Consider the following 56,954-nt stretch of genomic DNA (forward strand, 5'->3'; position numbering starts at 1 on the left):
CCCCGACGGTGGGCTCGGCCTGCGAACGTTTTTCCGAAATTTACCGCCGCGCCCGCGGGGTGTTCATCTCCTGGCCGAATCGCCACAACATGGACGACATCCTGCAGAACGTGCCAATCCATAACATCAAAGTGATCGTGGTGACGGACGGCGAGCGTATTCTCGGCCTCGGCGACCAGGGCATCGGCGGCATGGGCATTCCTATCGGCAAGCTCTCGCTCTACACCGCCTGCGGCGGCATCAGCCCGGCGTATACGCTGCCTATCGTGCTGGATGTCGGCACCAACAATCAGCAGTTGCTGAACGACCCGCTCTATATGGGCTGGCGTCACCCGCGTATTACCGACGACGAGTATTACGCCTTCGTTGATGACTTTATCCAGGCGGTGAAACAGCGCTGGCCGAACGTGCTGTTGCAGTTTGAAGATTTCGCGCAGAAAAACGCGATGCCGCTGCTTGAGCGCTATCGCGACGAGATCTGCTGCTTTAACGATGATATTCAGGGCACCGCGGCGGTGACGCTCGGCACGCTGATTGCCGCGAGCCGCGCGGCGGGCAGCCAGCTCAGCGAGCAGAAAATCGTCTTCCTCGGCGCAGGCTCCGCCGGGTGCGGCATCGCCGAGCAGATCATCGCGTGGATGCGCACGGAAGGCGGCTTAAGCGACGAGCAGGCGCGCGCCCGTGTCTTTATGGTCGACCGTTTCGGCCTGCTGACCGACAACATGCCAAACCTGCTGTCGTTCCAGTCGAAGCTGGTGCAAAAACGCGACAGCCTGCAGGGCTGGGATACGCAGAGCGATTCGATCTCGCTGCTGGATGTGGTGCGCAACGCCAAACCGGACATTCTCATCGGCGTCTCCGGCCAGACCGGGCTTTTCACCGAAGAGATCATCCGCGAGATGCACAAGCACTGCGCGCGCCCGATTGTTATGCCGCTCTCTAACCCGACCTCACGCGTCGAGGCGACGCCGCACGACATCCTGAACTGGACCGACGGCGCGGCGCTGGTGGCGACGGGCAGCCCGTTCCAGCCGGTGACGGTGAAAGAGAAAACCTACCCGATTGCGCAGTGCAACAACGCCTATATCTTCCCCGGCATCGGGCTTGGGATTATTTCGTCCGGCGCGCTGCGCGTGACCGATGAAATGATGATGGCGGCGAGTGAAGCGCTGGCCTCGCATTCGCCGCTGGTCAATACCGGCAGCGGTCTGGTGCTGCCGCCGCTGACGGATATTCAGCAGGTGTCGAAGGATATCGCGTTCGCGGTAGGTAAAATGGCGCAGCAGCAGGGTGTGGCGGTGAAAACCTCCGCCGAGGCGCTGTTACAGGCCATTGAGGAAAACTTCTGGCTGCCGGAATACCGCAGCTACCGCCGCACCTCTATCTGATGCGGCTTCACGCTGGCGCGCCTGCGCCAGCGTCTTTTCCCGCCGTTTGTTTCATCTGCCCCAGCGCGCCCACAGCGCTCTGCCCGCCACGGTCGTTATCAGCGAACAGATAACCGACACCACCGCCAGCTCAATAAAATAGGCGTTAAAGTCATCCAGGAATGGCACCACGTTCACCACGGCGGCGACGTCGCGTAGCTCGGCGGTATGCAGCAGCGCGAAAAGCACCGGCGGGATATTCAGAAAGAAAAAAATAAACAGCAGGCAAAAGATAATGGATTCAAGGGTGTTGGCCGGGGTGACTCTCATTGACGCGCTCGGTTCTGAATAAAGGACAACCCCGACGACGCCTGTCGCCGCGGGGTCTGGCCTCGCATCATACCTGAAACCGTGCCCGACAACAGGTGATTTTATCGCCGGTTTTTTATGACAATTGTTATATTTCTGTAACACACTTTCCGTAGCCTCACGTGCATAAAAATGATTCCCCTTGAAATCGATTTTTCGAAAGGAAACCGCAATGGGCAGACCGTTAAAAACCTTATTCAAACGTGAGCATAGTGAAGAGATCAGCAACCCGAGCGATAACCGCGCGTTTTCGCAGGTCGCGGAAGTCTATTTGTCGCGCCGCCGCCTGTTACAGGCAGGCGCGGTCGCCGGTGCCGCGGCAGCGTTCCCGTTTCTGCTGAAACCGGAAAACGCGCTCGCGAAAGCGGTCTCGAACGCGAGCGGCAATCTCGGCAAAGCCACGGCGCTCGGTTTCACCAGTCTGCCGGTTTCCACGGAAGATACCGTTATCGTGCCGGAAGGCTACATCGCGAAACCCTTCTACAAATGGGGCGACGCCACCGGGCTTGCCGGGAATCTGCCGGTTTTTAAAACCGACGGCAGCAACACCACGGAAGAACAGGCGGCGCAGGCCGGGATGCACCACGACGGCATGGCGTGGTTTAGCCTGCCGCAGGGCGGGCACAGCGCCGATCACGGCCTGCTCGCCATGAACCATGAATACATCGATAACGGTCTGCTGTTTAAGGATGGCGACGCCAACTGGAGCGCCGACAAAGCGCTGAAAGGCCAGAACGCGATGGGCGTGTCGGTCATTGAAGTGAAAAAAGCGGCCCAGGGCTGGGAAGTGGTGCGCCCGTCCTCTTTCGCGCGCCGCATCACCGTTAACACGCCGATGAAAATCACCGGCCCGGCGCTGCACAACCCGCTGATGCAAACGGCTGACGATCCGAAAGGCGAAACCATTCTCGGCACCATGCAGAACTGCGCCAACGGCTTTACGCCGTGGGGCACCTACCTGACGTGCGAAGAGAACTGGTCCGATATTTTCGTGAAGGAAGCGGAGATGAACCCGCTGGAAAAACGCTACGGCATCAGCGACAGCGACGACTCCTACCGCTGGAACGAAGTGGATAAGCGCTTCAGTGTCGACGCCACGCCGAACGAGCCGAACCGCTTCGGCTGGGTGGTGGAAATCGACCCATACGATCCGCATTCGGTGCCGCGCAAGCACACCGCGCTTGGCCGCATCAAGCACGAAGGCGCGGCGGTGACGCTCGCGCCGGATAACCGCGTTGTCGTTTATATGGGCGATGACCAGAAATTCGAATACATCTATAAATTTATCTCGGAAGGCAAATTCAACCCGCAGGATCGCAAAGCTAACATGCACTTGCTGGAGAAAGGCACGCTGTATGTGGCGAAATTTAACGACGACGGCAAAGGCGAGTGGCTGCCGCTGGTGTTCGGCCAGAACGGGCTCGACGCCAGCAAAGGCTTTGAGAACCAGGGCGACCTGCTGATTAAAACCCGTCTGGCGGCAGACGCCGTGGGTGCCACCAAAATGGACCGCCCGGAGTGGATTGCGGTCGATCCGTACCACACCGGCAGCGTTTACTGCACGCTCACCAACAACAGCGATCGCGGCAAGGAAGGCAAAGCGCCGGTGGATGCGGCCAACCCGCGCGCCAAAAACGTTTACGGCCACATCATGCACTGGCTGGAGCAGAACGGCGATCCGACCGCGCTGCAGTTCGCCTGGGATATTCTGGTGATGGGCGGTCGCACCGATACCGACAAACCGGAAGCCAAAGGCAGCATGAAAGGCGCGGAATTCGGCAGCGCCGACGGCCTGAGCTTCGATCATCGCGGCGTGCTGTGGATCCAGACCGATGTGTCGTCATCGACCATCAACCGTAAAGATTACGAAGGCATGGGCAACAACCAGATGGTGGCGACGATCCCCGGCACTAACGAGTTTCGCCGCTTCCTGACCGGCCCGCGCGGCTGCGAAATTACCGGCATCGCGTTCACGCCGGATAACCGGACGCTGTTTATTAACATCCAGCACCCTGGCGAGCCGGGCGAAGGGCTGAGCGATCCGCAGCATCCGACGGCGGTGTCAAGCTGGCCCGACGGCGATAAAGCCGGCCGTCCGCGCTCCTCGACCGTCGTTATCGTGAAAGCCGATGGCGGCATGATCGGCACCTGATTTCAGTTTCACAGCCATTAAAAACGCAGGCGCGGTTAGCCTGCGTTTTTTTATTAGAAAGCCCCGTCAGGCCGCGCGCTGACTTCCTTCACAGCTTTGTGGTGCGGTTTAGAATCATCTGTTATATAACATTCTCTTTTATTCATGTTTACATTCAGGCCTTTCGGTATATTCCTCCAGGATAAGCCTGAAAGTCAGAAAGCCTGCGCCTCGCGCGCCGCTGAAGGAAAGTAAAACCTTATGATAGTTTTAAGGAACATCTCGAAGCTGTTTCATCAGGGTAAGGACACCATTACGGCGGTAGATGACGTCAACCTGGAAGTCGAGCGGGGACAAATCTACGGCATCATCGGCTATAGCGGCGCGGGGAAAAGCACCCTGATTCGCCTGTTAAACGGCCTCGAAAAACCGACGTCCGGCACTGTGACCGTGGCGGGTAAAGAGATTTCCGCCGCGCGCGGCGAATCGCTGCGTCAGGCGCGCCTGAAAATCAGCATGGTGTTCCAGCACTTCAATCTGCTCTGGTCGCGCACCGTCAGCGAAAATATCGCCTTTTCGATGCAAATCGCGGGCGTGCCGAAAGCGGAAATCAAAACCCGTGTGGCGGAGCTTATCGATCTGGTCGGGCTGAAGGGCCGCGAAAACGCTTATCCGTCGCGCCTGTCCGGCGGGCAGAAACAGCGCGTCGGCATCGCCCGCGCGCTCGCCAACCGTCCGGATGTGTTGCTGTGCGACGAAGCTACCTCGGCGCTCGACCCGCAAACCACCGATCAAATCCTCGATCTGCTCCAGGACATTAACCGCCGCTTCGGGCTCACTATTGTGCTGATCACCCATGAGATGCATGTGGTGCGCAAGATTTGCGATCGCGTGGCGGTGATGGAAAACGGCCGCGTGGTGGAAGAGGGCGACGTGTTGCAGGTCTTCACCCATCCGCAGCAGCCGATTACGCGCCAGTTTGTGCGCCAGATTAGCCAGGAAGGGGCCGACGACGCGTTCGACCCGACGCTTGCGGGCGAGCTTAACGGCGCGGTGATCAAACTGACGTTTGTCGGGCACAGCACGCACCAGCCGGTCGTAGGCGAGCTGACGCTGCGCTACGGTCTGCCTTTTAATATTCTGCACGGCAAAATGACCCAGACCGCCCACGGCGTGTTTGGCCAGCTCTGGCTGCATGTGGTGGCGACGCCGGAACAGCTTGAGAATATCCTCGCCGATTTACGCCTGCATGAGATCCACTGCGAGGTTATCAAACATGCTTGAGTCCCTGTTTCCCCATCTGAAGATTGATCAGCTCCTGGCCGCCACCCAGGAGACGCTCTACATGACCGCGCTCTCGGGCGTCGCCACCTTTGTGCTCGGCATTGTGCTGGGGCTGGCGCTGTTCTTAACGGCGCGCGGCGGGCTGTTTGAAAACCGCCTGGTCTATGGCGTTATCTCCATCGTGGTGAACGTGTTCCGTTCCATCCCGTTCATCATTTTGATAGTGCTGCTGATCCCGTTTACCAAAACGATTATCGGCACCATTCTCGGCGCGAACGCCGCGCTGCCGGCGCTGATTGTCGGGGCCGCGCCGTTCTACGCGCGTCTGGTGGAGATTGGCCTGCGCGAAGTCGATAAAGGCGTGATTGAAGCCACCCGCTCAATGGGCGCGCGCATGAGCACGCTGATTTTCCGCGTACTGCTGCCGGAATCGTCCCCGGCGCTGGTGTCGGGAATTACCGTCACCCTGATTGCGCTGGTGAGCTACAGCGCGATGGCCGGGGTGATTGGCGCAGGCGGGCTTGGAAATCTCGCTTATCTGGAAGGATTCCAGCGTAACCATAACGACGTCACGCTGGTGGCGACGATCGCGATACTGGTGATCGTCTTCATCATTCAGTTCATCGGTGACGCCTTAACCTCTTATTTAGATAAACGCTAACAACAACAGAGAACACACATCATGAAAAGAGTACTGACGCTGATTGCCGCCGCCACCCTGAGCGTTTCCGCCTGGGCCGACACCCTGACCGTGGGCGCGTCCAACGTGCCGCACGCGGAAATTCTGGAGCAGGCGAAGCCGATTCTGGCTAAGCAGGGCATCGATCTGGAAATCCGCCCGTTCCAGGATTACATCCTGCCGAACACGGCGCTGGCGAGCCGCGACATCGACGCGAACTATTTCCAGCACATCCCGTATCTGAACAGCGTGCTGAAAGATCACGCCGACGATAAAACCTATGATTTCGTGAGCGCGGGCGCGATTCACATCGAGCCTATCGGCATCTACTCCAAAAAATACAAATCCCTGAAAGATCTGCCTGAAGGCGGCAAAGTCATTATGCGTGACGCCGTGGCGGAAGAGGGCCGTATCCTCTCTATTTTCGAGCGTGAAGGCGTCATCAAGCTGAAGCCGGGCGTGAACAAAGTGGACGCGCGCATCAGCGATATCGTCGAGAACCCGAAAAAGCTCAACTTCCTGCCGAACGTGGAAGGTTCTCTGCTGCCGCAGATGTATAACAACGACGAAGGCGACGCGGTGGTGATTAACGCCAACTACGCCATCGACGCGGGCCTCGACCCGGTGAAAGATCCGATCGCGGTGGAAAGCGGCGAGAACAACCCGTACGCCAACATCATCACGGTGCATAAAGGCGACGAGAAGAAAAAAGATATCGTGGCGCTGGTGAACGTGCTGCACTCCAAACAGATTCAGGACTGGATCCGCACCAAATATAAAGGCGCGGTTATTCCGGTGAATAACTGACAGGCTATAAATAAAAAAGGGAGCTTCGGCTCCCTTTTTTATTATTGATGGGCTTAAATCCTGTGCCCCGGATTGTCGCAGGCCAGCGCGTTGGCGGCGCAGATAAGCGACAGATGGCTTAAGCCGAGCGGCATGTTGCCGCGCCAGCCGCCGGTGCGGGTGTCGTACATCTCGTTAAAGATCTGCACGTTGCCGCTCTGACACAGGGTATCAAGAATCTCTTTCATCTCCTCCTGCGCCTGGTCGCGCTTTTTCAGCTCCGCCAGCGCCTCGACGCGCCAGAAGGCGCAGGCTACAAAGGTGCTCTCTTCCACCTCGACGCCCGAATAGCGGTAGAGCATCGGGCTGTTATGGCCGAGTTCCTGATAGATCGCCTCAAGTGTGGATAGCATCCGCTTGCGGTTAATTTTGCTGCCGTAATAGTGGGTGAGGCTGATGGCGGCGTCGAGCGTCTCGCTGCCCGCGTAGAAGGTGTACGCCTGGCGGCTTTCGCTCCAGCAGTGGGTTTCAATCCACTCGCTGATGCGGTCACGCTCGCGCGCCCAGCGGCCTTTCCATGTTGGCTCGATATGGCCGATATCCGCCAGCGCCACGGCCTGATCGAGCGCCAGCCAGCAGGCCATTTTCGAGTGCGTATAGTGACGCTCCTCGGGCAACTCCCAGATGCCGGAATCGGGCAGCCGCCAGCGATCGGCGCAGCGGTTCGCCAGATGGCCGAGCAGGCGCGAGGTGGCGAGATCGAGCACGTGCCCCATCTCAACGAACAGCCGCGCGGTGCCGAGCAGATCGCCATACATGCTCGGCTGAAACTGATCGCGCGCGTTATTGCCAACCCGCACCGGCTGCGTACCCTGGTAACCTTCGAGCTGCGGGTAGCGCTCCTCCGGCACCAGCCCGCCTTCCAGCGTATAGCAGGCGCGCAGGTGGCCGTCGTGGCGGATAATCGTCGAGGTAAGCCAGGAAAACGCCGCCTTACAATCTTCAAGCGACCCCAGATAGACAAACGATTTGATAATCAGGCAGGCGTCGCGCACCCACGCGTAGCGGTAGTCGTAATTTTTCTCTTTGCCGATGCCCTCCGGCAGTGACGTGGTGGCGGACGCCGCCAGCGCACCGGTCGGCGCGTACCAGAGGAATTTGAGCGCCAGCGCCGAGCGCTTCACATGATGCTCAAACGGGCCGTTCCAGCAGAGGTTTTCCGCCCAGTCGCGCCAGGCGTGGTCGCTGGTTTCGATGCGCTGGTCGATTTTTTCAAGCGGCGGCACCGCCAGCGGCTCCTTTTCGGTCGCCACCAGCGCTATCAGCGAGCGTGAGCCGGGCGAGGTGGTGAGCGTGCCGCGCATGCCCGTATCGTCGCAATAGTCGGTTTGCACATCATCCGTACAGCGCACGGCGACCATTAAATCGTCAAGGTGGAAAATCGTTTTCTCCTGCACGTGATCCAGCCACGGCGAACAGGTGCGGGCGCGCGTGCCGGGCTTAAAAACCACGTTCAGACGCACATGGCCCTTAATGCCTTCAACGCGGCGCGCCATCTCGCTCCAGGGCAGGCGGCCTGCGAACGTACTGTTGATGGATTCGGTAATCAGCACTTCGCCGGAGGCGGTTTTATAGCGCGTCTCCAGCACGTTGCTGTTCTCGCGGTAGCTGCGCGACATCTCCCACGCTTCCTCCGGCGTCAGCGCGAAATAGCCGCCCCCGGGCGCGTCGAGAATTCGGTCAAACAGCGGCGGCGAATCGAGATTCGGCACGCACCACCAGTCGATTGCGCCGTCCGGCGCGATAAGCGCCACCGAGCGGCCTTCGCCGATAACGGCGTAATCGCCAAGGCCCGCGTAGCCGTTCGCGCGCGCGGGGGAGCGGTAGGTCTTATTTTTCACAGGCGGGATAATCCTTTCTCTGAACAGGCGCGGGCACCTGCGACGAAACGGTAGTGCCTTAAGCGTAGACCATGAGAGCACGGTCACAGTTTGACCAGAGAAGGGCGGTGAAAAAACGGCCCGCCGGGTGGCAGGCCGTAAGGGGCAGGATTAACGCAGGTTGTTCGGGAAATCCGCGGGCAGTTCGCTTGCCGGGCAGGCGATGACGCTCTCGTCATTGGCACCGCAGTCGCGCACAAATGTGATGGTGGCGAATTCGTCGATCACTTCGGTCGGGTAAGCCGGGCCAGCTTCGCGGTAGGCTTCCATCTGTTCGATATGCTCGTTCTGGAAGCAGACGGTTTTCTTCGGATCGTTCATCACCCAGCGCGGGAAGAAGATGGTGCCGTGGAACAGACGGTCGCCGAGGTTAGCAATCAGGCTCACGTCGGTACCGGTCGGTTCGGTCCAGGAGACTTTATAGATGTTTTCACCCACGCGGACGATATAAACGCGCTGATCTTTCACCCAGCGGTTGCCGACGATGCCGCTGTGGATGCGGTAGTCGATGGTGTTGTCGTTTTTAATGTACAGCTCGTAGTTCCAGCCGTTGTCGTAGGTGTAGACCAGATGTTTACCCACAAAACCGCTTAAATCGTGTTTGTCGAAGTGACTCATTGTTGGCCTCCTTTGTTTCGTTGGGTACAGCATAGGCCTTTATTTTTTTAATGAATAACGCTAATTTTGCATAAAATTGATTCAAAATTTCGATGAGTTATGCATAAAACAACGCTGGAACAATGGGCTTTACTGGACAAAGTGGTCGAGGAAGGCAGCTTCGCCCGTGCGGCGGAAAGCACGCACCGCAGCCAGTCGTCGGTGAGTTACAACCTGGCGCTGCTACAGGAGCGGATCGGCGTGGCGCTGCTCGAAACCCAGGGCCGCCGCGCGGTGCTGACGCCCGCAGGCGAACTGCTGCTGGCGCAGGTGCGCCCGCTGCTCAGCGCCTTTAGCTGGGTGGAGGCGCATGCCGCGACGCTTCGCGACGGCGTGCGCACCCGCATCGATCTGGTGGTGGACAACATTTTTCCGCGCGAGACGCTGTTTGCTATCCTGCGCGAGTTTCAGCGCCAGCATCCGTCCACGCAGGTGCAACTGACTGAAGTGCTGGAGAGCCAGAGCGACGTTATCGCCGCGCATTCCAGCGCCGATCTGCTGGTGCTCTCGCGCCGTGAAGACAGCCTCGGGCGCGGCGAATGGCTGATGAACGTGAATTTTGTGGCGGTGGCGCACCGCGATCATCCGCTGGCGCAGATGCCGGGGCCGATTGGTGAAGAGGCGCTCGGACGCTTCGCCCGCATCCGGCTTGCGGGCGGGCAAACCAAAAGCCCCGGCGGCGCGCCGGAGCAGTGGGTTTTCTCAACGGTGGATGCGGCTATCGAAGCGGTGATGCATCAGGTGGGGTACGGCTGGCTGCCGGAGGCGCGGATCGCCGGGCCGCTCTCGCAGGGGCTGCTGCGCGCGCTGCCGCTCGCTCACGGCGCGCGGCGCGCAACACCGCTGCATCTGATGGTGAAAAAAGATTTACAGGTGCCGGATGCCGCCGTCAGCACGCTGATAGCCCTGTTCAGCCGTCTGCGCGAGGCGTAGCGGTGCGCCGGTTGCCAAGATAAATCAGCGCCAGCGCGACGGCGAGACAGAGCACCGCGCCAAGACGGCTTAGCGAGAACGGGATAGCCGCGTTGCCGAGCCAGCCGAAATTATCGATAAGCATACTCATGGCGAGCTGGCCGAAAATCACCGCCACCGTCGCGACCGCGGTGCCGATGCGCTGCACCGCCAGCACCATAATCACGATATACGGCACGCCGCACAGCGCGCCGGTGAGCTGCCACTTCGGCACGTCCAGAAGCGATGTCGCATGCGGCGGCTCAAAAAAGAAAATCAGCAGCGCGCAGACCAGCGCCCCCACCGAGAATGTCAGAAAGGCGCAGCGGAACACGCCGACTTTGCCGCCGAGCTGGCCGTTAATCGCCGCCTGAATACTCAGCAGCGCGCCACCAAGAATCGCGAGAATAATCATGATTGTCGTCATTATGGTTCCTTAGCTTTGCGCGACCAGCGCCAGGGCGGCGAGAATAAACACCAGCGCAAGCAGGCGCAGTTTATCTATCGGGCGGCGCTCAACGCCGAACAGCCCGAAATGGTCGATAATCAGACTCTTGAAAACCTGCCCTGCCAGAATGCCAATCATGGTCATGGCGATGCCGATAACCGGCGTGGCGACGGTAAGAATGACCACATACCCCGCGCCGAGCAGGCCGCCGGTAAGCTGCCAGCCGGGCTGAGCGAAAAACGACGGGCCATTGCGCGGGCTGTAAAACAGCATCAGCAGAAAGGTAAGCGCCGCGCCGACGCCGAAAATGCTGAACGCCGCCCAGAAATCGCCGACTTCACCGCCAAGGGGCCCCAGCAGGCCCGCCTCAACCGAAAGCCCCATCCCGCCCGCAATCACGAGCGCTATTAATAAAAGCTGCATGATAATCCTTAAAAAAATGCCAAGCGGCGCAGTGTAGTGGAGCGCGGTGCGTTAAAAAACGCTACGATCGACGAAACACCTTTGCAGGAATCGCACAGATGAACGAGAGCGGGGCGGTGAATATCCGCGCACTTCAGCTTTTTATCAGCGTCTTTGACGGACAGAGTTTTTCGGCGGTGGCGCGCCGGGAGGGCGTATCGGCGTCGATGATTTCGCGCACCGTCCGCCAGCTTGAAGAGGCGCTCGGCCAGCAGCTTTTCTACCGCAACACCCGCGCGGTGATCCCAACCGAAGCAGGGCGGCTATTCGCGCAGTACGCGCGCGGCATTACCGAGCAGTTCAGCGAGGCGCGGCGCGAGCTTCAGGACCGCTCGCTTGAGCCGTCCGGGCTGCTTCGCATCAACGCGCCGGTGTTCTTCGGGCAGCGGCATATCGCGCCCTGGCTGACCGGGCTTGCGGAACGCTACCCGCGCCTGCAACTGGCATTAACCCAGACGGACGATTACGTCGACCCGCACCGCGACGCCACCGATCTTATCGTGCGTATCGGCACGCTCACCGATTCGAGTTTTCACGCCCGCGTGTTCTGCGAGCAGCGCTACTACTTCGCCGCCGCGCCGCGCTATCTGGCGCGTTACGGCGCGCCCGCCTCGCCCGAAGCGTTTCACACGCACCAGTGTCTGGTGTACAGCGGCTCCTCGGGGCCGAACCGCTGGCTGGCGCGCAAACCCGGCGAGCCGTGGGTGCATTACCCGGTGAACGCGCGGCTGGTGTCAAACAACGCCCATTCGCTGCTGACCGCCGCGCTCGACGGCATGGGGCTGGTGCTGTTCCCGGACTGGATGACAGGCGAGTGGCTGGCGCAGGGGAAACTGGTGAAAGTGCTGCCGGAGTATGAGGCGGCGATCAACACCGAGGCGCAGCATATCGCGGCCATCTACCCGAACGCGCGTCACCCGCCGCTCAACGTGCGCGCGGCGATCGACTATTTTGTGGAGGTCTTCGGCTCGCCGGTCTACTGGCAACGCGACTGACTCGCGCCCATAAAAAAGGCCGCGCGGGGCGGCCTTTTGATGTTTACGCGCGGTTACGGCAGCGCGTAGGCAATCACGTAATCCCCGCGATCCGGCGACTGGCGAGCGCCGCCTGCGGAGATAAGCACATACTGTTTGCCGGTTTTCGGCGAAACGTAGCTCATCGGGCCGCCCTGGCTGCCGACCGGCAGACGCGCTTTCCACACCTCTTTACCGGTCGAGGAATCAAAGGCGCGCAGGTAGTAATCCTGAGTACCGGCGATAAACACCAGTCCGCCCTGCGTCGCCAGCGTACCGCCAAGCGTCGGCATGCCCACCGGCATTGGCGCGCGCATTTTGATCCCGAACGGGCCGGTATCCTGCACGGTGCCGACCGGCACCTGCCAGACGATTTTCTGCGTTTTCAGGTCGATAGCCGAGAGCGTGCCAAACGGCGGTGCCTGGCATGGGATGCCGAGCGGCGACATAAAGCGGTTTTTATTTACCGCGTACGGGGTGCCTTTGAGCGGCACCGCGCCCATGCCGGTATTGATCGCCTCGCCGCCGTTGCTGCCGCGATCGATGGCGTCGGTATTCGCCGGGATCATCTGCACCCACAGGCCAAGACGCATGTCGTTGACGAAGAGGTAATGATTATTCGGGTCGGTGGAGAGGCTGCCCCAGTTCATCCCGCCGAGCGATCCGGGGAAGCTCAGGGATTTATCGGTGCCAGGCACGGTAAACAGGCCGTCGTAACGCATACCTTTGAAGGCGATGCGGCAGGCGAGCTGATCGAACGGCGTCGCACCCCACATATCTGATTCCGTCAGGGTCTGCGCGCCAATCTGCGGCATACCGACCGAATGCGGCTGCGTTTTGGTGTACTGCTCATTCGGGATATCGCCAGGCTTCATGGGCAGCTCTTTGACTTCTGTCAGCGGCTTGCCGGTCAGGCGATCGAGAACGAAAATCTGCCCCGCTTTGGTGCCGAACACCACGGCCGGCGTGGTTTTACCGTCTTTTTGCGGGAAATCCACCAGGCTCGGTTGCATCGGGATGTCGAAATCCCACAGATCGTTATGGACGGTCTGATACACCCATTTCTCTTTGCCGGTGGTGGCGTCCAGCGCCAGCACCGACGCGCCATATTTGTGATCGAGCGGCGTGCGGTTCGCGCCCCACAGATCCACCGAGGAGCTGCCCATCGGGATAAACACGGTGTTCATCGCCGGATCGTATGACATCGGCGCCCACGAGTTCGGCGTGCTGCGCGCATAGTGCTGGCCCGGTTGCAGGCGGGCGTTCGGATCCTCGTTACCCGGATCGAACGCCCAGCGCATCTCGCCTGTGATCACATCAAAACCGCGCAGTACGCCGCCTGGCATATCAGTCTGCACGTTATCGGCCACGCGGCCGCCGACAACCACCGTCGTCCCGGCTATCGTCGGGGCGGAGGTGAGCTGATATTTCGGGTCCTGCGCCTCGCCAAGCCCCGCTTTCAGATCCACCACGCCGTGATTACCGAAGCCTTCGCAGAATTCGCCGTTATCGGCATTAAGCGCAATCAGGCGCGCGTCGATGGTATTCATCAGAATGCGACGCTGGCAGGCGGCACCCGCGGCAAGCGAAGGCGCTGGCACCGGTGTGGCACCCGGCAGGGTGGGTTGCACGACAGGTTTAGTCGCGTCGAAATACGCAAGGCCACGGCAGCGGTTCCAGACTTCCGCTTTAGCGTTGATTTCGCGCTTCCAGATCTGCTTACCGCTGTCTGCCTCTACCGCAATGACGTTGTTGTGCGGCGTGCAGAGATAAAGCGTATTGCCGATTTGCAGCGGCGTCTGCTGATCTTCCGCGCCGTTGCCGGTCGGGCTGTCGGGAATATCGCCGGTGTGGAACGTCCAGGCGACTTTCAAATCTTTAACGTTATCGCGGTTAATCTGATCCAGCGCGACGAAGCGGCTGCCGCCCGGCGTATTGCCGTAATTCGCCCAGTCTTTTTGCGCGTTGTCTTTATCGACCGGTTTTAGCGGCAGCGGATCGCCTTTAAACGCGACAGTCGGGTGCGGCTGGAACATCTGGATAAGCGTCACCACCATGCCGAGGGCAATAACGGCGCTGAACGCGTAAGAAAGTTTTGCCAGCGGCGCTTTGCCTTCGCGACGGCGTAGAGAAGGCCAGGTGAGAAACGCCAGCAGCATCATACCCGCAGGCACCATCAGGCGCGACACCAGCCCCCAGAACGACAGGCCCGTGTCATACAGCGCCCAGATAAGCGTGCCGACAAACACCAGAATAAACAGCGGCACGGCGGAGGCGCGACGGCGCAAAAACTGAATGGCCGACAGCAGTGTGACTACCCCGGCAATCAGAAAGTAGGCGCTACCGCCAAGCGACACCAGCTTGCCGCCGCCGATAACAAAAAAGAGGCCGATAGCAAGCAGCACCAGCCCCAGTAATACAGACCAGATGGTCAGCCCCTTCGAGCTGCCGGTCTTGTTTTCCGTCATACCATTACTCTCCCGAAAAGATGCAAACCCGCGCGTGGCGGGTATTAAAACGCATCATACAGAATATATGATGCGTAAAATTCGCACAAAAAAGCCTTTCGAGTGTAACATTAGACAGTTTTGAATGGGGGCGTTAATGCCGCCCCGGTGTTCTAAACCGCACTTTTTTCAAACTGTTCAGGCGGTTTCATCCTCACTTTTTTCAGGCAACGCGCGCGTGCGTCCTGGCCCTGCGGAGAACGTGTTCCAGCAGGTAACAAAAAGCGCGGCGATAAGCGGGCCGACCACAAAGCCGTTAATGCCGTAGACTTCCAGCCCGCCGAGTGTCGAGAGCAGAATCAGCCAGTCGGGCATACGGATATCTTTACCCACCAGCAGCGGGCGCAGCAGGTTATCGGCAAGGCCCACCACCACCACGAAAAAGGCGGTCAGCAGAACGGCTTTAATAATCGCCCCGGTGGTGAAAAGATAAATCACCGCCGGCACCCAGATAAGCGCGGCGCCGACTGCAGGCACCAGTGACAGAAATGCCATCAGCGAGCCCCAGAGAATGCTCGCGCCTATCCCCGCGAAGTAAAACGCCACGCCGCCCAGAATGCCCTGGACCACCGCCACCACGACGGTGCCTTTCACGGTGGCGCGCGCCACGGCGGCAAAGCGGCGGAACAGCCGCTGTTTGACTTTATCCGAGAGCGGCACCGCGCTCAGCACCACCGATACCAGCCGTGAGCCATCCTTCAGCAGGAAAAACAGCAGGTAAAGCATGATGCCGAAGCCAATCACCACGCTGAACGTGTTGCGGCTGATAAGGAAAATACTGCCCGCCACATACTGGCTGCCCTTGAGCGCCACGCCGGAGATTTTCTGCTGAATGGCGGCCGCGTTATCGAGCTGGTTTTCCGCCAGCATCCGTTGCGCCCAGTCCGGCAGGATACGCACCACATCGGCCAGCAGCGTGGGAAGCGTGGTGTTATTGGCCTGCAAATCGCTGTAAACGGCGTTGAACTCGCTCACCAGTGACGACGCCACCACGGCCAGCGGCACGAAGACCAGCAGGCAGATAAGCACCACGGTCAAAAGCGAGGCGATGTTGTTGCGCCCGTTCATCATGTGGCAAAGCCTGCGCTTTATCGGATAGAAGATGACGGCCAGGATCACCGCCCACAGCACGGCGGAGAGATACGGTTTTACCAGGTTAAAAAAGAGGATCGAAACGATAAACAGGATCAGGATAAAAAAGGCCCTGGACATCTCTTTCGAGTTCATGATGCGTCCTTATTGTCATTAAAAGCAGCCGGATACTACAGCGTCGCGGCATCGGCTTCATCCCGGAGAGTCTTATAAACGTAGCTGAAGGGCGTAAAAAGTGGCGAAGAGGAAGGGCGGGGGCCGGCAAAAAGGCCCCCGGCAGGGTCAGGTCACCGGCCACTGCGTGAGGCGGATGCCGCGCTGCGGCGCATTCTGCGCAAAGTCGCTCAGGACGGCTTTCACATCCGGGTCGAAATAGTCGGCGTTGTCATGCTCGGCAATCACCACGCTCTTCTCCGGGATTTTATCCAGCAGCGCCTGTAAGCGCGGGTTATGCATAAACGTCAGGTTCTGGTGGATGCGCAGCACATAGTGATCGTCATAGCGCGCCAGTTGCAGTGCGTTGCGATGGCTGTGCCACAGGCTCAGCGCTATCTGGGCCACCAGCCCGATGCCGATCCCGGCGAGCATACCAAACGCGATAATCCCGATAATGGTGGCGAGAAACGGCACGTATTGCTGCGCGCCCGCGCGGAACTGCTCGACGAACAGGCGCGGCGTGGCGAGTTTATAGCCGGTGTAGAGCAGCACCGCCGCGAGGCTCGCCAGCGGAATGGTCATCAACACCTCGCGAAACCACAGCACGCAGATAAGCAGCAGCGCGCCGTGAATGAAAATCGACAGTTTAGTCTGCGCGCCGGTGCTGACATTGACGGAGCTGCGCACAATCACCGCCGTGATCGGCATCGCACCCACGAGACCGGCCAGCAGATTGCCCGCGCCCTGCGCCAGCATTTCACGGTTCGGCGACGGCGGCGGGTTTTGCGGGCGCAGCTTTTTCAGCGCCTCCTGGCTCAGCAGCGTTTCCAGGCTCGCCACCAGCGCCAGCGTGACGGCGACGATATAGACCGACGGATTGGTAAACGCCTGCCAGGCGGGCGATTCCAGCTCAGAGACCAGCGCGCTCAGGCTTGCGAACTCCGGCAGCGTGATAAGCGGCAGGCGTTCAAGCTGGGCGGGCGACATGCGGCTTAGCGCGAGCGTCGTGACGCAGCCCACCAGCACCGCCACCAGCGGGCCGGGCATCCACGCGAGGCTTTTCACGCGCCGGATGGCGGGCGAGCCCCAGAGCGCCATCAGCAGCAGCCCGGCGGCGGCCACCGCAATAGAAACCGGTGAAAACGTGAAGCCCTCGCGAAAGACCGCCAGCAGGCTGTTTTCATCGGCCGAACCCAGCGCCACCGGGATCTGCTGCATAATCAGCAGCAGGCCGATCGCCGCCAGCATCCCTTTAATGACGCTGCCCGGCACCAGCGAAATAAACCGCCCGGCGCGGATAAGCCCGAGCACGATTTGCAGAACGCCCGCCAGCACCAGCGCCAGCAGAAACGCGGAAAACGAGCCGAGCGTTTCAATGGAGGCCACCACAATGGTCACGAGACCCGCGGCCGGGCCGCTGACCGCGAAGCGCGACGGGCTTAAGGCCGTGACCAGCAGCCCGCCGATAATACCCGTCAGCAGGCCGACAAAGGGCGGCAGGCCGCTCGCCTGGGCGATGCCGAGGCAGAGCGGCAGCGCCACGAGAAAGACAACCACCCCCGCCAGGCTATCCTGGCGCAGCGTATTCATATTCATACGGCTTCCTCCCCGGTTTGTTCCGTCAGCATTTCAAGGTGGCCGGACGCCAGGTCATAGACGCAGCCGTAAACATTCAGCTCCTGGCCGCTGCGCCAGATATTGCGCACCGTGCGGGTCTGCACCAGGCGGTTAAACTGCGCGATGACGTTGGCTTCCACCAGTTGATTTAGGGTTTGCGCATCCGGCGGCGACGTGTCGCGCCCGGCGATATGCTCCGAGAGCGCCTCGCGCAGGTGGCTGATGCGCCGCGCGAGCGATGAGGACTCCTGCGCGAGCGACATCTGCGGCAGCGTCAGCGCCGCCTGCACGCCGCCGCAGCCGTAATGGCCGCACACCACGATGCGTTTCACCTTCAGGTAATGGAGCGCGTATTGCAGCACGCTCATAAAATTGTCGTCGTCGGGGTCAATCATATTGGCGATATTGCGATGCACGAACAGCTCGCCAGGGTGGGAGCCTGTCAGCACCTCTGCCGGAACGCGGCTGTCGGAGCAGCCAATCCATAGCGAGTGCGGCTGCTGCTGGTCAAGGTGTTTGCCAAAGTAATCCGGGTCCCGTTGAAGACGCTGTTGCGCCCAGCTACGGTTTTTGGCCAGAAGAGGTTTTAAGGTGGTCAAAATGCGGTCTCCATGAGGGATCCAACGAGCCAAATATTGACTGCCGGTAAAGGCATTCTCCGTGGACTCGTTACGACGAAATTAATAAGTAGCACTCTTCGGCGATATTTATGCCTCAGGAAAATCCTATAAGATAAATTAAAGTTTAAAGGTTTATCAGCTTTGTAAAGTTTTAAAAATAATGGGTAAGAAAATGCGAGTGGCTATAACAGAAACAGAAAGGTAATAAAGCGAGAAATGATGAGCGAGATGATAATTGTCACTGGTAACACATTGTTTTAAATCGGATAGCAATAAAGAGGCGTAATGATCTTCTCATAAACGTTATGGCGCACGCTGACGATGACCCGCTCTTTTTTATCCCGGCAAAGTGAGCACTCCGAATAATCACATTTGCTTATATTTAAACGGCCGAAAACATTTTTTCTCATGAGTCGCCGTGGAGTGACTGGTCTTACGCTTCCATGACATCACGCGGTGAATATGCGAAGGTAGACAGATGAATTACGGTGAAACAGGGACAATACCGATGGCAGGGAATCTCCTCCTCTGGCTGATATCATCCGCAATGCTGCTGGCCTATTTCTGGTTTGTGACGCTCAGAAAACCGTTTAAAACGGTGAGTAAGCACTTTCTTATTCTGCTCGGCGTCCATGTGGCGCTCAGTATCGCCGCCATTCAGTTAAAAAAATCGGGCCATTTTTTGCCGGGTGAATATCGCACCGCGGGGCTGTGGTTTATCAAAGGCTATATGGCGGTCATTGTGGTGTTAATGATTAACTTTTTCGCGGCGCTGGTCGAGCGTGGTGTCGCGAAAATGGCCGGCTTCCATCAAAAATATAATGCGGCGAATCTGCACCGCCAGCCGCTGCGCGCGTTTATGCGCCATCAGTCCGCTGTCGTCTGGGGCTACCGGGTGCTCCTTCTCACGGGCGGTATCTACATGCTCTGGGCGATGTGCTTTCGGATGGGGTTATAGACAGCCCGCGCGGCGGCGCAGGCTGTGCGGTTATTTCGCCATTTGCGCCTCGCGACGCGCTGCCAACAGACGGCAGATCTCGGCGTGTTTCTCTTCAGTAAAGGTAAAGCGCGACATAAACAGTAAACGAATCAGCGAGCCGATGGCTGGCAGCAGACAGACACCGAAGAACAGCCCGTTCAGGACTTCTGGTGTCTGGTTGTGCGCCTGGGGCACATAGCCGATAAACGTCAGGAACACGCCGATAAGGCCGCCACCAACCGCGACGGACATCTTGCCGGTAAAGGTTTGCCCGGAGAAGGTGATTGCCGCACAGCGACGGTGGGTATGGTATTCAGCATATTCTATGGTATCGGCGATCATTGACGAGGTGAGAATATTCGTCATCATCACAAAGATGTTACTTAACCCCAGCAGCACAAACAGCAGAACCGTATGCTCAAAACCCGCAAACCACAATATGGCGCGTACGGCGATATCCAGCCCACAGAGGATCATAAACAGACGCCGTTTCTGCATCCGTCGCGTCAGCAGCGGCGCGGTCAGACAGACGATGGCGGCGACAATGCCAAGCACGCCGATAACGGTCTGTAATCCCGCATCGCCCAGATTATAAATAAAGAAGTAAATATAGATGCCGTTCGCGACGTTATGAAATACGCAGAAAAAGAACGACATCAGAATAATAAACAGCGGCTTATTGTGGCGTAAATTACGAAACGTATCGCGGATCGTCACTTTTTCCGGGCTGGGTGGCACGCGTTCTTTAACCTGCATAAAGCCGTTGATCATCAGTGGAAGGCCTATCAGCATCATGACCAGGGCCCCCATAAAATAGCCTTTATCGTTACTGTACTGTGCGAAAAAAGCGGCGAGACGAGGGAAGAAAATACTGGCGCAGGCGATACCGGCGTTGACGCCCAACATGGCGGCGGTAACGGCGCGGGTACGCTGGACGGAATCATTGGTCATGACCGACGACATCGACCAGAACGGAATATCCGAAATAGCATACAGCGTGCCCCAGAGGATATAGGTCACACCGGCGTAAATAATTTTGGTCGTCATGTCTGCGTCAATTTTATAAAACGACAGCAACGTAACGCCAGTAATAAGCAGCGGCGCAATTAACAGGAAATGACGGAACTGCCCGAAGCGGCTGTTAATGGTGTCCATGATGCTGGCAAACAACGGATCGTGAATCGCATCCCAGGCGCGTGCGATGAGAAAAATCGTACTCGCCGCGAGGGCGGAGATCCCCAGCACGTCTGTATAAAAATAGTTAATAAACGATCCCACCAGCCCGAAGCTGAAGCACTGCCCTAATCCGTAGCCAAAATAAGACCAGAGTTCGCGCGACGGGATTTTCATTGCGTTTGCCATAGTGTCCACCTTGATGCCCGACCATGAGTGTCGGGCAAATACGCTTATACAGAGGTTGATGAAAGGACCGGATGAAGGCCGATTTTGCTTAATTTGCGTACCAGCTCGATTTCCGCCCGTGAAAAAGGAATGCCGTTTTCTTCAAAGACATCGTGAAACCAGAGACGGCAGTAGTCGGGGCTGTTTTTCATCACCACCGGCCAGGGCAGCCAGGTCTGGGTTTTGCCACGCACTAAACCCCATTGATAGGGCGCCACGTTGGCCGCATGCATCAGCGGTAACTGTTCTTCCATCGTGCTGCCGACGTGACGCGCCAGCCATTCTGTGCAAAACAGCGGGCGGCCGAGTTGCTGAAGCTGATGGATAATCGCCACCATGCGTGCGGTGTGGGTATAGGCATGAAAACTGATAACATCCGAGAGCGCGAGCGCCGCCTGGTCGATGGGGTGAGTGAAGTAGCGCTCGTTAGCTTCTTCCGCGGGCAGATGCCAGGCGCAGACCGTCAGCGGCTGTATCGGATCCTCTTCACGCGCCCAGATAAACGCCTGCTGCATCAGCGCCATGGCAAAGCGCTCCAGTTTTTCGTCATACAGCACTTCTTCGGTGCCGCTTGAGAAAATACCGCGGTTGCCAGGCTCGTTATAGAGATCCCACAGCAACACGCGCGGATCGCGGCCAAACTGGCAGACAACATCGCGCACATAACGCTCAACCTGCGGCCAGCTGCTTTTATCGCACACTTTAGCGCGTCCGGGGCTCGCCGCGGCCTGGCTGTTGTGTTTACCTGGCACAGGCGGCTTTTGCGGGCCAAGGTAAGGCTCATCGCCTGAGAAGCCGCAGTCGTCCATGAGCGTCAGCATAGTGCGAAAACCGTGCCCGTCAGCGATAGCCAGAAACCGATCGATCCGCGCCATAAGCCCGTCCCGATCGTGTTCCCAGACGATAAACGGCAGGTTGATACGCAGCGTGTTGTAACCTGCTTGCGCCGCCCAGCTCAGTTCGCGGTCTATGGTTGGCTCATCGAACGTTTCCGCCTGCCAGATATCCGTCCAGTTCACCGCCGTTGAAGGAAGGTAGTTAAATCCGCACAGCCAACCTTGCTCCTGATACCACGCCTGCGCCTGCGCCTGACTCCACTGCTCTTTCATTCATCACTCCCATTAATTAATAATAATTAACTAATAAATATTAGTTGCGTGATAAACCAGCAAATGGCAGGGTGGAGAAAGGTGAAAACAGTCACAAACTTCCCATGCGGTTCGACAAAAAACGTGACACGCCACGCAGCTTGTTGTCCGCAGCAGGGAATGTCAGGTTATGATGCTGGGCTCACGACGGCGCGGGAAAAGAACGATGCGAAAAAATAAAGTGACGATGAACGATATCGCGCGAGCGGCGGGAGTCTCCCAGGCGACGGTATCGCTGGTGATTAACCAGTCGCGCAATATTAAGCTCAGCGATGAGACGCGCCAGCGAGTGATGGCGGTGGCGGCCGAGCTGGGCTATGACCGCATTCCGGCGATTCATTCGCCGCGTAACCAGGAGGAAATCGCGCTCCTGATAAGCTCTCTGCAAAGCTTCGATCCCTTTATTGATGCCATCAGTCAGGCGCGCGAGGCGGCATGGCGCAATCAGGTGCTACTGACGGTTTACGACTACGGCGATGATGAAGAGCTGGCGCGCAATATCATTCGCCAGCTTGAAAAGCGTAACTGCGTCGGGGTCATTCTGGCTTCACCGGTGACAACGGTGATTGATATGACGCCGTTTCATGAGTGCACATCGCTGCCACTGGTACTGTTGAACCAGAGCGCGCCGCATTCGCCGCAGGTGCCTTCATTCGTGCCAGACGACTACGCTAACGCGTTTTTGCTTACCCGCCATCTCATCGCCCAGGGCGCGAGACGCATCGCGCATATCACCGGCGAAGAGTGGATGGAGGCGACCAGACAGCGGCTGGCGGGCTATCTGGCGGCGCTGAAAGAGGCGGATATCGCGCCGGAATCCGCGCTTATCCTGCAAACCAACTGGCAATTCAGCGAATCCTTTCAGGCCACACAGGCACTGCTTGCGCTGACGCCGCGTCCCGATGCCATCTTCTGCGCCAGCGACTGGCTGGCTATCGGTTGTTATCAGGCTCTGGCGACCTATGGCGTGCGTATTCCGGACGATATATGGGTAGCGGGTTATGACGATCAGAAAATCTCTGAACAGCTCACGCCAGCGCTTACCAGTATTCAGTTGCCTTACAGCGAGCTGGGACGAATGGCGGTGGAATATCTGTGTAATGGCGAGGACGCTATCGCTCATGTGACGCTGACCGGGCAGTTACGTGTGCGGCGCTCAACATCACGCACAGACGCCGAAAAATAACAACCCGCTTAAATTTCGCGGGTTCTCAGCGCATTTTTTTAAGAAATAAAAATAAAAGTTTATTACCACTAAAAAAGATCGTAGCGAAAGTAACCGATTATTTTGGCAAATTGAATGAAAAAGCGGCGATATCTGCCGCTCACTGCGCTGACCAGAATCCCTGAATAAGATAAAACTTAACCATCATCATAATTTTTCATAAAATCCGCGCTAAAAATGTCTGCGTGCCGTGAGGTTCAGCGTAAACTGCGTTTTCGCCAGGGATGCTACGTAAATACCAGACTGGAGGTGAATATGTATTCCTTTATCGCCAGGCAGCCCATCTTTGACGCCGCGCTAAATACTGTCGCGTATGAGCTGCTTTATCGCAATGGACTGTCTAATACGTTTCCGCTGGTGACGGAAGAATACGCCACCAACCATCTGCTGGCGGAGCAGTTCCTTGTCACCCCGCTGCAGCGCCTGGTGGGGCAACATACGTCGTATATTAATTTTCCGCATGAGATGATCGTCAACGGCCTGGCGCAAACGCTGCCGGCGGAAAAAGTCGTCATCGAAATTCACCAGAATGCGGCCCCGGAACCTGAGCTGTTAAAAATGGTGCGGGAGATGTACTACAAAGGGTTTCGTTTCGCGCTGGATAACTTTCGCCTTAGCGACGCGTGGGCCAATTTCCTGCCCTATGTGACGGTCATTAAGTTCGATATTCAGGCGTCAACACCACAGGAAATTGCCGCCTTTATCCGCGCGAATAATATCAGCCAGCGGAAATTACTGGCGGAAAAAGTTGAAACTCGCGAGCAGTTTACGCTCTACAAAGAGATGGGGTTCCAGCGTTTCCAGGGCTATTTTTATGGCGAGCCGGAAATGATTAAAACCCGAAAACTGCCGGAGCAGCAGATGTTTATTCTGCAACTGCTCAATGAAGTGGTCTCGGCTGACCCGGATATGCGCAAAATAGAAGAGTTGATCAGCCGTGATGTGGCGATTACGTATAAGTTGATGCGCTATGTTAATAACATCAAATATAAGATAAATCACCACGCCAACGCGGATGTGCTGCCGTTTCGCAATATTCTCTATTTCTTAGGCTTAAGCGAGCTGCGCCGGTTTATCGCGATACTGGCGGTCACTCACAGCAGCGAACCGGCCGTGACGGAGCTGTTTAATTACAGCCTCGCCTGCGGGCGCTTCTGTGAAAAAGCCGTGGCGCACACGGGGGCCGATATTAATGAAAACGATGCCTTTATTGCCGGGCTGTTTTCGCGGCTGGATATTATCCTCGGCGTACCGATGGCGGTACTGATTGAGCAAATCACCGTGCCTGCGGTGGTGCGCGAGGCGCTCTTAAACCGCGGTGGCACGCTCGGCGCGCTGCTGAATCTTTATGAAGGCTATGAGCAGAACCACTGGCAGGGGGTTTCGCAGGGCATGAAGCAGCTTAATTTGAGCGAAGCGCAGGTGACGAAACTCTTCCTCGATGCGGTGGAGTGGGGCGATCGGATAATCTAACGCTGGCACCGCTGCCGGTTTTTGCCCGGTTGTGGTGCCAGATGTGCAATATCGTGCATTATCCCTGCGGCACGTCCGCCAGCGAAAAGTAAACCTCAAGCCCGTGCTCGCGGGCGATTTCCACATCACGGTCAGCCCCCGAGGACGCGCCCGGCAGACGCAGCACCGCATCGCATTTCGCCACCAGACGGTGCGCGACCGGGTATAAAAAACGCTCACTTATCGCATCGCCCGGCTTTTCGCTGCCCGCGGCCTGGGCGAGCGGCAGCGCAAGCCATTCGCCAATCACCGGCACGTGGCCGCGCTCAAACAGGGCGAGCGCCGCCTGCTCAAGCCGCGCCAGGTTCTGGCGCATCAGGGTTTCATCGCCGTTGGTGCCGCTGCGCCACGGGCCCGCGACCAGGATCATTTTGCTCATGGTTTTCTCCTTACACTATCGCGTTCAGCGCCGCGTACTGCAGCAGCATGATGGTTTTGGCATCGACAATCTCGCCGTCACGCACTGCGCGCAGGGCGTCATCGATGGGCATTTTGACCACTTCGATATCTTCGCCTTCTTGCGCGACGCCGCCGCCCGCGCCGCGCCGCCGCGCCGGATCGTATTCGCCGATGAAGAAATAGAGTTTTTCGGTGACGGAGCCGGGGCTCATATAGGCTTCAAACACTTTCTCGACGTTATCCACCAGATAACCGGTCTCTTCTTCGGCTTCGGCCCGAATACGCACTTCCGGTTCCGCTTCATCCAGCAGGCCCGCCGCCGTTTCGGTCAGTACGTTGTCGTAGCCGTTAAGAAAGACCGGCAGGCGGAACTGGCGGGTGAGAATGACGCAGCGCTCGGCGCGGTTATAGAGCAGAATCGTCGCGCCGTTGCCGCGGTCGTAGGCTTCGCGGCTCTGGCGCTGCCACTGGCCGTCTCGGCGCTGGTAATCAAAGGTATATTTTTTCAGCACATACCAGTCGTCAGACAGGGTTTGCGTTTCGACAATGCGTACTTTTTCACGAACAGATGGCATGATGACGTCTCCACAGGTAGGATTGGCAACATAACGTGCATGTTCGTGCATGGTCAAGAAAATTCGTGCAACAGGAAACCGGTATGCTGACGTCACAACGTAAGAAGCTCATTCTGGAAAAGCTGGCGGCGGAAGGGCAGGTGCAGTCCCGCGCGCTCAGCGAGTGGTTTAACGTCTCCGAAGATACGATCCGCCGCGATCTGCGCGAGCTTTCTGCCGAAGGCCGCCTGCAACGCGTCCACGGCGGGGCGTTGCCCGCTTCGGCGGCGGTGGTGGATTACGCCGGGCGCAGCCAGCTTTCGATAGACTCCAAGCGGGCGGTCGCGCGCCGCGCCGCCGCGCTGATTGAGCCGGGGCAGATCGTGATGCTCGACGGCGGCACTACGACCGGCGAGCTGGTGAAATGCCTGCCGCCGGACCTCGCCATTACGGTGATCACCCACAGCCCCGGCATCGCGCTGCAACTGGTGGAGCATCCGCGCATTGAGGTGATCCTCATCGGTGGGCGGCTGTTTAAACATTCCATAGTCTCGGTGGGCGCAGCGGCCATTGAAGCGATGAGCCATCTGCGCGCCGACCTGTTCTTTTTGGGTGTCACCGGCGTACACGCCGAAGCAGGCCTCAGCACCGGCGATTACGAAGAGGCGTGCGTCAAACGCGCGCTGGCTTCCCGCGCCGCAGAAACGGTCGTGATGGCGTCGCGTGAAAAGCTGAACGCCGCCTCGGCGTTCTGCATTGGCGATATGTCGCTGGTAAACACGCTGGTTGTCGAGGGCGATACTGCTGACAGCCTGCTCGCGCCTTTTGAAAACCTGGGCGTGACGGTTGTCAGGGCGTAGCCCGCCGGTGGCACCAGAACGAACCCGACGGAAACTGCGCATGATCGGCCAAAGCTGTCTATCCTGAGAATATGCGCGTATGAAAACGGTTATGCGGATAATTTCAGGAGGGGCAGTATGAAGTTTTTCTATTTCATTTCACTTATCGCTGCGGCCAGTTATCTTTTTGCCTTTTTACCAAGGGCAAAAAGTGACCGCGAGCCGCTCGCGTACTGGGGGTGCTGGATTTATCTGGGCGCCTCTGCGATTTACTGGGCGATTTATGGTTTAAAGCACTACTTTTAATCACTCTCAACGCGCGCCGGGAAATAATACCCGGCGGTAAGGAATATTTCGTTTAAAAAGTAAATAGCGACAGTAATAATCCTAAAAACTTTCTTTTTACCTTACCTCCATAATTCCATCGCATTCTTTACAAAATTACGCTATCTTTCCGCGCGCAAAAGCCTCACTCTGATGCTTAGCCTCATTACTGTGGTTAAAACCACCCGGCTCAACGCCGTGTTGTGTGAATAATTGCTTTAAACACAAGGTAATGCAGGATTCTGGTTGCAGACTCATCTGATGGCCGGAACGAATTTTCGTTAATGAAGGTTGTTATTATTAGTGGGATAATCTTTTTAATGACAGCGTCATGGCGCTGTTGTTGTCAGGAAATGTCGAATAATACGACGGAATGTTTCAGCGTTTATGGAAAGACCACTTTTTATTCACATCCTGAAACGGCTGTAATTAAAACCGAAAGCCTCACCGGCACGGGTTTATTTTTTTCCTCCATATTATTAGGTAGCAGGAAGGCTGTATCCCTGCTGAATGATTGTCTGTCTGGTTTGTACCGCTTACGGAACGGCTTCTTTATGCGATACATCTCTGTGCATAAAGGGGCTTTATGAATCACGTCACGCCTTTTTCCCGTGCGCTGCTGCATCCGCGCTACTGGTTTACCTGGTTTGGTCTTGGCCTGCTGTGGCTGCTGGTGCAAATGCCGCACCCGCTGCTGATGCGCCTTGGCGCATTCCTTGGCCGCAACTCGCGCCGCTTTCTGAAGCGTCGTGAGAAAATCCTGCGCCGCAATCTCGAACTCTGTTTCCCGAATTTCAGCGAGGCGCAAAAAGAGCAGCTGATTCAGGAAAACTTCCTGTCGCTCGGCATGGCTTTGCTGGAAACCGGCATGGCCTGGTTCTGGTCGGACGCGCGCATTAAAAAATGGTTTAACGTCGAAGGGCTGCATCACCTGCATCAGGCGAGCGCGCAGGGGCGCGGCGTTATCGTGATTGGTGTGCACTTTATGTCGCTGGAGCTTGGCGGGCGCGTGATGGGCCTGTGCAAGCCGATGATGGCGATGTACCGACCGCACAACAATAAAGCGATGGAGTGGGCGCAGACCAAAGGGCGTATGCGCTCTAACAAAGCGATGATCGACCGTAAAGATCTCAAAGGCATGGTCAACGCGCTGAAGCAGGGCGAAGCGGTCTGGTTTGCGCCGGACCAGGATTACGGCCCGCGCGGCAGCACCTTCGCGCCGCTGTTTGCAGTAAACGACGCCGCCACCACGCGCGGGACGTATGTGCTCTCGCGCCTGAGCAACGCGGCGATGCTGACCATTGTGATGATCCGCAACCCCGATGCCAGCGGCTATAAACTGATTATTCAGCCGGAGCTTCAGGGCTACCCGCGTGAAGATGAAGCCGCCGCGGCGTGCTACATGAACAAAGTGATTGAGCGCGAAATCCTGCGCGCGCCGGAGCAGTATCTCTGGATACACCGCCGCTTCAAAACCCGCCCGGCGGGCGAAGCGTCGCTCTATACCTGATACGCGTTTCTACAGAAAGCCCCGCGCCGTGCGGGGCTTTTTTTTGCGTCTCTTTATGAGATTGTGCGGCGTTTTTTGAAAAAACACGCGGAGTGTGGGTTAATAACATTTTGTTTACATATGGAGCTGCCGCGATGGCCCGGATTGCCGCCCCCTTTTCGTTTCGCGAAACCATGCAAATGCTGGCACAGCGAAAAGCGCTGCGCCTTGATAGCGACCAGACGCGGCTTATCAGCGAGCTCGATAGCCTCGCCGCGCCGCTGCTGGCGGGCCACGCGCGGTTTGCCGGGTTGTATGTCTGGGGCAGGCCGGGGCGTGGCAAAAGCTTTATTGTCGATAACTTCTTTGCCTCGCTGCCGCTCGCGGCGAAAAAACGCGCGCACTTCCATGATTTCTTTCGCGAACTCCATCAGCGCATGGTGGATAAATCGCTGGAGCAGGCGCTGCGCGCGCAGTTAGGCGACGCGCGGTTGCTCTGCTTTGACGAATTCCACCTGCACGATCCGGGCGATGCGATGCTCGCCAAAAAGCTTTTAGAGGTGGCGCAGGCGATGAATATCACGCTGATCCTGACCTCCAATTATTCGCCGCGAGAGTTGCTTTCACACCCGCTCTACCATGAGCTGTTTGTGCCTTCCATCGCGCTTATCGAGCGAGAGATGACGATTTTCGCCCTCAATGGCGAGCGCGATTACCGCCTTGAGGCGGGCAGCGACGCCGGGCTGTTCAGCGAAGGCGCGTGGCTGCGGCCCGGCACGCCTGACCAGCGTGCGGCGCACGGGCTTGCGGTGGCGCACGGTGAATTTGCGGTCACGGCCGGTTATCACACCTTTTATGCCGCGTCACCGCCGAGCCATCTGCTGCATTTCACCTTTGCGGGAATATGTGAAGCGCCGACAGCGGTCATGGATTATTTAACGCTGTGTGAAACGTATTCCTGCTGGTTTATTGATGATGTGCCGCGGCTTTCGCGCGTCAGCCCGGCGGCGGCGCAGCGGTTTATTAATCTTATTGATGTGCTCTATGATAAGCAGCGAAAGTTATTTGTTTCGAGCGCGTATTCGGTCGCTGAAATTACGGATGCCGTTGGGCTTGACGATATTGGACGCACCGCCAGCCGTCTGGCGCAATTACGGGTAATACAAGATCCTGTTACCGGTTAATATAATTGATATGTGCCGGTAAATAATAAATAAGGGTGCCTGAAGGCATAAATCCGCCAGTCAAATCGCGGGGATTGCTCCCCGCGTCAGACGCTTACTCTCTGGGTTTACAAGCCAGTGAAGCGACAATCTCCATACCCGCGCCCCGCAAGCGCAGCTCGCAAAGCGTTTCCCGTGAAAGGGTGGTGAACATTAATACCGTCACACAAAGAATAATAATGCACCAGATAAAAGTATTGTCCTTCATAGCCATTCTCCTTGCCGAAAGGCGAGTAAGAGGCTAACATATGAACTGTTCGGGTTCATGTGTCGGCCTCGGGTTAAGGTAATTAACTCGGGGCCTTCATCTTTCCAGAACCTGCATAATGCCTGAAACCAGAAAGCCTCAGGCACCCGCCGCGAATAATACGCTTCTTTTAAATTCGTAAAATCTTTTCTTTTTCGCTGTTTATTAAAATCAGCCAGAGTGAATATTCACTTCTTTTGTGCGCCGCGACTATTCCCGTTACCGCTTCCTGTTATTCTTTTTCTTATTTATGGCCGTGCAGAAGTGGCCCCCGCATCATGCGTCAGGGGCGCTCGTCTTCCCGCACGGCGTGGATCTTGCCGCGAAACACCCAGAACCCCCAGCTGTTATAGATAAGCGTAACGGGCACAAAAATGCCGAACGCGATAAGCATCAGCTTCTGCGTGGCGGGCGGCGCTGCAGCCTGAATAAGCAACAGATTCGGCGGCAGAATAAACGGAAAAACGGCCAGCAGCATTCCACCGAACGCCGCGATAAACAGCAAAAGCGTCATCGCGAGCGGCAGGAAATCGCGCCGCTGGCGCAGCGTCAGTATCACGCCCAAAAACGCCAGCAAACCCACCGCCGCCAGCGGCCCGCTCCAGCGCCACAGTTGCAGATGCAGCCGGTAGGTCTCATTGAGCTGCACCGTCCAGACCAGCAGCCCGGCCAGCAGCGCGGCGGTGAGAATGGCAAGCCACATGGCCTGACGCCGCGCCCACGCGTTGAGTTCTCCTTCGCAGCGCCAGATAAGCCAGCATGCGCCGAGCAGCGCATAGCCGACGCTGAGCGCCATCGCGCAGAAGACCGAAAAGGGCGACAGCCAGTCCATCGGGCCGCCGGTAAATGTCGCGCCGTTATGGGTAATGCCTTCAACCCACGCGCCCATCGTCGCGCCCTGGCTTAACGACGTCAGCCAGGAGCCTGCGATAAACAGCGCGTCGAACAGCCGCGGGCGCAGGTGGCGGTACTCAATCGCCACGCCGCGCACAATCATCGCCAGCAGCATGAGATAGACCGGCAGGTAGAGCGCGCTGTAGAGAATGCTGAAGGCGACCGGGAACATCGCCAGCAGCGCGCCCGCGGTCAGCACCAGCCAGGTTTCGTTGCCGTCCCAGACCGGCAGCAGCGAAATGTTCATCTGCTGGCGCGCCTGTGGCGACTGAAACGGTGCGAGCAGCCCTACGCCGAGATCCGCGCCGTCGAGCAACACGTAAATCAGCACGCCTGCGGCGAGCGCCCCGGCGCAGAGCAGCGTTAACAGCGGCAGAGAAAGCAGTAGTTCAGTCATCTGAATGCCCCCGCAGGCTGTGCGGCGTCACGCCGCTGCCGGTTTGCGCCGCCACGGACGGGTTGGCATACGGCGTATCGTCGCCCGGCGGTTTCGCGAGCAGGCGCAACATAAACCCCATACCCAGCGCGAAAATCAGCAGATAGACCACCACAATCGCGACAAATGAGCCGAGCACCAGCGAGGGCGCGATGGGCGAGGCGCTCTCCCGGGTCAGCAGCTGCCCATAAACGGTCCACGGCTGGCGGCCCGTCTCGGTGACGACCCAGCCCGCGAGCATCGCGATAACGCCCGCCGGTGCCATCGCCACCATGCCGCGCTGCAGCCAGCGTGCCTTCCACAACCGGCCACGCAACCGCACCACCAGCCCGGCGACGCCAACAAAAATCATCAGGAAGCCGAGCCCGACCATTGCGCGAAACGCGAAGAAGACGCCGGGCACCCAGGGCAGTTCGTCCGGCGGATACTGATTCAGGCTATGAATGGTGCCGGTGAGGTTATGGCGCAGATAGAGCGAGCCGACGGACGGGATCGCCACTTCAACGTGGTTGCGCCGCGCCTCCATATTCGGGATCGCGAACAGCCGCAGCGGCTCGCCTTCGCCGGGCGGCGGCGGGTTCCAGCTGCCTTCCATCGCCGCCAGTTTAACCGGCTGGTGGTCACGGGTGTTTTCGCCATGCAGATCACCCACCACTGCCTGAAGGGGCGCAAGCGCGAGCAATACCCACAGCCCCCAGGAGAACATTCGCCGCGCGCCCGGCTGTTGCGGGCGTTTGAGCAGGTGCCACGCGCCGACCGCCGCCACCAGGCACGCGGTGGCGAGCAGCGCGGCGATGGACATATGTATCAGCCGGTACGGAAAGGACGGGTTGAAAATCACCGCCCACCAGTCAACGGGCTGAAAGCGGCCATCGGGCCCGATGATGAAACCCGCGGGCGTCTGCATCCAGGAGTTCGCCGACAATATCCAGAAGGCGCTGAACAGCGAGCCTGCCGCCACCACGCAGGTGGCGAGAAAATGCACCCACGGGCGCACTTTGCCCATGCCGAACAGCACCACGCCCATAAAGCCCGCTTCGAGGAAAAACGCCACCAGCACTTCCATGTACATCAGCGGCCCCATCACGGCCCCGGCGCGGCTGGAAAGCTCGCCCCAGTTGGCGCCGAACTGGAATTCCATCAGCACGCCGGTGACGACGCCGACCGCGACGTTCAGGGCAAAGATCTTGCTCCAGTATTTATAGAGATCGAGATAAATGCGCTGCCTGCGCCACAGCCACAAGCCCTCCAGCAGCATCAGCCACTGCGCGAGGCCTATCGTCAGCGCCGCCAGCACGATGTGAAACCCGATGGTGAAGGCGAACTGGCTGCGCGCCAAAAGCAGCGCGGTTTCCGGGCTAATCATTGTCAGGCGTCGCTCGGCTTGCCGGTAAACGAGGAGATGGGTTTGTCCACCTCCTCTTCCATGCGGCGGGAGAAGGCTTTCAGACCATTGAGCAGCGGCGTCAAAGAGCGCCACAGCTCATCGTCATGCAGCATTTTCCATGCCCCGCGCGCGCCTGGCGCGTCGGCCTGTTCGCTTTCCGGGCGCGCTTCTTCGCGGCTCAGTTCCGCGGCGAAATCGCGCACGCCGAAGGCGAGCTTATACATCCGCTCCGGCGGAATGGTGGAGAGCGCCATCAGCAGCACAGAGATGTTCTGGATAACGTTCAGCGAACCTTTGCGGCTCAGGCCGTCGATGATGACCTTGATCCACTCGTTGTTGGACGCCACCAGATCATTGGTCAGGCGCAGCACGCCATGCTCATGCAGCGTCTGGAGCAGGCGTTGCAGCTCTTCGTCCGCCGTCGGGCCGATACGTGGCGGCTCGGGCTGATAGTCAATCGCTTTAGCCATTAAAATTTCTCCGGGTGAGGTTCCTGTTCGGGCGGCAGACGGTAATCGTCACGCTGCCATTTCTCTTCGACCGGCACGCCCGCCATCGGCGTGCGGGCACCATAGCGGAAGTTGTGCCGCGGCAGCGGAGACGGGTGCGGCGCGCGGGAGAGTTTCTCCAGTTTTACCGCGAGCTCTTTATACGCTGGCGTGTTGACGTCAGGGTCGTGGTGCTCGCCGGTGAGCGCGTTAATGCCGGGTTTGCCCTGATGAATAGAGATAAAGAGCGACTGGCCCGCCACGCGATCGGTGATGACCACCGGCACCTCCAGCGAGCTGCGTCGCGAGGTGAGTTTCACCCAGTCGCCCTCTAAAAGCCCACGCTCAGCGGCAAGCTGCGGGCTGATTTCCACAAACCAGTCGGGCGACAGCGACATTGTACGCCCGCCGCGTCCGCTCTGGTTGGTCGACTGGAAATGCTCCAGCATGCGCCCGTTATTGAGCGCCAGATCGTATTCGTCATCCGGCGCTTCGGCGGGCGGTTGCCACTTCAGCGGGTAGAGCACGGCGCGGCCATCCGGGAAGTTAAACCCGTCGGTGTAGAGCAGCGGCGTGCTTTCGCCGTCAGGTTTCACCGGCCAGAGCTGGGAGTTCCAGCCCTCAAGACGCTCATAGCTGACGCCTGCAAACAGCGTGGCGATACTCGCCGCCTCCGCCATGATTTGCGACGGGTGCGTGTAACCCCAGTCGTGGCCCATGCGTGCGGCAAGCTCGGTCAAAATGCGCCAGTCCGGGCGGCTGTCGCCGAGCGGCGGCATGGCTTCATAGAAGCGCTGAATGCGTCGCTCGGTATTCACATAGGTGCCGTCTTTTTCAATGCTCGGGCAGGCAGGCAGCACCACATCGGCGAACTGCGCGGTGCGGCTTAAGAAGAGATCCTGCACCACCAGGAAATCGAGATCGGTAAAACCCTCGTGCACGTTAGTGCTGTCAGCGTCGGAAAACGCCGTCTCTTCGCCAATGACATACATGGCGCGAATCTGTTTCGTGCGCGCGTGCTCCACCATCTCGAAGTTATCCGAGCCTGCCTCCAGCGACAGTTTTTCCGGCGCCACGCCCCAGGCTTTCGCCCATTTGGCGCGCACGGTTTCATCGCTCACCGATTCATAGCCGGGGTAGTAGTTTTTCAGGCAGCCGAAATCGCTCGCGCCCTGCACGTTATTATGCCCGCGCATCGGGTAGCCACCTGTGCCGGGGCGACCGTAGTTGCCCGTGACCAGTAGCAGGTTGGAGAGCGCGGTGCTGGTGTCCGCGCCGTGGCTGTGCTGGGTCACGCCCATCGCCCAGACGATGCAGACGGACGGCGCGTTGCCAATAAGCTCGGCGGCGGCGGTCAGCTCCTCTACCGTGAGCCCGGTAATGCTGGCGGCGAAGTCCAGCGTGAATGGCGCGAGCGACTGGCGGTATTCGTCCACCTGGTTGACGTGCGCGGCGAGAAACGCCTCGTCGGCGTAGCCGTGGTCAAACATATAGCGCGCCATCGCCGAGGCCCAGACCATATCGGTGCCGGGGCGAATGCGCAGGTAACGGTCGGCGCGCTCGGCCATTTCGTGACGGCGCGGATCCACCACCAGAAGCTGCTGCCCGTGATGTTTTTTCGCGGCTTTCATGCGCGCGGCGATCACCGGATGGTTCTCCGCGGTGTTGCTGCCGACAATCACAATCAGCGACGCCTTATGCAGATCCTCAATGGTGCCCGCGTCGCCACCATAACCGACGGTGCGGAACAGTCCTTTGGTGGCCGGGTTCTGGCAGTAGCGCGACGAGTTATCGACGCTGTTGGTGCCAATAATGAGGCGCGCGATTTTCTGCGTCAGGTAGGCCTCTTCGTTGCTGCCCTTGCTGGAGCCGATAAAACCGATGGCCTGCGGCCCGTATTGATCGCGGATCGCCAGCAGACGGCGCGCCACCAGCTCCAGCGCCTCGTCCCAGCTCGCTTCACGGAAGCGGTCGTTCTCGCGAATAAGCGGTGTGGTGAGGCGTGCTTTATCGTTAAGAAAATCCCAGGCGAATTTGCCCTTCACGCAGGTGGAGATGCCGTTGGCAGGCGCGTCGGCGACGGGCTGCACTTTCAGCACGTGGCGGTCGCGCGTCCAGATCTCGAAGCTGCACCCGACGCCGCAGTAGGTACAGACCGTTTTGGTGCGTTTGATTTCCGGCTGCCGCCAGTGCATGTCCATCACCGAAATACCGGTAATGATCTCAGCGCCCGTGGTGTTTTCGATGGCTTTCACGAGATCTATCATCGGGCGCTTGAGCGTCTGCTTCATGCTGGTAAACGGCCCGGCGTCTGGCTGCATGGTTTTCTCAAGCAGCGCGTTGCAGGGACAGACGGTGACGCAATGCCCGCAGCTCACGCAGCTGGAGCCGGCGATAGTCTCGCCGCCGTCCCACAGCACACGCGGGTGGGCCATGGTGTAATCGATGCTCAGCGTCTCGTTGACCTCGACGTTCTGGCACGCCTCCACGCAGCGCCCGCACAGAATGCACTGGTCCGGATCGTAGGTGTAAAACGGGTTGGAGTGGTCTTTCACGTAGGGTTTGCGCTGGTATTCGTAGCGCTGAATCGGGATGTGCATATCCGCCACGGCATTATGCAGGGTGCAGTCGCCGGTGTTGTGTTCGCAGACGGTACAGTAGAGTTCATGTTTGGCGAGCAGCCTGTCCATACCTTCATGCTGCGCCGCCTGCGCCTCAGGCGTGCGGCTGGCAATTTCCATGCCCTGCGCGCTTTTCAGCGTACAGCCGCGCACCAGCTCGCCCTGATACTCCACCCAGCAGACATCGCAGGTTTGCATCGGCTCAAGCGCGGGGTGGTAACAGACGTGCGGGAGCTTGACATCGCAGGCCGTCAGAAAATCGATAAGCGGGATATTCGCCGGGCCAGTCAGCGGCCTCCCGTCATAAAACAGGGTACAGAGCGACTCTTGCATAGTGCTTCCTCAAACGTGCCTTGCCAGTGCCGCGAACGTGCGCCGCAGCGAAGAAGAGCGGCTTCTCCGCGGGGAGGCGCTCTCGTTATAGTGACTTAAAGGTAGTAACCGACCCCTGGCTTCGCCAGCGAAGGGTGTTGCGAAGTATGTATGCGGTGAATAATCAGGCGGCGGCAGTTGCGGATAAGTGGCTGAGCGCACGACGGCTTTTGCATTTCGCACCGCTTCCCGGTATAACGTTCAGTTATGGATGTTTAGACGTCTGAACGTATAGAAGGGTTTATGCAGGAATCGCAGCAGCTACAACGCACCATGAAGGCCCGTCATCTGGTGATGCTCTCGCTGGGGGGCGTTATCGGCACCGGGCTGTTCTTTAATACCGGCTATATTATTTCCACGACCGGGGCGGCGGGCACGCTGCTGGCGTATCTGATCGGCGCGCTGGTGGTCTGGCTGGTGATGCAGTGCCTCGGCGAGCTAGCCGTCGCCATGCCGGAAACCGGCGCGTTTCACGTCTACGCGGCGCGCTATCTGGGCCCGGCGACCGGCTATACCGTCGCCTGGCTCTACTGGCTCACCTGGACCGTGGCGCTCGGCTCAAGCTTTACCGCCGCCGGGTTCTGTATGCAGTACTGGTTTCCGCAGGTGCCGGTGTGGGTCTGGTGTCTGGTCTTCTGCGTGGTGATTTTCGGGCTGAATGTTTTCTCCACGCGGCTGTTCGCCGAGGGCGAATTCTGGTTTTCGCTTATCAAAGTCATCACTATCGTGGCATTTATCGTGCTCGGCGGGGCGGCGATGTTCGGCATTCTGCCGATGAAAGATGGCTCGCCCGCGCCGCTGTTCCACAACCTGACCGCCGCGGGCTGGTTCCCCGCCGGGACGCTGCCAATCCTGATGACGATGGTGGCGGTGAACTTCGCGTTTTCCGGCACCGAGCTTATCGGCATCGCGGCTGGCGAGACCGAAAACCCGCAGCAGGTGGTGCCGGTTGCGATTCGCACGACCATCGTGCGGCTGGTGATTTTCTTCCTCGGCACCGTGCTGGTGCTGGCGGCGCTGATCCCGATGGATCAGGCGGGCGTGGTGAAAAGCCCGTTCGTGCTGGTGTTTGAGAAAATCGGCATTCCGTACGCCGCCGATATCATTAACTTCGTGATCCTCACCGCGATTTTGTCCGCGGCGAATTCGGGGCTTTACGCCTCCGGGCGGATGCTCTGGTCGCTCGCCAACGAGCGCACGCTGCCGCGCGGTTTTTCGCGCCTCACGCGTCGCGGCGTGCCGCTGACGGCGCTGTCGGTGAGTATGCTGGGCGGCGTGCTGGCGCTGTTTTCCAGCATCGTGGCACCGGATACGGTCTTTGTGGCGCTCTCGGCGATTTCCGGTTTCGCGGTGGTGGCGGTGTGGCTCAGCATTTGCGCCGCGCATTTTATGTTCCGCCGCCGTCATCTGGCCGAGGGCCGGGCGCTCAACGAATTACATTACCGCGCGCCCTGGTACCCGCTGACGTCGGTGCTGGGCTTCGCGCTCTGTTTTATCGCCTGCGTCGGGCTGGCGTTCGATCCGGGCCAGCGCATCGCGCTCTGGTGCGGGCTGCCGTTTGTGGCGTTCTGCTACGGCGCGTATTATCTGACGCAATTTTTCCGCACGCGCCGCACCGAGGAGCCTCGCCATGTCGCTGAATAACCCGTTAACCCCGCTCTTAAGCCAGCAGCCGTTTGTGGTGTTGGACGGCGCGCTCGCAACCGAACTGGAAGCGCGCGGCTGTAATCTCGCCGACAGCTTATGGTCTGCGAAAGTCCTGATGGAGCAGCCGGAGCTGATTTACGCGGTGCATCTTGATTACTTCCGCGCCGGGGCGCAGTGTGCCATTACCGCCAGCTACCAGGCGACGCCAGCCGGTTTTGCCGCGCGCGGGCTGGATGAGGCGCAGTCACGGGCGCTGATTGCGCGAAGCGTCGAACTGGCGCGTCAGGCGCGTGACGATTATTACCACGAACAGCCGGATGCCGGGCCGCTGCTGGTGGCAGGCTCCGTCGGGCCGTATGGCGCGTACCTGGCGGACGGCTCGGAATACCGCGGCGACTATGCGCTTTCGGCGGCGGAATTTGCGGATTTCCATCGCCCGCGCGTGGAAGCGCTCATTGATGCGGGCGTGGATCTGCTGGCCTGCGAAACGCTGCCGTCGCTCCCGGAGGCGCTGGCGCTCGCCGCGCTGCTGGAAAGCTACCCGCAGGCACGCGCGTGGTTTACCTTTACGCTTCGCGACAGCGACCACATCAGCGACGGCACGCCGCTTGGTGATGTGGCGGCCGCGCTTGCGCCGTATCCGCAGATTGTGGCGCTCGGCATTAACTGCGTGGCGCTGGAGAAAACCACTGCCGCGCTGGCGCGTCTGCATGAGGCCACCCGGCTCCCGCTGGTGGTTTACCCGAACTCCGGCGAGCAGTATGACGCGGTGAGCAAAACCTGGCGTCACGATGGGCACGCCTGCCAGACGCTGGCGCATTATCTGGAGGAGTGGCGCGCGGCGGGCGCGGCGCTGATTGGCGGCTGTTGCCGCACCACGCCTGCGGATATCGCGGCGCTGCGCGCGCAGCGTTAAGGGAAATGCCGGGTGCGCTTCGCTTACCCGGCCTACATAACCTCGGCATCTATTTTGTAGGGCGGGTAAGCGAAGCCGCACCCGCCGTTTTTTTTACCAGAAGATGACCTGAATTGTAGGGCGGGTAAGCGAAGCGCACCCGCCAGTTAGGGAGCGGGGCGCATATGACAGGCCGGTGAAATCGTTCCGTTCGCCATCACGTCATTTCCCTCTGTGCCTTTCTCTCACGCGAACGTGCAAAGGGGGCTCGCCGCCGCCCCCTTTGCAATCCCGGCTCCCGGCGGAAATCGGCCCTGAGGGGCCGATTTTTTTAGCCGGAGCAAAACCATCCACCTTGCCGTCCGTGTTGTGGCCGGGCTGAAAAACGGTGGGTGCGCTTCGCTTACCCACCCTACGATGAAATGGGAGAGCACCGCATACCCGGCATCCCAATCCTCACTCCTGCACCTCTTCCCAGCGCAAAAAATTAACTAACCTTTGCCGGTTTTTTTCTAAAAACGATTCGGCATTAGCGATGCTTTTTTATTCCTTCAACTGATGTCCCGCAGCGGAAATACTGCCCGTATAACAAGACACTACAGGGGCAGACAGTATGGCAATCACATCGCGTATTACGCTCATCGGCGCGCTGGCGCTGTGGGCATTTCAGGCGCAGGCGGTAGATGTCACCGTCGCGTATCAGACCTCCGCCGAACCCGCCAAAGTGGCGCAGGCGGATAACACCTTCGCCAAAGAGAGCGGTGCGACGGTCGAGTGGCGTAAATTCGACAGCGGGGCCAGCGTGGTGCGCGCGCTCGCCTCGGGCGACGTGCAGATAGGCAATATCGGCTCCAGCCCGCTCGCTGTCGCGGCAAGCCAGAATGTCCCCATTGAAGTGTTTCTGCTCGCCTCACAGCTTGGCAACTCCGAGGCGCTGGTGGTGAAAAAATCGATTCGCATGCCACAGGATCTTATCGGCAAACGCATCGCGGTGCCGTTTATCTCCACCACCCACTACAGCCTGCTGGCGGCGCTGAAACACTGGGGCATTCGTCCGGATCAACTGAGCATCGTTAACCTTCAGCCGCCGGCGATCATCGCCGCCTGGCAGCGGGGCGATATCGACGGCGCTTACGTCTGGGCACCGGCCGTTAACGCGCTGGAAAAAGAGGGTACGGTGCTGACCGACTCCTCGCAGGTGGGGAAGTGGGGCTCGCCCACGCTGGATGTCTGGGTGGTGCGTAAAGACTTCGCCGAAAAACACCCGGAAGTGGTCACTGCCTTTGCCCGCAGCGCGCTGGCGGCCCAGCGCGGTTATCTCGACAACCCCGACGGCTGGCTTACGCAGCCGGAGCATCTGGAGAAGCTCGCGCGCTTAAGCGGCGTGCCGCAGAGCGATGTGCCGGGGCTGGTAAAGGGCAATACCTATCTTCCCGCCAGTCAGCAGGTGGAGCAGCTTAACGGGCCGGTGAATCAGGCGATTGTCGACACCGCCGCGTTTTTGAAAGCGCAGGGCAAAGTGGCGCAGGCGGGCCAGGATTACCGCGCGTTCGTCACTGATCGCTTTGTGAAGCCGCTGGCTCAGCCGTAAGGGGGCGCGATGCTACAGGTCTCTCATCTTCACGCCCGTTTCGACGGCAAGCCTGCGCTTGCCGATATCAGCCTGACGCTTAATGACGGCGAGCTGCTGGTGGTGCTCGGCCCGTCCGGCTGCGGCAAAACCACGCTGCTGAATCTCATCGCCGGGTTTTTACCGGTGGAAACGGGCAGCATTACGCTTGACGGCCGCGCCGTCACCGGGCCGGGCGCTGACCGCGGCGTGGTGTTTCAGCATGAGGGGCTGCTGCCGTGGCGTAGTGTGCTCGATAACGTCGCATTTGGCTTGCAGCTTCAGGGCGTCGGGCGTGAAGAACGCCGCGCGCTGGCGCGTCAGATGCTTGCCAAAGTCGGGCTTGAGGGCGCGGAGAACCGCTTTATCTGGCAGCTTTCCGGCGGTCAGCGGCAGCGTGTTGGCATCGCCCGCGCGCTGGCGGCCGACCCGCAACTGCTGCTGCTGGATGAACCCTTCGGCGCGCTGGACGCCTTTACCCGCGAGCAGATGCAGACGCTGCTGTTGCGCCTGTGGGCGACAAGCGGCAAAAAAGTCCTGCTGATCACCCATGACATCGAAGAAGCCGTGTTTATGGCGACCGATCTGGTGCTGCTGTCGCCAGGGCCGGGGCGCGTGCAGGAGCGGCTGAGCCTTGATTTTGCGAAGCGGTTTGTCGCAGGCGAACCGGCGCGCGCCATTAAGTCCGATCCGGCGTTTATCGCCCGTCGCGAATATGTCCTGAGCCGGGTCTTTGAATTACGGGAGAGCGCCCATGAGCGTACTGATTAACGATAACGCGGCGCGTACGCCGGTGCGCCGCCGCCGTGTGGCCGTGCGCCCGGTGACGATAAGCCTCGCCACGCTCGGCGCGCTGCTGGCGCTCTGGTGGGCGGCGACGGCGCTGCAACTGGTGAGCCCGCTGTTTCTGCCCGCGCCGCAGCAGGTGCTGCGCCAGCTCATCACCATCGCCGGGCCGCAAGGCTTTATGGACGCCACGCTCTGGGCGCACCTTGGCGCGAGCCTGGGCCGCATGCTGACCGCGCTGCTGGCTGCGGCGCTTATTGGTATTCCTGTGGGTATCGCCATGGGGCTGAATCCGACGCTGCGCGCCATTCTCGATCCGCTGATTGAGCTGTACCGGCCCATTCCGCCGCTCGCCTATCTGCCGCTGATGGTTATCTGGTTCGGTATCGGCGAGACCTCCAAAGTGCTGCTGATCTACCTGGCGATTTTCGCTCCGGTGGCGATGTCGGCGCTGGCGGGCGTAAAAAGCGCGCAACAGGTGCGTATCCGCGCGGCGCAATCCTTAGGCGCGAGCCGCTGGCAACTGCTGTGGCATGTGATTCTGCCCGGCGCGCTACCGGAGATTTTAACCGGCCTGCGCATCGGGCTTGGGGTCGGCTGGTCAACGCTGGTCGCCGCCGAGCTCATCGCCGCCACGCGCGGGCTTGGGTTTATGGTGCAGTCCGCCGGTGAGTTTCTGGCGACAGACGTCGTGCTGGCGGGCATCGCGGTGATAGCCCTGGTGGCTTTTATTTTAGAACTGGGGCTGCGCGCGCTGACGCGTCGTCTGACGCCCTGGCATGGAGAAACGCAATGAGCGAACGCATAACCATCACGCCGCTGGGGCCGTATATCGGCGCCCTGGTCTCCGATATCAACCTGGCGCGACCGCTGAGCGACAGCCAGTTCGAGCAGTTGTATCACGCGCTGATTCGCCATCAGGTGTTGTTCGTGCGCGATCAGCCCATTACGCCGCAGCAGCAGCGGGCGCTGGCGATGCGCTTTGGCGATCTGCACATTCACCCGGTCTACCCGCATGCGGAAGGCGTGGAGGAGATTATCGTGCTGGATACGCATAACGATAACCCGCCGGATAACGATAACTGGCACACCGACGTGACCTTTATCGATACGCCGCCTGCGGGCGCGATCCTGGCGGCGAAAGCGCTGCCGCCCACCGGTGGCGATACGCTCTGGACAAGCGGCATCGCGGCGTTTGAGGCGCTCTCCGCCCCGTTTCAGCAGTTGTTAAGCGGCCTGCGCGCCGAGCACGATTTCCGTAAGTCGTTCCCGGAGTGGAAGCATACGAAAACGGAGGAAGAGCATCAGCGCTGGCTCACGGCCGTGGAGAAAAACCCGCCGCTGCTGCACCCGGTGGTGCGCACGCATCCGGTGAGCGGCAAGCAGGCGCTGTTTGTGAACGAAGGCTTTACGACGCGCATTGTCGATGTGTCGCCCAAAGAGAGCGACGCGCTGCTGAATTTTCTTTTCGCGCATATTACAAAACCGGAGTTCCAGGTGCGCTGGCGCTGGCAGGAAAATGACGTGGCGCTGTGGGATAACCGCGTGACGCAGCACTACGCCAACGCCGATTATCTCCCCGCCCGGCGCGTGATGCACCGCGCGACGATCCTTGGCGATAAGCCCTTTTATCGGGCCGGTTAAACAGAGGGCGCTGCGGCGCCCTTTCTTTTGCGCAGCGCTTGTACATTCGGTTACACGCCGATACCAATCACTCACTGAAGCGGCGGCACGGGTTCTCTATAGTGATTTCCAGAGCCCCGACGCGGGGTAACTAAAAGCCAATTCGAGGGTATAGAGATGAAAAAAGTATTAGCGCTGGTTGTTGCCGCCACTATGGGTCTGTCTGCTGCTGCGTTCGCGGCTGATAACACTGCTGCACCGGCTCCGGCGGCTGCTGCAACCACTACCACCACTGCTGCACCGGCTAAAGCGCCTGCTGCAAAAACGCATCACAAAAAATCGCATAAAAAAGCGGTAGAGCAGAAAGCTCAGGCTGCGAAAAAGCACCACAAGAAAGCCGCCGCGCAGAAACCGGCTGCTGAGCAGAAAGCCCAGGCTGCTAAAAAGCACCACAAAAAAGCCGCCGCTCAGAAACCGGCTGTAGAGCAGAAAGCTCAGGCTGCTAAAAAGCACCACAAAAAAGCAGTGAAACACGATGCTGCTAAACCGGCTGCCCAGCCTGCTGCATAAGTTTTACGATTCCCCCAGTAAATCAAACCCCCGGCAAGCCGGGGGTTTTTTTATGGGCGGCGTGCGGGCTGAATGGTGGGTGCGCTTCGCTTACCCACCCTACGATGAGAATGGTGTTGTTTGTAGGGCGGGTAAGCGAAGCGCACCCGCCGTTCGGGGTTTCTCGATCTCGTTCAGAAAGAGCGTCGGTATGAGGGAATATATACCAGGGCGGTGAATAGGTTCCGTTCGCCATAAAGTCGCCTTCATGTGGGCGCTTTGCTCACGCGAACGTGCAAAGGGGGCTCGCCGCCGCCCCCTTTGCAATCCCGGCTCCCGGCGGAAATCAGCCCTGAGGGGCCGATTTTTTTTAGCCGGAGCAAAACCATCCACCTTACCAACCGATTAACGCCCGGGCGGAAAAAAGGTGGGTGCGCTTCGCTTACCCACCCTACGATTAGCGTAACGTAACGTGATTTGTAGGGCGGGTAAGCGAAGCGCACCCGCCAACAACACCGATTAGGGTGATTCAACCGCGGGCGCAGATGTGCCGATATACCGCTCCCGACGTGACGCTTTAAGGCGCGTTAAATCCACTAACACCAGCCCGTCCACACAATCGTTAAACGCCGGATCGCTGCCAAAATCGATAAACTGCACGCCGCCCGGCTCGCACAACTCTGAATATTGCTTGTAAAGCGGCGGAATACCGCAGCCCAGATTCCCCAGAAGCGACTTCAAACGCGTTAAATCTTCCTGATAACTTTCGCCGCCAAACTGCGCCAGCGCCTCCGGCAGTGACACCGGGTAAGGGCGACGCGAGGCGGCGAGCGGGTGCTGCGCCGGGAACCAGAGCCGGTAAAACGCGACCAGCAGATCCCGCGCGGCAGGCGGCAGGCCGCCGGATATCGACACCGGGCCGAAGAGATAACGGTATTGCGGGTAGCGCGCCAGATACGCACCGATGCCCGACCATAAATAATCAAGCCCGCGGCGTCCCCAGTATTGCGGCTGGATAAAGCTGCGGCCAAGCTCAATCCCCTGGCTTAAAATATCTTCCATCCGCTCGTCGTAATGAAACAGACTGTAGCTGTAAAGCCCCTGCGGGCCACGCTGCGCCACCTGTTGCGCTGTCGGGATAAACCGGTACGCGCCGACAATCTCCAGCGCCGCGTCGTCCCATAACACCAGATGCCAGTAGTCGTCGTCGTAGGCGTCGGTATCGCGCCGCTTGCCGCTGCCTTCGCCCACGGCGCGAAAGGCGATTTCACGCAATCGCCCCAGCTCACGCAGCACCGGCGCTTCTTCCATACCGTTGCGCCGCCACAGATAAATGGTTTTGCCGTCCGGTGTCTCGCCAAGCGTCTCCGCCTGGGCCAGCGCCCGGCGCAGCACGGCCCGGTCTTCCGGGCGCGCGATGCCGCATTCGGTTTTAAAGCAGCCCGGCTGTCCTTTGCCCAGCCGTGAAACATGCAGGCGAAAACGCGCCGCCGCGTCACGTGGATGTGCGTTTGCATCATGCCAGGCGCTCCACGGGATACGCTCGCCAATATTGACTGGCAGCGTCGTGCCGCGCTTGCGAAACATTTCGCGAATAAGCATCAGCATGGCGAGCGGCGGGGCGACCAGCGCCGCGCCGTAAAACGCGAGACTGTTGCGCCCGGCGATATGCACCGGCAGCACCGGCGCGCGGTAGCGGCTTGCGAGCTTCACAAAACCGGCGTTCCAGACGCCGTCCTGGATACCGTCAGGGCCCGGGCGCGACACCTCGCCTGCGGGAAAGAAAATCAGCGCGCCGCCGCGTTCAAGATGCGCCTCCATCTCTTTAATGGCGGTTTTGCGGGTGCGGTTGCCGATGTTATCCACGGCGATAAAGAGCGACGACAGCGGCTCCAGATGGCTCAGCATCCGGTTCGCCACCACGCGCACGTCGCGCCGCACGCGGGAGATGGCGTAGAGCAGCGCCAGCCCGTCGGCGGTGCCGGTCGGGTGGTTGGCGACGACAACCAGCGGCCCGTTATCCGGGATCTGCTCAAGTGAGCGGGCCGGCAGATCGCAGCGAATATCGAGATGCTCCAGCACCTGCTCGACCATATCGAGCCCTTTGAGATGGCGATGGCGTGCGGCGAACTCCTGAAACTCTTGTTCATACAGCAGGCGTTTGAGCGTTTTTTTCAGCCACGGGGCGGGGGTTTTCTGGGGGTAAAGATCGTCAAGAACGTTGTCGATGCTGAACACGGTTGTGTCTCCTCGGGAACCGTCTGCGAACAGTGATAGACCCGGAAGATGACGGCCGCATGTCAGGGGCGTGAAGGAACGGTCACAGCGTAGGGGGGAGGAGAAAACGCGGCGGACAGAACGCCCGCCGCGACAGGTCAGAGAATGTTTTTCTCGGCCAGATCGAGTGCGAAGTAGCTGAAGATAAGATCCGCGCCCGCGCGCTTGATAGCGCCGAGGCTTTCCAGGATCACTTTCTCTTCGTCAATCGCGCCCGCCTGGGCGGCGAATTTGATCATCGCGTATTCGCCGCTCACCTGATAAGCGCCAAGCGGCAGGCTGGTGCGCTCGCGCACGTCGCGCAGGATGTCGAGATAAGCGCCCGCCGGTTTGACCATCAGCGCGTCCGCGCCTTCGGCTTCATCCAGCAGCGATTCGCGGATCGCTTCGCGGCGGTTCATCGGGCTCATCTGATAAGTTTTACGATCGCCTTTCAGCGCGGTGCCCGCCGCTTCGCGGAACGGGCCGTAGAACGACGACGCGAATTTTGTGGAGTAGGAGAAGATAGCCGTATCCGTGAAGCCCGCGGCGTCGAGCGCCTGACGGATGGCTTTCACCTGGCCGTCCATCGCGGCGGAAGGTGCGATAAAATCGGCACCCGCAGCGGCAGCAACCACAGCCTGACGGCCCAGGTTTACCAGGGTCGCGTCGTTGTCCACGCCATGCTCGCACAGCACGCCGCAGTGGCCGTGGCTGGTATATTCGCAAAAGCAGGTGTCAGACATCACGACCATTTCCGGCACGGCGTCTTTGGCGATACGCGACATACGCGCCACCAGACCGTTTTCATTCCAGGTGTCGCTGCCGCACTCATCGGTGTGGTGCGAAATCCCGAAGGTCATCACGGAGCGGATGCCCGCTTTCGCAATACGCTCAATTTCACGGGCGAGGTATCTTTCCGGGATGCGCATTACGCCCGGCATGGCGGCGATCGGTTTGTAGTCGTCCAGCTCTTCCTCAACGAAAATCGGCAGTACCAGATCGTTGCGGCTTAACGAGGTTTCTTCAAACATGGCGCGCAGCGAGGCGTTCTGACGCAGGCGGCGCGGGCGGGAACTCAATGAAAAATCGGCCATAATTGCTTCTTATCAGAGAAATGGGACAGGCTTTATTTTAACCCGAAACAGGAAGGGATGTTTGACGATTGTGGGCGCTAAATCACGCGCGCCCGCAACGGACAAGGCCTGCCGGGGCGTTTTCACGGCAGACCCTGACGCGGGCATTATGAAACGCGTTCTTTAAGCAGTTCAATAAGGCGCTCCAGCGCGAAGACCGCCGCCTGATCGATAACGGTTTTCGGATCGCCATTGAAATGACGCTTTTCCGCTACGGTTTCCTCGCCCGGCATGCCCCAGCCAAACCACACGGTGCCTGGCGGCGTGCCGTCTTCACCGCCGGATGGCCCGGCATAACCACTCACCGCGAGGCTGACATCCTCGCCCGAACGCTCGCGGGCGCCCGCCGCCATCTCATGCACCGTCTGTTCGCTGACGGCGGTATAGAGGCGCAGCGTCTCTTCTTTCACGCCTAACATGCGCTGCTTGGCTTCATTGGTGTAAGTGATGAAACCGCTCGAATAAAAGGCGGTGGTGTCTTCGGTGGCGCACAGGGTGTACGTAATAAGCCCACCGGTACAGGATTCGGCCGTCGCCAGTCGTAGCCCGTGTTGATTCAGCCAGATACCGGCCTGTTTTGCGGCGTGCTGAAGTTTTTCATTCATTAGATTCACTTTCTCCATGCCATTAAGATATTCATATTATAGATGAGTATCGTCAGGGGAAGGGTAAAAGCCCGGGCAACGAAACGGCAGGGAAGTGTTATAACTGAGGGCTATTTTATTTTTAAAGCCAATATTCCAGGAGTGGATATTTAAATAAACAATATTTTGGCGATAATCAAAATGAAGGGTTTTTCGTCTGATAAGGTATAAAGGGATAACGAGAGAGGAACCGGTTTTATTCCTAAATAATAAAAGAGTGCGGATTCGTACAATTGGTAAAGAAGAATTGAACCTTTAATTTTTCAGCGTGCATAATTTTATCGTTAATACATCACGCTTGTATTACGGCAAACCATTTGATGGACCAACTTTGTGACGTCCCTGAGGAGGGATGATAAATGCACTCCTGGAAAAAGAAACTTGTAGTCTCACAATTAGCCGTGGCCTGCACGATGGCTATCGCTTCTCAGGCCTCCGCTGCCACGGATATTTCAGGCAAAAGCTACGACACGTTTTATTATGACGGCGGTATTATGTATCAGGGCTATGTCGGTTACGATTACGGCTCTGATTATTATAATGGCAATATTTATCCGCAAATTTCCGGCGCGCATGTCGATGGCGTTATTTCCACCTGGTATCTTGATGAGGGCACCAGTAATAATACCAACCCTAACGCGCTGACCATTAAAGACAGCACTATCCACGGGATGATTACCTCACAATGCATGACGGAAAACTGCGATAACCGCACCGGGGATTATCTCTATAACCGTCTCGCATTAACCGTCGATAATTCCACTATCGACGATGACTTCGAGCACTATACCTATTATAACGCCGATGATAAAACGACGGCGTCTCAGGATATTTTTGATCTCGGCACGGCAATTACGCTCGATCAGGAAACCGATCTGGTTATTCAAAATAATTCTCATGTTGCGGGTATTACGCTGACGCAGGGATATGAATGGGAAGATAATCAGGATGTGACATCGCCGACTGGCTCAAATAGCGGTGAAATTTTTAATAACAGCATTGTGGTTAAAGATTCGGTGCTGAGCTCCGGCTCATGGACGGATGAAGGTACCAGTGGTTTTTATGGCCACACGGGTAAAGCCAGTGATTACGATAACGCCATTACTGCGGATGATATCGCGCTTGCGGTGATTGCTAATCCGGCTGCTGATAACTCAATGCAGACGACGGCCTCTTTCGACAGATCAACCATTAACGGCGACATCTATTTCGAAAGCTCCTTTGATGAAAACTTTGGCGGGTATGACCGCGTTACGCTGGATCAAGACGGCAACCCGGTCATCACGCACGTTGACGCCTATGACGTGAACGGCGACGGTACGCTGGATTCTAACGGCTGGGATAATACCGACCGCCTGGACGTGACGCTCACCAACGGCAGCAAATGGGTGGGTGCGGCGATTTCTAATGTCGAAGCGACCGACGAGCTGTATGACTATCAGCCAAACAGCATCTGGCCTGGCTCCACGTATGGCATCGAAAACAGCGATACCGCGTTTAACGAAGCGGGCCACGTGACGGGCAATGAGGTTTATCAGAGCGGTATTTTCAACGTGACGCTGACAAACGGCTCCGAATGGGATACCCGTAAAGTGTCTAATATCGACGCGCTGGTGGTGGATAATCATTCACAGGTTAACGTTGAAAGCTCATCGCTGCTGGCGGATTCCATCACCCTGACCAATGCTTCGACGCTGAACATCGGCGATGATGGCGCGGTGGCGACCGATTCCCTGACGCTGGACAGCGGTAGTCAGGCGACGCTCACGGAAGAAACCGCGTCGCTGTACGCCAACACGCTCACCGTTGCTAACGGCGCGCAGCTCAACCTGGGCCTCGGTCAGGTAGATGCGGATAACGTCGTGCTGACCGACGACGGCGTGCTTAACGTCGCAAGCCGTGACTATGTGCTTGATGCGTCACTGAATAACGCGCGTTACGTCACCAACGATCCGCATCAGAAAGACTATGACGAGGGCGTGATTGCGCTCAACTCAGACGGTCATCTGGCGGTAAACGGCGATGTGGCAGGCAACTACCGGGTGCGTATCGATAACGCCACTGGCGCGGGCTCGATTGCTGATTATAAAGGCAACGAAGTGATACGGGTGTATGACGATAACGACGCGACATCCGCGCGCTTTACCGCCGCCAACAAAGCGGATCTGGGGGCGTACACCTACGAGGCGCAGCAGCAGGGCGACACCGTGGTGTTGAAACAGCGTGAGCTGACCGACTACGCCAACATGGCGCTGAGCATTCCTTCCGCCAATACCAATATCTGGAATCTGGAACAGGATGTGCTGAGCACGCGTCTTGCGCAGGGCCGTCATACGCCAGGGGATAACGGTGGCGCATGGGTGACCTACTTTGGCGGTAACTTCAACGGCGATAACGGCGAGCTGAGCTACAACCAGGATGTCAACGGCCTGATGGTTGGTCTCGATAAACTGGTGGAAGGCAACTACGCCAAATGGATGATCGGCGCGGCAGCGGGCTTTGCGAAAGGGGATATGGACGATCACAGCGGCAGCGTTGATCAGGACAGCCAGTCCGCGCGTCTCTATTCTTCCGCGCAGTTCGCCAACAATGTCTTCCTGGATACCACCCTGAGCTACAGCCATTACAGCAACGATTTGAGCGCAGTGATGAGCAACGGCCAGGCGGTCTCCGGTGATGCGTCCTCCGATGCCTGGGGCTTTGGCCTGAAACTGGGCTATGACTGGCAGTTCAATACGCAGGGTTATCTGACCCCGTACGCCAGCATCTCCGGCCTGTTCCAGGATGGCGACGGCTATCAGCTGAGCAACGATATGCGCGTCAACAGCCAGTCTTATGACAGCCTGCGTTATGAACTGGGCGCAGATCTGGGTTACACCTTCAACTACGGCAACGATCAGTCCTTCACGCCGTATGCCAAACTGGCCTATGTCTATGACGATGCCAGCGGTAACGACGCCGATGTCAACGGCGACAATATCGATAACGGCATGGAAGGCTCCGCAGTACGCGCAGGGCTTGGCGGTAAGTTCAGCTTCACCAAAAACTTCAGCGCCTATGCCGATGCGAACTACCTCGGCGGTGGCGATGTGGACCAGGACTGGGCCGCGAACGTTGGCGTCAAATACACCTGGTAATTTCTGCAGTTAGCGTCAAAAGCTGCCTGTCCCATGTGGACAGGCAGTTCCTCCCCAACACACCTGAAATGGATATCTCGCGTGTTAGATCTGGTAAAACCCCTACATCATCTCGACGCTCTTCAGCGTCATCTGGCCCCATCAGGAACGCCGTTTGATATTGACGCCCATTGCGAACTCTCGTTTATCAACGAGCAGGGCGAGCAGCAGTGCTGGTTTTTTAAGGAAGGGAGCCTCAATGTCTGGCGTGAAGAGAACCATATTCACGTCGATTTAATGACTTCGCCGCTCTATTTAAGCTTTTCTGATGCGGTGATCCCGGAGCCGCTTCGCTATACCCTGATAACGGAAACCCCCTGTCGCGGCTTTCGAATGCCGGTTCGCCGGGCAATTGAAATCATCGAACATCGCCAGCTGTGGAAGTCATTCTGTCACTGGCAGACCTGGCTGATGCGCTGGTTTGAGTGGCGCGACGCGCACTTTATCGGCACGACGACCTATTCGCAGATTCGTTCCACGCTGTTAACGATGGCGGCCTGGAGCCCCGAAGTGCGCGCGCAGGTGGGCGTTATTCACCATATTCAGAACCATACTCATATTTCCCGTTCGGTCATCGCTGAGATACTCGCGGAGTTGCGAAAAGGCAAATACATTGAAATGCAGAAAGGCAAGCTGGTGGCGGTCAACAAACTGCCGCTCAACTACTGAAACATAACGGCGCCGCACAGGCGCCGTTATTGCTTTACAGGGCAGGCGTCTGGAGCGGTTTGTTGCCGCTCAGTTCCGTCACCAGATCGTTTATCCCGTCGCTCATATTAGTAAAGCGCGTCAGCGGCGAGCGGGTCACTACCACGAAAGCGCCAATATTGCTCTGCGGGATCATCGCCATGTAGGTGATAAAGCCGCCACCGCCCCCGGTTTTCTGAATGATGCCAGGACGCCCGTCTTTCGGTGCCATGTACACCCAGCCGAGCCCCAGCGCGTCCGCTTTACCCGGCACGTCCATGCCGACGACGCGGGTTAACTGCGTACGTTGATAAATCAGCGTCTGCATCCGGTCCGCCTGCGGGCTGCGGCGATGGAAATCGGATGCCAGGAACTGCTGCATCCAGCGCATCATGTCGTCCGGCGTGGAGTAAACGCCGCCGCTGCCGATGGCCGCCAGCGTGTTGTTGCACGGGCTCGCGCCTTTTTCCGCGATCATCAGGCGTTTGCACTGATCCGGCGACGGCGTGAAGGTGGTGTCTTTCATGCCAAGCGGGCGGGTTATCTGCTCTTCAAAAAGCTGGGTATAAGGCTTGCCCGCGGCGTTGGCCAGCGCATCGGCCAGCAGATCGAACGCGAGGTTGGAATAAGACGCCGTGGCGCCAGGTGCCGCTTTTAACGATGCGGTGGAGAGCCACTGCCAGCGCTGCTCGCGCGTGGGCCAGACAAACACCGGGCGCTTCGCCGCGCCGCCGGGCTGCTCGCGAGGCAGGCCGCTCGTATGCGTGGCGAGATTCACCAGTCGAATTGGCTCGCCCTGATAGGTCGGCACGCGCGCACCGGGCGGCGCGTAGCGGCTCAGCGGATCGTTAAGCTTCACCACGCCCTGATCGAGCATTTTCACCAGCATTTCGCTGGTCATCAGTTTGGTGAGCGAGGCGATGCGGATAACCGAGTCGAGCTGCGGGCGCACGTTATTGCCGGGGCGCGTTTCGCCGAAGCTTCGGAATACGCGCTGATTGCCATCAATCACGACAATCGCCATGCCGGTAGCGCCGCTGCCGTAGAAAATATGGTTGGCGTAACGGTCAACGATATCAGACGCGAAGACCGGGTCGGGCGAGGTTTGCGCGGCCTGGGCCGCAGAAAAAGCTGCGCTTATCAGCAGGGCGCAGGAGAGCAGACAACGTTTCAACGAAGCAATCCATTCAGTGAGCGGGAATAGAGGGTATTTATACTACTGCGCGCGGATCTGCAAAGGCCCGAAAAGCGTGCCAGCCCCTGAAAAAACGTAACGATGCGTAACAGCTCGTTTTTTTGCGCAAAATTTTTCCGGCGGTGCCGCGTGCGTTGCCTGTGATAATCTCCTGCTTTCCCTGAGAAGGAGTGCGTGATGGCTGTACCACGGGTTGTGATGGTAATCGATATGCAGAACGGCGTTTTCGCCACGCCGCGTTTTGACCGCGACGGGCGCGTCGCCCGCATTAACCAACTGATGGCGGGCGCAGAGCAGGTCATCATTATTCAGCACACGGAGCCGGGCGGGCTGGAAGAAGACTCACCAGGGTTTGCGTTTCTGCCGGAGCTCAACGTGCCGCAAAACGCCCTGCGCGTGACCAAAACCGCCTGCGACGCCTTTTACCGCACGCCGCTTGAAGCGCTGCTGCGCGAGCATCGCATTAACGCGTTCGTGGTATGCGGCTGCGCCAGCGACTACTGCGTGGACACCACGATTAAACAGGCGGCGAGCCGCGGGTTTCAGGTGACGGTCGCAGGCGACGCCCATACCACCGCCGATCGCCGCGCGGCTGCCGCCCCGGTGCTTATCGATCACTACAACGACGTGTGGAGCACCCTGACCATACCCGGCAACCCGCTGCGCGTCATGAAAACAGACGTGATTCTGGACGCCTGGCAGGCGAACTAAACGGCGCGGGGTTTGTCTCATGACGGCGCGAACAGACAGCGCGCCGTTACACTTTTGGAAACACGGCGGGCGACGTAGCCGTCGCCTGTCGCGTTACACTCAGTACCCCCTGCCGCACGCGCAGGGCACAGGCTATACAGCAACAGCAAAAACAAAAATATTTGCAGGAGCGATTGATGTTTAAATCCTTTTTCCCTCGTCCCGGCGCTTTTTTTCTTTCGGCGCTGATCTGGGCGATGCTGGCCTTCGTCGTCTGGCAAATGAGCGGCGGCTGGCTTGCCGAACGGTTCGGCGTGGCGGGCGAGTTGCCCATCAGCGCGGCCCGTTTCTGGTCGGGCAACTTTATTCTTTTCTATGCCTACTACGCGCTTTGCGTGGGGCTGTTCGCCGCCTTCTGGCGCGTCTATTGCCCGCACCGCTGGCAGCGCTGGTCGGTGCTGGGTTCGGCGCTGCTAATCTTCGTCACCTGGTTTATGGTGGAACTTACGGTCACCATTAACGCCTGGTATGCGCCGTTCTTTGACCTGATCCAGACCGCGCTGGGCGCGCCCAATAAAGTCAAAATCGGCCAGTTTTACAGCGGGCTCATGGTGTTCCTTGGCATTGCGCTTATCTACGTCACCGTGGGCGTGTTGAACTATTTTTTCATCAGCCACTACATCTTCCGCTGGCGTACCGCCATGAACGAATATTACATGGAACACTGGCCGCGGCTGCGCCATATCGAAGGCGCCGCGCAGCGTGTGCAGGAAGACACCATGCGTTTCGCCTCCACGGTTGAAGATATGGGCGTGTCGCTGCTGAAAGCCGTGATGACGCTGATTGCCTTTCTGCCGGTGCTGGTGGCGCTCTCGCCGCACGTGAAAGAACTGCCGGTAGTGGGCGAGGTGCCTTACGGGCTGGTTATCGCCGCAATCGTCTGGGCGCTGATGGGCACCGGTCTGCTGGCGCTGGTCGGCATTAAGCTGCCGGGCCTGGAGTTTCGCAATCAGCGCGTTGAGGCGGCCTATCGTAAAGAGCTGGTTTATGGCGAAGACGATCCGACGCGCGCCGATCCGCAAACGGTGCAGGCGCTGTTCAGCAACGTGCGCTTTAACTATTTCCGGCTCTATTTCCACTACACCTATTTCAACATCGTCCGCATTCTCTACCTCCAGGTGGATGCGATTTTCGGTCTGTTCCTGATGTTCCCGTCCATTGCGGCAGGGTCGATTACGCTTGGGCTGATGACGCAGATAAGCAACGTGTTTGGCGAAGTGCGCGGCGCGTTCCAGTATCTGATTAGCTCCTGGACCACGCTTGTTGAGCTGATGTCTATCTACAAACGTCTGCGCAGCTTTGAGCGCACGCTGAACGATAAACCCGACCTTGAATCTGAAGCGCAGGAAGCGCTGTAAGGACGGTTTGCCGCTGCGTCTTCGGAGCGATCCGCTTTTCGCGGCGGCAAAAACGTGGCAGGGTAAACGCCCTGAACCCAGCCAGACAGGATTATCATGGCCGCCACGTTTGCCTTGCCCACCCGTTTTCGTCTTCTGACGCTTACCGCGCTGCTCACGCTTGCGGGGTGTACCAGCCAGACCACGACCACCGAAAAAGGCGCGAAACCGCTTGACGTGCGCGCCGTGGTGAAGCAAAAAATGCCGGCGAGCGTGAAAGATCGCGACGGCTGGGCACGCGACATCGCCCGCGCGTTTGAGACGCAGAAAATCCCGGCAACCGAAGAGAACATCTGTTCGGTGCTGGCGGTGGCGGAGCAGGAGTCGAATTATCAGGCTGACCCGCAGGTGCCGGGGCTTGGCAAGATAGCCTGGAAGGAGATCGAGCGCCGCGCCGGTAAGCTGCATATTCCCGCCTTTGTGGTGCACACCGCGTTGCTTATCAAATCCCCCAACGGTAAAAGCTACAGCGAGCGGCTCGACAACGTGAAATCCGAGCGCGAACTGAGCGCGATTTTCGATGATTTCATCGGTATGGTGCCGCTCGGGCAGACGCTGTTTGGCAACTTAAACCCGGTGCACACCGGCGGGCCGATGCAGGTCAGCATTGCGTTCGCCGAACAGCACGCGCGCGGCTATCCGTATGACATTGACGGCACGCTGCGCCAGGAAGTCTTTACCCGTCGCGGCGGGCTGTGGTTTGGCATTTATCATCTGCTGAACTATCCGGTGGACTATTCACGTCCGCTCTATCGCTTCGCGGATTTCAACGCGGGCTGGTATGCGAGCCGCAACGCGGCGTTCCAGAATGCCGTCAGTAAGGCGAGTGGTGTGAAACTGGCGCTGGATGGCGATTTGATCCGCTATGACAGCAGCGAGCCGGGTGCGACCGAAAACGCGGTGCGCAAACTGGCCAGCCAGCTTGATATGAGCGACAGCGAGATCCATCGGGCGCTGGCGAAAGGGGATAGCGAGGATTTCAGCGACAGCAAGATCTATAAAAAGGTTTTTGCGCTCGCGGATAAACGTGCGGGCCGAACGCTGCCGCGCGAAATACTGCCTGGTATTCAACTGGAAAGCCCGAAGATCACGCGTCAGCTCACCACGGCGTGGTTTGCGAAGCGTGTGGACGACCGTCGGGCACGCTGTATGAGTAAAGGTTAAAAGCGACGACGTCGCAGGCGGAAGAAAAACGCCATGACCATCGCAAAGACGCAGCCTGCGAGAAACGGCACCAGCGCAAAGATGGTGCCGACAGCCAGCCCCATTTTGATTTGCGGACGGCCGCTCTCCTGCATCTGCATGAGATTATCCAGAACGCCCGGTGCATGTACCACGACATTCAGGAGTTGCGCGCCAACCCAGAAAGAGAACAGCACAAACAGCGCGTAAGCAATGTTGCCAAGCGCGGTGGATCTTCCTGGTTTCCCGGCGATTATGGGTTTGGGTAACGATATCTCAGCCATACAGACCTCCGGGGTTTTACCTTCGTACTGACGTAACGCCAGGGTGCTACAGGGGGAAGTTTGGCAGGAGATTTTATTTGTCAATATCGGATTCGTGGTAATTTGGCGGGCAGATTACTCCTGAATGTCAAAATTATGTCGATTCTCACATTTCTGTAACTGCGTTAATAATTGGTTAACATTCAGACTTTTCTTGCCTGATAACGGGCAATCACCGCTGCGCTGACAAGCGTTTTTTGACGCTTTTAAACGTCTTTACGCGTAACCGTAACGCGCGTCACACCGCGCGACGCGGGCCACAGACAGGCATGATGCGATATGCGAAGATGGTTTTTTTGACGCTTTCGGAGCAACCATGCAACTCTCTGCCAAAATTCGCCGTGACTGGCACTACTATGCGGTCGCACTGGGCCTGATTTTTATTATGAATGGCGTGATTGGCCTGCTGGGATTTGAGGCGAAAGGGTGGCAAACCTATGCGGTGGGGCTGGTGACGTGGATTATCTGCTTCTGGATTGCGGGTTTTATCATCCGCCGTCGCCCGGAAGAATCGAACGCGGCGGAAGAGTAACGCTTACGGCTTAGCCGGTGATGGAGCTTTTCAGCGCCGCATCGGCCTGGTGGCGCTCCAGCGCCAGTTCAATCAGGCGGGTAATCAATTCCTGGTAACCAATGCCGCTCGCCTGCCACAGCTTCGGATACATACTGATATTGGTAAAGCCTGGCAGGGTGTTGATCTCATTGATGATCACTTCGTTGTCCGGCGTCAGGAACACGTCAACACGCGCGAGCCCGGCGCACTCCAGCGCCTGAAACGCGCGGATCGCGATAGCGCGGATCTTCTCATTTACTTCAGGCGCAATATCCGCAGGCACCACCACACGGGCGGCCTGATCGTCGATGTACTTGGTGTCGTAAGAGTAAAACTCGCTGCTCACCACGATTTCGCCGCAGGTGCTCGCCTGCGGGGCATCGTTGCCGAGCACCGCGCACTCGATCTCACGGCCTTTGATGCCGGTTTCCACCACCACTTTATGGTCGAATTCAAATGCCAGCGCGACGGCGGCGTGATACTGCGCCTCGTCGTTGACTTTACTGACGCCGACGGAAGATCCCTGGTTCGCGGGCTTCACGAACAGCGGCAGGCCGAGCTGCGCTTTCACGTATTCAAAAGTGATGCGCTGGCGGTTAGCGCGGGTCAGCGTGATAAACGGCGCGACCGCAAGACCGGCATCGCGCAGCAGACGTTTGGCGACGTCTTTATCCATGCTGACCGCCGAGCCGAGCACGCCGGAGCCGACAAACGGAATGTTCGCCATGCGCAGCATGCCCTGCAGCGAGCCGTCTTCGCCGAGCGTGCCGTGGACAATCGGGAAAATCACATCCAGCTGCGGCAGCGCCTGGCGGTTGTCTGATTCGATGAGTTGCTGCTCGCTGAGCCCTGGGATCAGCGCGACATTTTTCTCGGAGCGGTGCAGGGCGATGCGCGCCGGATCTTCCGCGTTCAGCAGATAACGGGAC

Annotated in this window: 51 protein-coding genes (2 of these 51 only partly in view); 27 read left to right on the plus strand and 24 right to left on the minus strand. The window is 58.6% G+C overall.

Annotated features, from left to right (window positions below; translation table 11 throughout):
* Positions 1-1,388 carry the 3' portion of an NAD-dependent malic enzyme gene (locus ACUW6V_RS15815; RefSeq protein WP_015386970.1) on the plus strand. 313 nt of this gene lie to the left of the window's left edge, so the window shows 1,388 of its 1,701 coding nt (coding positions 314-1,701); its start codon lies beyond the left edge, outside the window; the stop codon is at positions 1,386-1,388.
* Positions 1,389-1,439: 51 nt separating this feature from the next.
* Here ACUW6V_RS15815 and ACUW6V_RS15820 read toward each other — a convergent pair whose 3' ends face one another.
* On the minus strand, positions 1,440-1,697 hold the full coding sequence (locus tag ACUW6V_RS15820; protein WP_007700358.1) for a hypothetical protein: 258 nt from the start codon (positions 1,695-1,697) through the stop codon (positions 1,440-1,442).
* A 211-nt stretch (positions 1,698-1,908) separates the two neighbouring features.
* Here ACUW6V_RS15820 and ACUW6V_RS15825 point away from each other — a divergent pair, with 211 nt between their 5' ends.
* The 4 genes from ACUW6V_RS15825 to ACUW6V_RS15840 all read left to right on the plus strand — a co-directional run bounded on the left by ACUW6V_RS15825 (position 1,909) and on the right by ACUW6V_RS15840 (position 6,637).
* Positions 1,909-3,888 (plus strand): PhoX family protein, encoded by a 1,980-nt coding sequence (locus ACUW6V_RS15825; protein ID WP_454038589.1) that lies wholly within the window; start codon positions 1,909-1,911, stop codon positions 3,886-3,888.
* 240 nt (positions 3,889-4,128) lie between these two features.
* Positions 4,129-5,151 (plus strand): methionine ABC transporter ATP-binding protein, encoded by a 1,023-nt coding sequence (locus ACUW6V_RS15830; protein ID WP_032989104.1) that lies wholly within the window; start codon positions 4,129-4,131, stop codon positions 5,149-5,151.
* Positions 5,144-5,812 carry a methionine ABC transporter permease gene (locus ACUW6V_RS15835; RefSeq protein ID WP_454038590.1) on the plus strand — a complete coding sequence of 223 codons (669 nt, stop codon included), beginning with the start codon at positions 5,144-5,146 and terminating at the stop codon, positions 5,810-5,812. The genes ACUW6V_RS15830 and ACUW6V_RS15835 overlap by 8 nt, the downstream gene beginning before the upstream one ends.
* 21 nt (positions 5,813-5,833) lie before the next feature.
* Positions 5,834-6,637 carry a MetQ/NlpA family ABC transporter substrate-binding protein gene (locus ACUW6V_RS15840; RefSeq protein WP_004387056.1) on the plus strand — a complete coding sequence of 268 codons (804 nt, stop codon included), beginning with the start codon at positions 5,834-5,836 and terminating at the stop codon, positions 6,635-6,637.
* A 53-nt stretch (positions 6,638-6,690) separates the two neighbouring features.
* On the opposite strand, the gene ACUW6V_RS15845 is transcribed toward ACUW6V_RS15840, so the two are convergent.
* Both ACUW6V_RS15845 and ACUW6V_RS15850 read right to left on the minus strand, forming a co-directional pair.
* Positions 6,691-8,517 (minus strand): glycoside hydrolase family 15 protein, encoded by a 1,827-nt coding sequence (locus ACUW6V_RS15845; RefSeq protein WP_454038591.1) that lies wholly within the window; start codon positions 8,515-8,517, stop codon positions 6,691-6,693.
* A 150-nt stretch (positions 8,518-8,667) separates the two neighbouring features.
* A complete protein-coding gene (locus tag ACUW6V_RS15850; protein ID WP_004387054.1) occupies positions 8,668-9,174 on the minus strand; it encodes a phenolic acid decarboxylase in 507 nt (168 codons plus the stop codon).
* Positions 9,175-9,273: 99 nt separating this feature from the next.
* Here ACUW6V_RS15850 and ACUW6V_RS15855 point away from each other — a divergent pair, with 99 nt between their 5' ends.
* The gene (locus tag ACUW6V_RS15855) at positions 9,274-10,146 is read left to right on the plus strand and encodes a LysR family transcriptional regulator (RefSeq protein ID WP_454038592.1); all 873 of its coding nucleotides are present in this window, start codon (positions 9,274-9,276) and stop codon (positions 10,144-10,146) included.
* Here ACUW6V_RS15855 and ACUW6V_RS15860 read toward each other — a convergent pair.
* Together ACUW6V_RS15860 and ACUW6V_RS15865 are read right to left on the minus strand one after the other, a co-directional pair.
* Entirely contained in the window at positions 10,124-10,591 is a 468-nt protein-coding gene (locus ACUW6V_RS15860) for a DMT family transporter (protein WP_104672424.1), read from the minus strand. The genes ACUW6V_RS15855 and ACUW6V_RS15860 overlap by 23 nt on opposite strands.
* Before the next feature lie 9 nt (positions 10,592-10,600).
* Positions 10,601-11,035, minus strand: coding sequence for a DMT family transporter (locus tag ACUW6V_RS15865; RefSeq protein WP_454038593.1), 435 nt, complete (start codon positions 11,033-11,035; stop codon positions 10,601-10,603).
* Positions 11,036-11,133: 98 nt separating this feature from the next.
* On the opposite strand from ACUW6V_RS15865, the gene ACUW6V_RS15870 reads away from it, so the two are divergent.
* The gene (locus ACUW6V_RS15870) at positions 11,134-12,069 is read left to right on the plus strand and encodes a LysR family transcriptional regulator (RefSeq protein WP_110869350.1); all 936 of its coding nucleotides are present in this window, start codon (positions 11,134-11,136) and stop codon (positions 12,067-12,069) included.
* 53 nt (positions 12,070-12,122) lie between these two features.
* On the opposite strand, the gene ACUW6V_RS15875 is transcribed toward ACUW6V_RS15870, so the two are convergent.
* From ACUW6V_RS15875 to ACUW6V_RS15890, 4 genes are all read right to left on the minus strand, one after another.
* Positions 12,123-14,555 (minus strand): glucose/quinate/shikimate family membrane-bound PQQ-dependent dehydrogenase, encoded by a 2,433-nt coding sequence (locus ACUW6V_RS15875; protein WP_454038594.1) that lies wholly within the window; start codon positions 14,553-14,555, stop codon positions 12,123-12,125.
* A 177-nt stretch (positions 14,556-14,732) separates the two neighbouring features.
* Entirely contained in the window at positions 14,733-15,821 is a 1,089-nt protein-coding gene (locus ACUW6V_RS15880; RefSeq protein WP_454038595.1) for an AI-2E family transporter, read from the minus strand.
* Between the two features lie 147 nt (positions 15,822-15,968).
* A complete protein-coding gene (locus ACUW6V_RS15885) occupies positions 15,969-17,432 on the minus strand; it encodes a SulP family inorganic anion transporter (RefSeq protein ID WP_454038661.1) in 1,464 nt (487 codons plus the stop codon).
* Between the two features lie 2 nt (positions 17,433-17,434).
* A complete protein-coding gene (locus tag ACUW6V_RS15890; protein ID WP_454038596.1) occupies positions 17,435-18,058 on the minus strand; it encodes a carbonic anhydrase in 624 nt (207 codons plus the stop codon).
* A gap of 529 nt (positions 18,059-18,587) precedes the next feature.
* On the opposite strand from ACUW6V_RS15890, the gene ACUW6V_RS15895 reads away from it, so the two are divergent.
* The gene (locus ACUW6V_RS15895) at positions 18,588-19,037 is read left to right on the plus strand and encodes a hypothetical protein (RefSeq protein ID WP_088275939.1); all 450 of its coding nucleotides are present in this window, start codon (positions 18,588-18,590) and stop codon (positions 19,035-19,037) included.
* Between the two features lie 30 nt (positions 19,038-19,067).
* Here the strand turns inward: ACUW6V_RS15895 and ACUW6V_RS15900 are convergent, their stop codons facing one another.
* Positions 19,068-20,420: an MFS transporter gene (locus ACUW6V_RS15900; RefSeq protein ID WP_054624335.1), complete on the minus strand. Its 1,353-nt coding sequence runs from the start codon at positions 20,418-20,420 to the stop codon at positions 19,068-19,070.
* A 44-nt stretch (positions 20,421-20,464) separates the two neighbouring features.
* Complete coding sequence (locus ACUW6V_RS15905) at positions 20,465-21,568, minus strand: cellulase family glycosylhydrolase (RefSeq protein WP_454038597.1); 1,104 nt, start codon at positions 21,566-21,568, stop codon at positions 20,465-20,467.
* 205 nt (positions 21,569-21,773) lie between these two features.
* Between ACUW6V_RS15905 and ACUW6V_RS15910 the strand changes: the two genes are divergently transcribed.
* Both ACUW6V_RS15910 and ACUW6V_RS15915 read left to right on the plus strand, forming a co-directional pair.
* Positions 21,774-22,793 carry a LacI family DNA-binding transcriptional regulator gene (locus ACUW6V_RS15910; RefSeq protein ID WP_105622897.1) on the plus strand — a complete coding sequence of 340 codons (1,020 nt, stop codon included), beginning with the start codon at positions 21,774-21,776 and terminating at the stop codon, positions 22,791-22,793.
* A gap of 294 nt (positions 22,794-23,087) precedes the next feature.
* Entirely contained in the window at positions 23,088-24,305 is a 1,218-nt protein-coding gene (locus ACUW6V_RS15915; protein ID WP_054624338.1) for an EAL and HDOD domain-containing protein, read from the plus strand.
* Positions 24,306-24,363: 58 nt separating this feature from the next.
* Here the strand turns inward: ACUW6V_RS15915 and ACUW6V_RS15920 are convergent, their stop codons facing one another.
* Both ACUW6V_RS15920 and ACUW6V_RS15925 read right to left on the minus strand, forming a co-directional pair.
* The gene (locus ACUW6V_RS15920) at positions 24,364-24,723 is read right to left on the minus strand and encodes an NUDIX hydrolase (RefSeq protein WP_004385703.1); all 360 of its coding nucleotides are present in this window, start codon (positions 24,721-24,723) and stop codon (positions 24,364-24,366) included.
* Positions 24,724-24,733: 10 nt separating this feature from the next.
* The gene (locus ACUW6V_RS15925) at positions 24,734-25,318 is read right to left on the minus strand and encodes an NUDIX domain-containing protein (protein WP_032989122.1); all 585 of its coding nucleotides are present in this window, start codon (positions 25,316-25,318) and stop codon (positions 24,734-24,736) included.
* 83 nt (positions 25,319-25,401) lie between these two features.
* On the opposite strand from ACUW6V_RS15925, the gene ACUW6V_RS15930 reads away from it, so the two are divergent.
* The 4 genes from ACUW6V_RS15930 to zapE all read left to right on the plus strand — a co-directional run bounded on the left by ACUW6V_RS15930 (position 25,402) and on the right by zapE (position 29,133).
* On the plus strand, positions 25,402-26,157 hold the full coding sequence (locus tag ACUW6V_RS15930) for a DeoR/GlpR family DNA-binding transcription regulator (RefSeq protein WP_012125543.1): 756 nt from the start codon (positions 25,402-25,404) through the stop codon (positions 26,155-26,157).
* A gap of 117 nt (positions 26,158-26,274) precedes the next feature.
* Positions 26,275-26,442 carry a hypothetical protein gene (locus ACUW6V_RS15935; RefSeq protein ID WP_004385700.1) on the plus strand — a complete coding sequence of 56 codons (168 nt, stop codon included), beginning with the start codon at positions 26,275-26,277 and terminating at the stop codon, positions 26,440-26,442.
* Positions 26,443-27,046: 604 nt separating this feature from the next.
* Positions 27,047-27,970 (plus strand): kdo(2)-lipid IV(A) palmitoleoyltransferase, encoded by a 924-nt coding sequence (lpxP, locus tag ACUW6V_RS15940; RefSeq protein ID WP_012125542.1) that lies wholly within the window; start codon positions 27,047-27,049, stop codon positions 27,968-27,970.
* A 134-nt stretch (positions 27,971-28,104) separates the two neighbouring features.
* Complete coding sequence (gene zapE, locus ACUW6V_RS15945) at positions 28,105-29,133, plus strand: cell division protein ZapE (protein WP_454038598.1); 1,029 nt, start codon at positions 28,105-28,107, stop codon at positions 29,131-29,133.
* Positions 29,134-29,227: 94 nt separating this feature from the next.
* On the opposite strand, the gene ACUW6V_RS15950 is transcribed toward zapE, so the two are convergent.
* From ACUW6V_RS15950 to fdhF, 5 genes are all read right to left on the minus strand, one after another.
* Positions 29,228-29,380: a Hok/Gef family protein gene (locus tag ACUW6V_RS15950; protein WP_105602471.1), complete on the minus strand. Its 153-nt coding sequence runs from the start codon at positions 29,378-29,380 to the stop codon at positions 29,228-29,230.
* A gap of 322 nt (positions 29,381-29,702) precedes the next feature.
* Positions 29,703-30,710: a cytochrome d ubiquinol oxidase subunit II gene (locus ACUW6V_RS15955; protein WP_454038599.1), complete on the minus strand. Its 1,008-nt coding sequence runs from the start codon at positions 30,708-30,710 to the stop codon at positions 29,703-29,705.
* Entirely contained in the window at positions 30,703-32,115 is a 1,413-nt protein-coding gene (locus ACUW6V_RS15960; RefSeq protein ID WP_454038600.1) for a cytochrome ubiquinol oxidase subunit I, read from the minus strand. Before ACUW6V_RS15960 ends, ACUW6V_RS15955 begins: the two co-directional genes overlap by 8 nt.
* A 2-nt stretch (positions 32,116-32,117) precedes the next feature.
* Positions 32,118-32,606: a DUF1641 domain-containing protein gene (locus ACUW6V_RS15965; RefSeq protein ID WP_004386808.1), complete on the minus strand. Its 489-nt coding sequence runs from the start codon at positions 32,604-32,606 to the stop codon at positions 32,118-32,120.
* On the minus strand, positions 32,606-35,578 hold the full coding sequence (gene fdhF / locus ACUW6V_RS15970) for a formate dehydrogenase subunit alpha (protein WP_454038601.1): 2,973 nt from the start codon (positions 35,576-35,578) through the stop codon (positions 32,606-32,608). The genes ACUW6V_RS15965 and fdhF overlap by 1 nt, the downstream gene beginning before the upstream one ends.
* Positions 35,579-35,860: 282 nt before the next feature.
* On the opposite strand from fdhF, the gene mmuP reads away from it, so the two are divergent.
* From mmuP to asr, 7 genes are all read left to right on the plus strand, one after another.
* Positions 35,861-37,261 carry an S-methylmethionine permease gene (gene mmuP, locus ACUW6V_RS15975; RefSeq protein ID WP_454038602.1) on the plus strand — a complete coding sequence of 467 codons (1,401 nt, stop codon included), beginning with the start codon at positions 35,861-35,863 and terminating at the stop codon, positions 37,259-37,261.
* Positions 37,248-38,180, plus strand: coding sequence for a homocysteine S-methyltransferase (gene mmuM, locus ACUW6V_RS15980; protein WP_454038603.1), 933 nt, complete (start codon positions 37,248-37,250; stop codon positions 38,178-38,180). Before mmuP ends, mmuM begins: the two co-directional genes overlap by 14 nt.
* A gap of 592 nt (positions 38,181-38,772) precedes the next feature.
* Positions 38,773-39,750 (plus strand): taurine ABC transporter substrate-binding protein, encoded by a 978-nt coding sequence (tauA, locus tag ACUW6V_RS15985; protein WP_454038604.1) that lies wholly within the window; start codon positions 38,773-38,775, stop codon positions 39,748-39,750.
* Between the two features lie 9 nt (positions 39,751-39,759).
* Positions 39,760-40,539 carry a taurine ABC transporter ATP-binding subunit gene (gene tauB / locus ACUW6V_RS15990; RefSeq protein ID WP_007865072.1) on the plus strand — a complete coding sequence of 260 codons (780 nt, stop codon included), beginning with the start codon at positions 39,760-39,762 and terminating at the stop codon, positions 40,537-40,539.
* Positions 40,523-41,350, plus strand: coding sequence for a taurine ABC transporter permease TauC (tauC, locus tag ACUW6V_RS15995; protein ID WP_004386805.1), 828 nt, complete (start codon positions 40,523-40,525; stop codon positions 41,348-41,350). Before tauB ends, tauC begins: the two co-directional genes overlap by 17 nt.
* Positions 41,347-42,198: a taurine dioxygenase gene (tauD, locus tag ACUW6V_RS16000; RefSeq protein ID WP_014729465.1), complete on the plus strand. Its 852-nt coding sequence runs from the start codon at positions 41,347-41,349 to the stop codon at positions 42,196-42,198. Before tauC ends, tauD begins: the two co-directional genes overlap by 4 nt.
* Before the next feature lie 156 nt (positions 42,199-42,354).
* A complete protein-coding gene (asr, locus tag ACUW6V_RS16005) occupies positions 42,355-42,747 on the plus strand; it encodes an acid resistance repetitive basic protein Asr (protein WP_007865075.1) in 393 nt (130 codons plus the stop codon).
* Between the two features lie 498 nt (positions 42,748-43,245).
* On the opposite strand, the gene ACUW6V_RS16010 is transcribed toward asr, so the two are convergent.
* From ACUW6V_RS16010 to ACUW6V_RS16020, 3 genes are all read right to left on the minus strand, one after another.
* Positions 43,246-44,964 (minus strand): lysophospholipid acyltransferase family protein, encoded by a 1,719-nt coding sequence (locus tag ACUW6V_RS16010; RefSeq protein ID WP_454038605.1) that lies wholly within the window; start codon positions 44,962-44,964, stop codon positions 43,246-43,248.
* Between the two features lie 137 nt (positions 44,965-45,101).
* On the minus strand, positions 45,102-46,079 hold the full coding sequence (gene hemB, locus ACUW6V_RS16015; protein ID WP_004386863.1) for a porphobilinogen synthase: 978 nt from the start codon (positions 46,077-46,079) through the stop codon (positions 45,102-45,104).
* Positions 46,080-46,225: 146 nt separating this feature from the next.
* Positions 46,226-46,723 carry a CinA family protein gene (locus tag ACUW6V_RS16020; RefSeq protein ID WP_041460593.1) on the minus strand — a complete coding sequence of 166 codons (498 nt, stop codon included), beginning with the start codon at positions 46,721-46,723 and terminating at the stop codon, positions 46,226-46,228.
* 398 nt (positions 46,724-47,121) lie between these two features.
* On the opposite strand from ACUW6V_RS16020, the gene ACUW6V_RS16025 reads away from it, so the two are divergent.
* The gene (locus ACUW6V_RS16025; RefSeq protein ID WP_454038606.1) at positions 47,122-49,899 is read left to right on the plus strand and encodes an autotransporter outer membrane beta-barrel domain-containing protein; all 2,778 of its coding nucleotides are present in this window, start codon (positions 47,122-47,124) and stop codon (positions 49,897-49,899) included.
* An 81-nt stretch (positions 49,900-49,980) separates the two neighbouring features.
* Positions 49,981-50,607, plus strand: a complete 627-nt coding sequence (locus tag ACUW6V_RS16030) for a helix-turn-helix domain-containing protein (protein WP_004386860.1) — start codon at positions 49,981-49,983, stop codon at positions 50,605-50,607.
* Positions 50,608-50,641: 34 nt separating this feature from the next.
* Here the strand turns inward: ACUW6V_RS16030 and ampH are convergent, their stop codons facing one another.
* Entirely contained in the window at positions 50,642-51,799 is a 1,158-nt protein-coding gene (gene ampH, locus ACUW6V_RS16035; RefSeq protein ID WP_004386859.1) for a D-alanyl-D-alanine-carboxypeptidase/endopeptidase AmpH, read from the minus strand.
* Positions 51,800-51,997: 198 nt separating this feature from the next.
* Here ampH and ACUW6V_RS16040 point away from each other — a divergent pair, with 198 nt between their 5' ends.
* The 3 genes from ACUW6V_RS16040 (at position 51,998) to ACUW6V_RS16050 (ending at position 55,131) form a co-directional block, all read left to right on the plus strand.
* Positions 51,998-52,531, plus strand: coding sequence for an isochorismatase family protein (locus tag ACUW6V_RS16040; protein WP_014729461.1), 534 nt, complete (start codon positions 51,998-52,000; stop codon positions 52,529-52,531).
* A 176-nt stretch (positions 52,532-52,707) separates the two neighbouring features.
* Positions 52,708-53,928, plus strand: coding sequence for a peptide antibiotic transporter SbmA (gene sbmA / locus ACUW6V_RS16045; RefSeq protein ID WP_104672095.1), 1,221 nt, complete (start codon positions 52,708-52,710; stop codon positions 53,926-53,928).
* Between the two features lie 96 nt (positions 53,929-54,024).
* Positions 54,025-55,131, plus strand: a complete 1,107-nt coding sequence (locus tag ACUW6V_RS16050) for a DUF1615 domain-containing protein (protein ID WP_014729459.1) — start codon at positions 54,025-54,027, stop codon at positions 55,129-55,131.
* Here the strand turns inward: ACUW6V_RS16050 and ACUW6V_RS16055 are convergent.
* The gene (locus ACUW6V_RS16055) at positions 55,128-55,433 is read right to left on the minus strand and encodes a DUF2755 family protein (protein ID WP_004386855.1); all 306 of its coding nucleotides are present in this window, start codon (positions 55,431-55,433) and stop codon (positions 55,128-55,130) included. The genes ACUW6V_RS16050 and ACUW6V_RS16055 overlap by 4 nt on opposite strands.
* A 355-nt stretch (positions 55,434-55,788) precedes the next feature.
* Here ACUW6V_RS16055 and ACUW6V_RS16060 point away from each other — a divergent pair, with 355 nt between their 5' ends.
* Positions 55,789-56,004 (plus strand): DUF2754 family protein, encoded by a 216-nt coding sequence (locus ACUW6V_RS16060; protein WP_029039068.1) that lies wholly within the window; start codon positions 55,789-55,791, stop codon positions 56,002-56,004.
* A gap of 10 nt (positions 56,005-56,014) precedes the next feature.
* On the opposite strand, the gene ddlA is transcribed toward ACUW6V_RS16060, so the two are convergent.
* Positions 56,015-56,954, minus strand: partial view of a D-alanine--D-alanine ligase gene (gene ddlA, locus ACUW6V_RS16065; RefSeq protein ID WP_454038607.1) — the 3' portion only. Its footprint extends 161 nt past the window's final position; 940 of the gene's 1,101 nt are visible here — the last part of the coding sequence; its start codon lies off the right edge, out of view — the gene reads right to left on this strand; the stop codon is at positions 56,015-56,017.

Source organism: Cronobacter sp. 153480017-3 (assembly GCF_053627815.1).

Bases quoted from the DNA above. Each gene is read 5' to 3' on its own strand.
- ACUW6V_RS15820 (WP_007700358.1), bottom strand. From the start codon at position 1,697: ATGAGAGTCACCCCGGCCAACACCCTTGAATCCATTATCTTTTGCCTG.
- ACUW6V_RS15825 (WP_454038589.1), top strand. From the start codon at position 1,909: ATGGGCAGACCGTTAAAAACCTTATTCAAACGTGAGCATAGTGAAGAG.
- ACUW6V_RS15830 (WP_032989104.1), top strand. From the start codon at position 4,129: ATGATAGTTTTAAGGAACATCTCGAAGCTGTTTCATCAGGGTAAGGAC.
- ACUW6V_RS15835 (WP_454038590.1), top strand. From the start codon at position 5,144: ATGCTTGAGTCCCTGTTTCCCCATCTGAAGATTGATCAGCTCCTGGCC.
- ACUW6V_RS15840 (WP_004387056.1), top strand. From the start codon at position 5,834: ATGAAAAGAGTACTGACGCTGATTGCCGCCGCCACCCTGAGCGTTTCC.
- ACUW6V_RS15850 (WP_004387054.1), bottom strand. From the start codon at position 9,174: ATGAGTCACTTCGACAAACACGATTTAAGCGGTTTTGTGGGTAAACAT.
- ACUW6V_RS15855 (WP_454038592.1), top strand. From the start codon at position 9,274: ATGCATAAAACAACGCTGGAACAATGGGCTTTACTGGACAAAGTGGTC.
- ACUW6V_RS15860 (WP_104672424.1), bottom strand. From the start codon at position 10,591: ATGACGACAATCATGATTATTCTCGCGATTCTTGGTGGCGCGCTGCTG.
- ACUW6V_RS15865 (WP_454038593.1), bottom strand. From the start codon at position 11,035: ATGCAGCTTTTATTAATAGCGCTCGTGATTGCGGGCGGGATGGGGCTT.
- ACUW6V_RS15870 (WP_110869350.1), top strand. From the start codon at position 11,134: ATGAACGAGAGCGGGGCGGTGAATATCCGCGCACTTCAGCTTTTTATC.
- ACUW6V_RS15875 (WP_454038594.1), bottom strand. From the start codon at position 14,555: ATGACGGAAAACAAGACCGGCAGCTCGAAGGGGCTGACCATCTGGTCT.
- ACUW6V_RS15880 (WP_454038595.1), bottom strand. From the start codon at position 15,821: ATGAACTCGAAAGAGATGTCCAGGGCCTTTTTTATCCTGATCCTGTTT.
- ACUW6V_RS15885 (WP_454038661.1), bottom strand. From the start codon at position 17,432: ATGAATACGCTGCGCCAGGATAGCCTGGCGGGGGTGGTTGTCTTTCTC.
- ACUW6V_RS15895 (WP_088275939.1), top strand. From the start codon at position 18,588: ATGGCAGGGAATCTCCTCCTCTGGCTGATATCATCCGCAATGCTGCTG.
- ACUW6V_RS15900 (WP_054624335.1), bottom strand. From the start codon at position 20,420: ATGGCAAACGCAATGAAAATCCCGTCGCGCGAACTCTGGTCTTATTTT.
- ACUW6V_RS15905 (WP_454038597.1), bottom strand. From the start codon at position 21,568: ATGAAAGAGCAGTGGAGTCAGGCGCAGGCGCAGGCGTGGTATCAGGAG.
- ACUW6V_RS15910 (WP_105622897.1), top strand. From the start codon at position 21,774: ATGCGAAAAAATAAAGTGACGATGAACGATATCGCGCGAGCGGCGGGA.
- ACUW6V_RS15915 (WP_054624338.1), top strand. From the start codon at position 23,088: ATGTATTCCTTTATCGCCAGGCAGCCCATCTTTGACGCCGCGCTAAAT.
- ACUW6V_RS15920 (WP_004385703.1), bottom strand. From the start codon at position 24,723: ATGAGCAAAATGATCCTGGTCGCGGGCCCGTGGCGCAGCGGCACCAAC.
- ACUW6V_RS15925 (WP_032989122.1), bottom strand. From the start codon at position 25,318: ATGCCATCTGTTCGTGAAAAAGTACGCATTGTCGAAACGCAAACCCTG.
- ACUW6V_RS15930 (WP_012125543.1), top strand. From the start codon at position 25,402: ATGCTGACGTCACAACGTAAGAAGCTCATTCTGGAAAAGCTGGCGGCG.
- ACUW6V_RS15935 (WP_004385700.1), top strand. From the start codon at position 26,275: ATGAAGTTTTTCTATTTCATTTCACTTATCGCTGCGGCCAGTTATCTT.
- lpxP (WP_012125542.1), top strand. From the start codon at position 27,047: ATGAATCACGTCACGCCTTTTTCCCGTGCGCTGCTGCATCCGCGCTAC.
- zapE (WP_454038598.1), top strand. From the start codon at position 28,105: ATGGCCCGGATTGCCGCCCCCTTTTCGTTTCGCGAAACCATGCAAATG.
- ACUW6V_RS15950 (WP_105602471.1), bottom strand. From the start codon at position 29,380: ATGAAGGACAATACTTTTATCTGGTGCATTATTATTCTTTGTGTGACG.
- ACUW6V_RS15955 (WP_454038599.1), bottom strand. From the start codon at position 30,710: ATGACTGAACTACTGCTTTCTCTGCCGCTGTTAACGCTGCTCTGCGCC.
- ACUW6V_RS15960 (WP_454038600.1), bottom strand. From the start codon at position 32,115: ATGATTAGCCCGGAAACCGCGCTGCTTTTGGCGCGCAGCCAGTTCGCC.
- ACUW6V_RS15965 (WP_004386808.1), bottom strand. From the start codon at position 32,606: ATGGCTAAAGCGATTGACTATCAGCCCGAGCCGCCACGTATCGGCCCG.
- fdhF (WP_454038601.1), bottom strand. From the start codon at position 35,578: ATGCAAGAGTCGCTCTGTACCCTGTTTTATGACGGGAGGCCGCTGACT.
- mmuP (WP_454038602.1), top strand. From the start codon at position 35,861: ATGCAGGAATCGCAGCAGCTACAACGCACCATGAAGGCCCGTCATCTG.
- mmuM (WP_454038603.1), top strand. From the start codon at position 37,248: ATGTCGCTGAATAACCCGTTAACCCCGCTCTTAAGCCAGCAGCCGTTT.
- tauA (WP_454038604.1), top strand. From the start codon at position 38,773: ATGGCAATCACATCGCGTATTACGCTCATCGGCGCGCTGGCGCTGTGG.
- tauB (WP_007865072.1), top strand. From the start codon at position 39,760: ATGCTACAGGTCTCTCATCTTCACGCCCGTTTCGACGGCAAGCCTGCG.
- tauC (WP_004386805.1), top strand. From the start codon at position 40,523: ATGAGCGTACTGATTAACGATAACGCGGCGCGTACGCCGGTGCGCCGC.
- tauD (WP_014729465.1), top strand. From the start codon at position 41,347: ATGAGCGAACGCATAACCATCACGCCGCTGGGGCCGTATATCGGCGCC.
- asr (WP_007865075.1), top strand. From the start codon at position 42,355: ATGAAAAAAGTATTAGCGCTGGTTGTTGCCGCCACTATGGGTCTGTCT.
- hemB (WP_004386863.1), bottom strand. From the start codon at position 46,079: ATGGCCGATTTTTCATTGAGTTCCCGCCCGCGCCGCCTGCGTCAGAAC.
- ACUW6V_RS16020 (WP_041460593.1), bottom strand. From the start codon at position 46,723: ATGAATGAAAAACTTCAGCACGCCGCAAAACAGGCCGGTATCTGGCTG.
- ACUW6V_RS16025 (WP_454038606.1), top strand. From the start codon at position 47,122: ATGCACTCCTGGAAAAAGAAACTTGTAGTCTCACAATTAGCCGTGGCC.
- ACUW6V_RS16040 (WP_014729461.1), top strand. From the start codon at position 51,998: ATGGCTGTACCACGGGTTGTGATGGTAATCGATATGCAGAACGGCGTT.
- sbmA (WP_104672095.1), top strand. From the start codon at position 52,708: ATGTTTAAATCCTTTTTCCCTCGTCCCGGCGCTTTTTTTCTTTCGGCG.
- ACUW6V_RS16050 (WP_014729459.1), top strand. From the start codon at position 54,025: ATGGCCGCCACGTTTGCCTTGCCCACCCGTTTTCGTCTTCTGACGCTT.
- ACUW6V_RS16055 (WP_004386855.1), bottom strand. From the start codon at position 55,433: ATGGCTGAGATATCGTTACCCAAACCCATAATCGCCGGGAAACCAGGA.
- ACUW6V_RS16060 (WP_029039068.1), top strand. From the start codon at position 55,789: ATGCAACTCTCTGCCAAAATTCGCCGTGACTGGCACTACTATGCGGTC.